General features: G+C 53.4%; 49 protein-coding genes, 1 other RNA gene and 5 pseudogenes (2 of these 55 running past the window's edge). 16 read left to right on the forward strand and 39 right to left on the reverse strand.

The window, feature by feature from the left end; all coding sequences use genetic code 11:
• From sufC to sufA, 3 genes are all read right to left on the reverse strand, one after another.
• Positions 1–109, reverse strand: partial view of a Fe-S cluster assembly ATPase SufC gene (sufC, locus tag NAL19_RS12980; RefSeq protein WP_014700368.1) — the 5' portion only. It extends 638 nt beyond the left edge of the window; the window shows 109 of its 747 coding nt (coding positions 1–109); it begins with the start codon at positions 107–109; its stop codon lies off the left edge, out of view.
• Positions 110–206: 97 nt separating this feature from the next.
• Positions 207–1,706, reverse strand: a complete 1,500-nt coding sequence (sufB, locus tag NAL19_RS12985) for a Fe-S cluster assembly protein SufB (RefSeq protein ID WP_129706066.1) — start codon at positions 1,704–1,706, stop codon at positions 207–209.
• Between the two features lie 13 nt (positions 1,707–1,719).
• Complete coding sequence (gene sufA, locus NAL19_RS12990) at positions 1,720–2,091, reverse strand: Fe-S cluster assembly scaffold SufA (RefSeq protein WP_263057575.1); 372 nt, start codon at positions 2,089–2,091, stop codon at positions 1,720–1,722.
• A gap of 427 nt (positions 2,092–2,518) precedes the next feature.
• On the opposite strand from sufA, the gene NAL19_RS12995 reads away from it, so the two are divergent.
• Positions 2,519–2,920: a hypothetical protein gene (locus NAL19_RS12995; protein ID WP_225084974.1), complete on the forward strand. Its 402-nt coding sequence runs from the start codon at positions 2,519–2,521 to the stop codon at positions 2,918–2,920.
• Between the two features lie 49 nt (positions 2,921–2,969).
• On the opposite strand, the gene menI is transcribed toward NAL19_RS12995, so the two are convergent.
• Entirely contained in the window at positions 2,970–3,386 is a 417-nt protein-coding gene (menI, locus tag NAL19_RS13000; RefSeq protein WP_225084975.1) for a 1,4-dihydroxy-2-naphthoyl-CoA hydrolase, read from the reverse strand.
• Positions 3,386–6,439 (reverse strand): FAD-binding and (Fe-S)-binding domain-containing protein, encoded by a 3,054-nt coding sequence (locus tag NAL19_RS13005; protein ID WP_263057576.1) that lies wholly within the window; start codon positions 6,437–6,439, stop codon positions 3,386–3,388. The genes menI and NAL19_RS13005 overlap by 1 nt, the downstream gene beginning before the upstream one ends.
• Before the next feature lie 285 nt (positions 6,440–6,724).
• On the opposite strand from NAL19_RS13005, the gene ydiK reads away from it, so the two are divergent.
• The 3 genes from ydiK to apbE all read left to right on the forward strand — a co-directional run bounded on the left by ydiK (position 6,725) and on the right by apbE (position 9,375).
• On the forward strand, positions 6,725–7,834 hold the full coding sequence (gene ydiK, locus NAL19_RS13010; RefSeq protein ID WP_263057577.1) for an AI-2E family transporter YdiK: 1,110 nt from the start codon (positions 6,725–6,727) through the stop codon (positions 7,832–7,834).
• Positions 7,835–8,125: 291 nt separating this feature from the next.
• Positions 8,126–8,237, forward strand: an RNA gene (gene rprA, locus NAL19_RS13015) — antisense sRNA RprA.
• A 91-nt stretch (positions 8,238–8,328) separates the two neighbouring features.
• Positions 8,329–9,375 (forward strand): FAD:protein FMN transferase ApbE, encoded by a 1,047-nt coding sequence (apbE, locus tag NAL19_RS13020; RefSeq protein ID WP_263057578.1) that lies wholly within the window; start codon positions 8,329–8,331, stop codon positions 9,373–9,375.
• Between the two features lie 215 nt (positions 9,376–9,590).
• Here apbE and ppsA read toward each other — a convergent pair whose 3' ends face one another.
• Complete coding sequence (gene ppsA / locus NAL19_RS13025; RefSeq protein WP_263057579.1) at positions 9,591–11,969, reverse strand: phosphoenolpyruvate synthase; 2,379 nt, start codon at positions 11,967–11,969, stop codon at positions 9,591–9,593.
• 299 nt (positions 11,970–12,268) lie between these two features.
• Here ppsA and NAL19_RS13030 point away from each other — a divergent pair, with 299 nt between their 5' ends.
• The 6 genes and pseudogenes from NAL19_RS13030 to NAL19_RS13055 all read left to right on the forward strand — a co-directional run bounded on the left by NAL19_RS13030 (position 12,269) and on the right by NAL19_RS13055 (position 18,298).
• The gene (locus NAL19_RS13030; protein WP_180742680.1) at positions 12,269–13,090 is read left to right on the forward strand and encodes a pyruvate, water dikinase regulatory protein; all 822 of its coding nucleotides are present in this window, start codon (positions 12,269–12,271) and stop codon (positions 13,088–13,090) included.
• A gap of 279 nt (positions 13,091–13,369) precedes the next feature.
• A pseudogene (locus tag NAL19_RS13035) lies at positions 13,370–14,418 on the forward strand (3-deoxy-7-phosphoheptulonate synthase).
• A 221-nt stretch (positions 14,419–14,639) separates the two neighbouring features.
• A complete protein-coding gene (locus NAL19_RS13040; protein WP_225084982.1) occupies positions 14,640–15,692 on the forward strand; it encodes a hemin-degrading factor in 1,053 nt (350 codons plus the stop codon).
• The gene (locus NAL19_RS13045; RefSeq protein ID WP_263057580.1) at positions 15,689–16,507 is read left to right on the forward strand and encodes a hemin ABC transporter substrate-binding protein; all 819 of its coding nucleotides are present in this window, start codon (positions 15,689–15,691) and stop codon (positions 16,505–16,507) included. Before NAL19_RS13040 ends, NAL19_RS13045 begins: the two co-directional genes overlap by 4 nt.
• On the forward strand, positions 16,504–17,508 hold the full coding sequence (locus NAL19_RS13050) for a FecCD family ABC transporter permease (RefSeq protein WP_225084984.1): 1,005 nt from the start codon (positions 16,504–16,506) through the stop codon (positions 17,506–17,508). The genes NAL19_RS13045 and NAL19_RS13050 overlap by 4 nt, the downstream gene beginning before the upstream one ends.
• Complete coding sequence (locus tag NAL19_RS13055; RefSeq protein ID WP_263057581.1) at positions 17,501–18,298, forward strand: heme ABC transporter ATP-binding protein; 798 nt, start codon at positions 17,501–17,503, stop codon at positions 18,296–18,298. The genes NAL19_RS13050 and NAL19_RS13055 overlap by 8 nt, the downstream gene beginning before the upstream one ends.
• Before the next feature lie 35 nt (positions 18,299–18,333).
• Here NAL19_RS13055 and NAL19_RS13060 read toward each other — a convergent pair whose 3' ends face one another.
• From NAL19_RS13060 to NAL19_RS13095, 8 genes are all read right to left on the reverse strand, one after another.
• The gene (locus NAL19_RS13060; protein WP_263057582.1) at positions 18,334–19,785 is read right to left on the reverse strand and encodes a protein adenylyltransferase SelO; all 1,452 of its coding nucleotides are present in this window, start codon (positions 19,783–19,785) and stop codon (positions 18,334–18,336) included.
• A gap of 186 nt (positions 19,786–19,971) precedes the next feature.
• Entirely contained in the window at positions 19,972–20,697 is a 726-nt protein-coding gene (locus NAL19_RS13065; protein WP_263057583.1) for an EAL domain-containing protein, read from the reverse strand.
• Positions 20,698–20,835: 138 nt separating this feature from the next.
• Entirely contained in the window at positions 20,836–21,852 is a 1,017-nt protein-coding gene (locus tag NAL19_RS13070; RefSeq protein WP_225084988.1) for a lipoate--protein ligase A, read from the reverse strand.
• A 47-nt stretch (positions 21,853–21,899) separates the two neighbouring features.
• Positions 21,900–22,376, reverse strand: coding sequence for an NlpC/P60 family protein (locus tag NAL19_RS13075; RefSeq protein ID WP_220467019.1), 477 nt, complete (start codon positions 22,374–22,376; stop codon positions 21,900–21,902).
• A 148-nt stretch (positions 22,377–22,524) separates the two neighbouring features.
• Entirely contained in the window at positions 22,525–23,301 is a 777-nt protein-coding gene (gene btuD / locus NAL19_RS13080; RefSeq protein WP_263057584.1) for a vitamin B12 ABC transporter ATP-binding protein BtuD, read from the reverse strand.
• On the reverse strand, positions 23,302–23,853 hold the full coding sequence (locus NAL19_RS13085; protein WP_263057585.1) for a glutathione peroxidase: 552 nt from the start codon (positions 23,851–23,853) through the stop codon (positions 23,302–23,304).
• Between the two features lie 51 nt (positions 23,854–23,904).
• Positions 23,905–24,942, reverse strand: a complete 1,038-nt coding sequence (gene btuC / locus NAL19_RS13090; protein ID WP_263057586.1) for a vitamin B12 ABC transporter permease BtuC — start codon at positions 24,940–24,942, stop codon at positions 23,905–23,907.
• 136 nt (positions 24,943–25,078) lie between these two features.
• Positions 25,079–25,843 (reverse strand): class I SAM-dependent methyltransferase, encoded by a 765-nt coding sequence (locus NAL19_RS13095; RefSeq protein WP_263057587.1) that lies wholly within the window; start codon positions 25,841–25,843, stop codon positions 25,079–25,081.
• A gap of 196 nt (positions 25,844–26,039) precedes the next feature.
• Between NAL19_RS13095 and NAL19_RS13100 the strand changes: the two genes are divergently transcribed.
• Positions 26,040–26,756 carry a Crp/Fnr family transcriptional regulator gene (locus tag NAL19_RS13100; protein ID WP_263057588.1) on the forward strand — a complete coding sequence of 239 codons (717 nt, stop codon included), beginning with the start codon at positions 26,040–26,042 and terminating at the stop codon, positions 26,754–26,756.
• 453 nt (positions 26,757–27,209) lie between these two features.
• Here the strand turns inward: NAL19_RS13100 and cobB are convergent, their stop codons facing one another.
• The 5 genes and pseudogenes from cobB to lolC form a co-directional block, all read right to left on the reverse strand.
• Positions 27,210–28,040: a Sir2 family NAD+-dependent deacetylase gene (cobB, locus tag NAL19_RS13105; RefSeq protein ID WP_263057589.1), complete on the reverse strand. Its 831-nt coding sequence runs from the start codon at positions 28,038–28,040 to the stop codon at positions 27,210–27,212.
• Positions 28,041–28,051: 11 nt separating this feature from the next.
• A pseudogene (nagK, locus tag NAL19_RS13110) lies at positions 28,052–28,965 on the reverse strand (N-acetylglucosamine kinase).
• Between the two features lie 83 nt (positions 28,966–29,048).
• Positions 29,049–30,296 carry a lipoprotein-releasing ABC transporter permease subunit LolE gene (lolE, locus tag NAL19_RS13115; RefSeq protein ID WP_225084996.1) on the reverse strand — a complete coding sequence of 416 codons (1,248 nt, stop codon included), beginning with the start codon at positions 30,294–30,296 and terminating at the stop codon, positions 29,049–29,051.
• Positions 30,293–31,000 carry a lipoprotein-releasing ABC transporter ATP-binding protein LolD gene (lolD, locus tag NAL19_RS13120; protein ID WP_225084997.1) on the reverse strand — a complete coding sequence of 236 codons (708 nt, stop codon included), beginning with the start codon at positions 30,998–31,000 and terminating at the stop codon, positions 30,293–30,295. Before lolD ends, lolE begins: the two co-directional genes overlap by 4 nt.
• Positions 30,993–32,194, reverse strand: a pseudogene (lolC, locus tag NAL19_RS13125) (lipoprotein-releasing ABC transporter permease subunit LolC). Before lolC ends, lolD begins: the two are co-directional and overlap by 8 nt.
• 142 nt (positions 32,195–32,336) lie before the next feature.
• Here lolC and mfd point away from each other — a divergent pair.
• A complete protein-coding gene (gene mfd, locus NAL19_RS13130) occupies positions 32,337–35,789 on the forward strand; it encodes a transcription-repair coupling factor (protein WP_263057590.1) in 3,453 nt (1,150 codons plus the stop codon).
• A gap of 215 nt (positions 35,790–36,004) precedes the next feature.
• Positions 36,005–37,357 carry a molecular chaperone gene (yegD, locus tag NAL19_RS13135; RefSeq protein WP_263059716.1) on the forward strand — a complete coding sequence of 451 codons (1,353 nt, stop codon included), beginning with the start codon at positions 36,005–36,007 and terminating at the stop codon, positions 37,355–37,357.
• Positions 37,358–37,399: 42 nt separating this feature from the next.
• Here the strand turns inward: yegD and NAL19_RS13140 are convergent, their stop codons facing one another.
• Positions 37,400–37,990, reverse strand: coding sequence for a TetR/AcrR family transcriptional regulator (locus tag NAL19_RS13140; protein ID WP_263057591.1), 591 nt, complete (start codon positions 37,988–37,990; stop codon positions 37,400–37,402).
• A 295-nt stretch (positions 37,991–38,285) separates the two neighbouring features.
• Here NAL19_RS13140 and NAL19_RS13145 point away from each other — a divergent pair.
• Positions 38,286–38,837 (forward strand): annotated as a pseudogene (locus tag NAL19_RS13145) (MFS transporter); the annotation flags it as partial.
• 81 nt (positions 38,838–38,918) lie between these two features.
• Here the strand turns inward: NAL19_RS13145 and NAL19_RS13150 are convergent.
• The 8 genes from NAL19_RS13150 to hinT form a co-directional block, all read right to left on the reverse strand.
• Entirely contained in the window at positions 38,919–39,458 is a 540-nt protein-coding gene (locus NAL19_RS13150; RefSeq protein ID WP_225085001.1) for a glycine zipper 2TM domain-containing protein, read from the reverse strand.
• Between the two features lie 468 nt (positions 39,459–39,926).
• Positions 39,927–41,231, reverse strand: coding sequence for an NAD(P)/FAD-dependent oxidoreductase (locus NAL19_RS13155; protein ID WP_263057592.1), 1,305 nt, complete (start codon positions 41,229–41,231; stop codon positions 39,927–39,929).
• A gap of 367 nt (positions 41,232–41,598) precedes the next feature.
• On the reverse strand, positions 41,599–42,141 hold the full coding sequence (ycfP, locus tag NAL19_RS13160) for an alpha/beta hydrolase YcfP (protein ID WP_263057593.1): 543 nt from the start codon (positions 42,139–42,141) through the stop codon (positions 41,599–41,601).
• Between the two features lie 28 nt (positions 42,142–42,169).
• Positions 42,170–43,198 carry a beta-N-acetylhexosaminidase gene (gene nagZ / locus NAL19_RS13165; RefSeq protein ID WP_263057594.1) on the reverse strand — a complete coding sequence of 343 codons (1,029 nt, stop codon included), beginning with the start codon at positions 43,196–43,198 and terminating at the stop codon, positions 42,170–42,172.
• Positions 43,199–43,261: 63 nt separating this feature from the next.
• Positions 43,262–44,155: a thiamine kinase gene (gene thiK, locus NAL19_RS13170; RefSeq protein WP_263057595.1), complete on the reverse strand. Its 894-nt coding sequence runs from the start codon at positions 44,153–44,155 to the stop codon at positions 43,262–43,264.
• Positions 44,136–44,717, reverse strand: coding sequence for a penicillin-binding protein activator LpoB (lpoB, locus tag NAL19_RS13175; RefSeq protein ID WP_263057596.1), 582 nt, complete (start codon positions 44,715–44,717; stop codon positions 44,136–44,138). The genes thiK and lpoB overlap by 20 nt, the downstream gene beginning before the upstream one ends.
• Positions 44,718–44,738: 21 nt before the next feature.
• The gene (locus NAL19_RS13180) at positions 44,739–45,119 is read right to left on the reverse strand and encodes a YcfL family protein (RefSeq protein ID WP_263057597.1); all 381 of its coding nucleotides are present in this window, start codon (positions 45,117–45,119) and stop codon (positions 44,739–44,741) included.
• A gap of 54 nt (positions 45,120–45,173) precedes the next feature.
• On the reverse strand, positions 45,174–45,524 hold the full coding sequence (gene hinT, locus NAL19_RS13185) for a purine nucleoside phosphoramidase (protein WP_225085006.1): 351 nt from the start codon (positions 45,522–45,524) through the stop codon (positions 45,174–45,176).
• Positions 45,525–45,873: 349 nt separating this feature from the next.
• On the opposite strand from hinT, the pseudogene NAL19_RS13190 reads away from it, so the two are divergent.
• Positions 45,874–46,506: pseudogene (locus NAL19_RS13190) on the forward strand (transposase); the annotation flags it as partial.
• Between the two features lie 45 nt (positions 46,507–46,551).
• Here NAL19_RS13190 and ptsG read toward each other — a convergent pair.
• From ptsG to pabC, 6 genes are all read right to left on the reverse strand, one after another.
• Positions 46,552–47,985, reverse strand: coding sequence for a PTS glucose transporter subunit IIBC (ptsG, locus tag NAL19_RS13195; protein WP_225085007.1), 1,434 nt, complete (start codon positions 47,983–47,985; stop codon positions 46,552–46,554).
• A gap of 315 nt (positions 47,986–48,300) precedes the next feature.
• Positions 48,301–49,098, reverse strand: coding sequence for a metal-dependent hydrolase (locus NAL19_RS13200; protein WP_225085008.1), 798 nt, complete (start codon positions 49,096–49,098; stop codon positions 48,301–48,303).
• Between the two features lie 19 nt (positions 49,099–49,117).
• On the reverse strand, positions 49,118–50,128 hold the full coding sequence (holB, locus tag NAL19_RS13205) for a DNA polymerase III subunit delta' (RefSeq protein ID WP_263057598.1): 1,011 nt from the start codon (positions 50,126–50,128) through the stop codon (positions 49,118–49,120).
• Positions 50,128–50,787, reverse strand: coding sequence for a dTMP kinase (gene tmk / locus NAL19_RS13210; RefSeq protein ID WP_263057599.1), 660 nt, complete (start codon positions 50,785–50,787; stop codon positions 50,128–50,130). The genes holB and tmk overlap by 1 nt, the downstream gene beginning before the upstream one ends.
• Positions 50,777–51,796, reverse strand: coding sequence for an endolytic transglycosylase MltG (mltG, locus tag NAL19_RS13215; protein WP_263057600.1), 1,020 nt, complete (start codon positions 51,794–51,796; stop codon positions 50,777–50,779). Before mltG ends, tmk begins: the two co-directional genes overlap by 11 nt.
• A gap of 14 nt (positions 51,797–51,810) precedes the next feature.
• A complete protein-coding gene (gene pabC / locus NAL19_RS13220; RefSeq protein ID WP_225085012.1) occupies positions 51,811–52,608 on the reverse strand; it encodes an aminodeoxychorismate lyase in 798 nt (265 codons plus the stop codon).
• Between the two features lie 192 nt (positions 52,609–52,800).
• Between pabC and NAL19_RS13225 the strand changes: the two genes are divergently transcribed.
• A complete protein-coding gene (locus NAL19_RS13225; RefSeq protein ID WP_225086319.1) occupies positions 52,801–54,006 on the forward strand; it encodes an ISL3 family transposase in 1,206 nt (401 codons plus the stop codon).
• A 47-nt stretch (positions 54,007–54,053) separates the two neighbouring features.
• On the opposite strand, the gene fabF is transcribed toward NAL19_RS13225, so the two are convergent.
• From fabF to NAL19_RS13250, 5 genes are all read right to left on the reverse strand, one after another.
• A complete protein-coding gene (gene fabF / locus NAL19_RS13230) occupies positions 54,054–55,295 on the reverse strand; it encodes a beta-ketoacyl-ACP synthase II (RefSeq protein WP_225085013.1) in 1,242 nt (413 codons plus the stop codon).
• An 81-nt stretch (positions 55,296–55,376) separates the two neighbouring features.
• Positions 55,377–55,613: an acyl carrier protein gene (acpP, locus tag NAL19_RS13235; protein WP_005970506.1), complete on the reverse strand. Its 237-nt coding sequence runs from the start codon at positions 55,611–55,613 to the stop codon at positions 55,377–55,379.
• Positions 55,614–55,767: 154 nt separating this feature from the next.
• Complete coding sequence (fabG, locus tag NAL19_RS13240) at positions 55,768–56,502, reverse strand: 3-oxoacyl-ACP reductase FabG (RefSeq protein WP_225085014.1); 735 nt, start codon at positions 56,500–56,502, stop codon at positions 55,768–55,770.
• A gap of 14 nt (positions 56,503–56,516) precedes the next feature.
• Positions 56,517–57,446 carry an ACP S-malonyltransferase gene (gene fabD, locus NAL19_RS13245; RefSeq protein WP_263057601.1) on the reverse strand — a complete coding sequence of 310 codons (930 nt, stop codon included), beginning with the start codon at positions 57,444–57,446 and terminating at the stop codon, positions 56,517–56,519.
• 17 nt (positions 57,447–57,463) lie between these two features.
• Positions 57,464–57,671, reverse strand: the end of a protein-coding gene (locus tag NAL19_RS13250; RefSeq protein ID WP_263057602.1) for a beta-ketoacyl-ACP synthase III. 746 nt of this gene lie beyond the right edge of the window; the window shows 208 of its 954 coding nt (coding positions 747–954); its start codon lies beyond the right edge, outside the window; the stop codon is at positions 57,464–57,466.

Genomic DNA, 57,671 nt, shown 5'->3' on the forward strand with positions numbered 1-57,671 from the left:
CATTCGGGCCCATAATCGCGTGAACTTCACCTGGCTTAATGGTGAGATTAAGCCCTTTGATGATCTCTTTGCCTTCTACGCTGACTTTTAAATTTTCGATGCTTAACATGCTTATTCCTTCCAACGCCCAATGCGACGAGCGCTTAATGAATTCCGGGACCGATGATTCTCATTATTCGTCTGTGAAAATCCCGGTAACCGCCGAATTAACCCACGCTGTGTTCCAGGCTAATCGCCAGTAACTTTTGTGCTTCTACCGCAAATTCCAGCGGCAATTCAGAGAAGACGTCCTTACAGAATCCGTTCACGATCATCGAGATGGCGTCATCTTCGCTGATACCGCGTTGCAGACAGTAGAACAACTGGTCCTCACCAATTTTCGAGGTCGTCGCTTCGTGCTCCAACTGCGCGGTATTGTTGCGCACTTCCACATATGGGAACGTGTGCGCGCCGCACTCGCTACCGATCAGCATGGAGTCACACTGGGTGAAGTTACGGGCATTAGCCGCACTCGGCATGATCTTCACCAGACCACGGTACGTGTTTTCACTGCGTCCGGCTGAAATCCCTTTAGAGATGATGGTCGAGCGGGTGTTTTTACCGATGTGGATCATCTTGGTGCCCGTATCCGCCTGCTGACGGCCATTGGTCAAGGCGACAGAGAAGAATTCCCCCACGGAGTAGTCACCGCGCAGAATAACGCTCGGGTATTTCCAGGTGATCGCAGAGCCGGTTTCCGACTGTGTCCATGACATTTTTGAATGCTCGCCTGCACACAGTGCGCGCTTGGTCACAAAGTTCAGAATCCCGCCTTCTGCGTCATCTTTACCGGAGAACCAGTTCTGCACCGTGGAGTATTTCACTTCGGCATTCTTGTTGATGATGACTTCCACCACGGCGGCGTGCAGCTGGTAGGTGTCACGAACGGGCGCAGAACAGCCTTCGATATAACTGACATAACTGTCATCATCGGCAATCAGGATCGTACGCTCAAACTGGCCGGTTTTCGCCGCATTGATGCGGAAATAGGTCGACAGTTCCATCGGGCAACGCACGCCTTTCGGGATGTACACAAACGTGCCGTCAGAAGCGACTGCCGAGTTCAGCGCCGCAAAGAAGTTGTCGTTCGCCGGTACAACCGTACCGAGATACTGACGCACCAGATCGGGATGTTCCTGAATCGCCTCGCTGAATGAACAGAAGATAATGCCTTTTTCAGCCAGCTCATGTCGATACGTGGTCGCAACGGATACGGAGTCGAAAATCGCATCGACGGCGACTTTCTGGCCTTCACGGACAGGAACACCCAGCTGATTAAACGCATTCTCTACTTCGCTGGTCAGGTAATTATTCACATCCGTAATCCCGGATTGCTGCTTGGCACCGGGCTCAGAGCCGCAGCTGTCGTCGCAGTTACCGCAGGAAGGCGCGGAATAATAGCTATAGTCCTGATAGTCGAGTTTCTCGTAATGGGCTTTCAGCCAATGCGGTTCTTCCATCTCCAGCCACGCTTTGTAGGCGTTAAGACGGAATTCCAGCATCCACTCAGGTTCATTACGCTTCGCCGAGATCGCCCGTACGACATCTTCATTGATGCCATGCGCCAGCTCATCGGTTTCCAATTGCGTAAAGAAACCTTCTTTATAGCGTCCATCACCCATCCAGATCTGGACATCATCAGGTACATCTACCGTGCTACGTGCCATAATTTTTCATCACTTAAATGCCAAAGCTTTCGCCACATCCACAAGCATGTTGCGCTCTGGGATTATTAAACTTGAATATCTGATTCAGCCCTTCCCGGACGAAATCGAGTTCTGTGCCGTCAATGAAAGGCATCGCTTTCAGTGGGACATACAGTTTTGCACCATCACGTTCGAAGACCAGATCGTCGGTTTCGAACTCCTGTACCAGATCCAGCACATAGCCGAATCCCGCACAGCCGGATTGTTTAACGCTGAGCCGCAGTCCTTGCACGGTCTCATCCTGCTTCATCAGATTCTTAATCTGCTTCACGGCGCTTTCTGTCAGCGTCAATCCTTGCCAGACATTTTCATCCAGTGAAAACGTCCCTACATTTTCCGCTTGCATATGGAATACCTCATTACGTGTGGTACCAGTTTTAGGCTGGTTTCCCCTAATGTTAGTGATAATGAAACTAGCTTCAACCTCTTGTTTCGCAGGGCTATTCGTAACATTTCAGTTTTTAGCAAGCCAATAGCGTCATTTTACACGTCTCGGGCGTGCCAAACAACGCGATAAAAAATCAATTAATATATTGATTTAAAAGGAATTGCATTCATCATCACTACACATTACAGCCAGATAATAATTATCATCTCGTTATCATTATTATAACATTTATCGGTGATACCTATTTATAAAACAGGGAAGGTATATGAAGATTTATGTGATTCCCGATCGTATTTTTTGGCGTTAAAGCACATTTTGCCCATTGATCACCGCCTTTTTTATAAATATGATAATGATTATCATTTCATTTTCAGGATCGTTCACCATGCTTTCCGTGACTGCCTGGCTGCACCACCAGATTGACGAATATAAATTCCAGATTCGCGATGCCACCGTTGATTTTTACATGGCGGAAGCGCGCCTGAATCGCCCTGGAAGCAATATTGACCATTTACGTCGCTATCATAACGCCTGCATGGATATGGTTGAACTCTGTCTGAGAAATGGCGATGACGACAGCTATCTGCATGCGCTGGTCAAGCTGCACAATCGGTTGATTAAAGAGATTAATAATGAAGGGCGTTGCCACCTCTTTCGGGTGCAAAGTTACTACTTTGCCCGTAACACGCTGAAATCGATTTGCCATCAGCTAAGCATGCAAGGTTCATGGGATAAAGCGACCGCGTTTCAGACCGACTTCGTTAAGCGCGTGCCGTTTCTTCCCTGAATAACCGAACCAGACCGTCTGGCAGTCTGGTTCAGTGTTTGCTTCGTGTTTACGGCGTAATAACCGATGTTGTCAGGCGAGAAATGCAGCACAGGCGATTCTGATTATCAAAAATCTCAATCTGCCATACCTGACTACGGCGGCCAACGTGCAGCGCGCGGCACACGCCACGTACTTCGCCTTCGCGCACAGCTCGCAGGTGATTGGCATTGATTTCAAGCCCTACCACCTGCTGATCGCCCTCTGAGCACAAATAGCCCGCCACCGACCCCAACGATTCCGCCAGCACAACGGACGCACCGCCGTGCAGTAAGCCAAACGGCTGACGCGTGCGTGCATCCACTGGCATCACGGCTTCCAGAACATCATCTGCAATATGGGTATAGCGAATACCGACATGGCCCACCATGCACGCCTGACTCTGTCGATTAAGTTGCTCAAGCGTAACCTGTCGTTTCCATAGCATCAGATAATCTCCAGCAGGGCCTGTAGCGGATGGCGTAGTGCGCGGCCTTCCATACGTTTCACCTGACTGCGGCATGAATAGCCGGTGGTCAGGCAGCGTTTCTGGGGTAATTTCTGTAACACCTGTTGCCAGGATAGCGCATAAATACCCTGCGAGTTGGCGAGGTTCTTGGTTTCATGACCGTAGGTTCCCGCCATACCGCAGCACCCGACGCTGACATTCTCCAGTTTGGCACCAAAGCGCGAGAAGATATCAGCCCATTGTTTCGTGCTGATCGGCAGCGCCGTGGTTTCCGTACAGTGACCCAACAGATACCAGGATTCGCCAGTGGCAGGCTGCGGCGTACTGTCGGCCAGTGCCGTCACCAGCCATTCATGCACCAGTTGCACCTGGAAATCACCGCGTTTCTCACCCAGGATTTCACGGTATTCATCGCGATAGCACAGTACCAACGCCGGATCGACGCCTACCATCGGCATCCCCAGTTTAGCCACGCGATTCAGGAAATCAGCCGTCTTTGACGCTGTTTTGGCAAAACGCTGCAAGAAGCCCTTAATATGCTGTGCTTTCCCGTTTGGCGAGAACGGTAACAGTACCGGTTTCAGCTTCAGTTTTTCGATCAGATGGACGAAATCTGCCACCACCTGCGCATCGTAATAGCTGGTAAACGGATCCTGCACGATTAACACGTACTGCTGGCGCGCCGCTTCCGGTAACTGTTCCAGCTGTTCCAGCGTGGTGTTAACGCCGCTATGCCCGGCAAACTGCTGACGCAGCGACGGGGATGACAACAAGGGTAAATCGACCATGCCGATCTGGCTGCGGCTCAGATTATTCAGCAGCGGCATTTTCAGGAAGAAGTTAAACGTCTTCGGACTGCGCGCCATCAGCGGTGCATAGCTTTCAACGCCCGCAACCAGATAGTCACGAATCGGACGCAGATAGCGCGTGTGATAAAGCTGTAGGAAGCGGGAACGGAAACCGGGCACGTCAATTTTGATAGGGCACTGCGTTGAACAGGCTTTACACGCCAGACAGCCCGACATCGCCTCTTTGACTTCGTGGGAGAAATCGTAATCCCCCTGCTTCGCCTGCCAGGTATTACGGGTTTTCTGGATAAACGCCCGCAGGCTGAGTTTCTGCTGCGGCAATGCCTTCTCCAGCGCCACCGGATCGACGCCCTGCTCCGCCAGCAGGCGTAACCATTCACGCACCAGCGTCGCACGACCTTTCGGCGAATGAATACGGTTGCCGCTGATTTTCATCGACGGGCACATGGGGCTACGCGCATCAAAGTTAAAGCACAGCCCGTTACCGTTACACTCCATCGCGCCACGGAACGCCGTACGCACCGTCAGAGGGATGGTGCGGTCGAACGTGCCGCGCTTGACCGCATCGACTTTCATCATCGGCGCATCCACGTCCAGCGGCGCACAAATCTTCCCGGGATTAAGCCGGTTATCCGGATCGAACGCCGCTTTGATACGGCGCAGTTCGGCATACAGCTCCGGCCCAAAAAATTCAGGGCTGTACTCGGCGCGGAAGCCTTTGCCGTGTTCCCCCCACAGCAGGCCGCCATATTTAGCCGTCAGCGCGACAATCTGGTCGGAAAGCTGTTTCATCAGCATTTCCTGCTGTGGGTCGCACATGTCCAGCGCCGGGCGGACGTGCAGCACCCCGGCGTCTACATGACCGAACATACCGTACGTCAGGTTATGGCTATCCAGCAATGCGCGGAATTCTTCAATGTAATCAGCCAGATGCTGTGGCGGCACGCAGGTATCTTCCGCGAATGGAATCGGCTTCGCCTGCCCTTTACTGTTGCCCAGCAGGCCTACGGCTTTTTTCCGCATGGCGTAAATACGTTCGATGCCAGCCAGATCGTTACAGGTTTGATAACCAATGACCCCGCCTTCTCCGCTCGCCAGCAGCGCATCCAGTCCCTGACAGAGCGCGTCGACCTGCCCGTTAATCAGCGCGTCATCATCACCCGCAAACTCAACGATATTCAGGCCAAGCATTTCCTGATTAGGCACATCGGTAATCAATTCGCTAACGGAATGCCAGACGATATCCTCGCGGGCAAGGTTTAATACCTTAGAGTCCACGGTTTCAACCGACAGCGCCTTCGCTTCCACCATGAACGGCGCATTGCGCAGCGCTGAGTTAAAGGAGTCATATTTGATATTCACCAGACGGCGAATCTTTGGCAACGGCGTGATATCGAGCTTCGCTTCGGTAATAAACGCCAGCGTGCCTTCAGCACCGGTCAGAATTCGCGTCAGGTCGAAGGTCTGGAGATCGTCACTGAACACATGACGTAGATCGTAACCCGTCAGAAAACGATTCAGCTTAGGGAATTTGTCGATGATTAACGCGCGCTGTTCGCGACAGCGGTGCAGCACCGTATGGTAAATGCGACCAATGGAGGAATCTTCTAACGCCAGCTTCTCTGCCAGCGCGACTGGCATCGCCTGCGTATCCAGCATCTCGCCGCCCAGCAATATCGCACGCAGCCCCAGCACATGGTCTGAGGTTTTGCCGTACACCAGCGAGCCTTGTCCCGATGCATCGGTATTGATCATGCCGCCCAGCGTCGCCCGGTTACTGGTCGACAGCTCTGGCGCAAAGAAATAGCCATAAGGCTTCAGGTACTGGTTAAGCTGATCTTTAATGACACCAGCCTCGACGCGCACCCACCCCTGTTCAGGGTTAATTTCCAGAATACGGTTCATATAACGCGACATATCGACCACGATGCCGCGATTCAGGGCCTGTCCGTTCGTTCCCGTCCCACCGCCGCGCGGGGTAAAGGTCAGCCCTGAAAAACGTTCCTCGCCCGCCAGCCGCGATAAAATCGCGACATCGGCGGTAGAACGGGGAAAAACCACCGCATCCGGCAAAAGCTGATAGATGCTGTTATCCGTTGCCATCGTCAGACGATCGGCATAGTTGGTCGCCGTATCACCCGTAAACCCATTTTTCTTCAATGCTTCCAAAAAATTAAGCACCGGCTGAACCAGCCCGGGAGATTGCGTGATCTGTGGGATCATTATTTTTTGACCCTGTCCGTACATGATGTGTTTGCCAATATGTCGTGATGTGCCTGCTATAGCCGCCCTTTCATCGGGGACATGACGTTTTATCATATTTCGCAATCGTGTGCGCTCCCGGATCGGCAAAAACATACAGCGTATTGGCGAACCGTCGTTTCACCAACAAAATGTTCAACAGGCTGTCAAAACACCCAGAAATATCTCATGATGACAGATGACCACAGGCTGTCACCCAAGCTACCTCGCCTTCAGCCCTTTCTTTTGCTATTGAGGAACGATTCATTGAGTAAATATTCTCAGCCACCACGATTTGATCTGGCCAGAATCCTGTTCAGTCTGGCATTTATTACCATCATGATAATTGCCTGTTTTTGGGTGGTTCAGCCTTTTATTCTGGGGTTCGCCTGGGCGTGTATGGTGGTGATTGCCACCTGGCCAGTGCTGATTAAGTTTCAGGCGCTATTGTGGGGGCGACGTTCTCTGGCCGTGATCGTCATGACGCTACTGCTTATTCTGCTATTTATTGTCCCGATTGCCGTTCTTGTTAGTAGCGTAGTGGATAACAGCTCGGCGTTAATGAGTTGGGGAGCCCGACAGGAAAACTTTTCACCACCGACACTCGAGTGGCTGACGTCTATTCCTTTCGTCGGTGAAAAATTATTCAACAGTTGGCAGACATTGTTGCAAAGCGGCGGTAGCGGTCTGTTCGCCAAAGTGCAACCCTATTTTGGTAAAACGGCGACCTGGTTAGTGGCACAAGCGGCCAATATCGGTCGCTTTCTGATGCATTGCTCCCTGATGCTGATCTTCAGTGCCCTGCTGTATTACAAAGGGGAAGCCGTGGCGAGAGCCGTGCGACATTTCGCTATCCGGCTGGGGAAAGAGCGTGGCGATGCCGCTGTCATTCTGGCAGCACAGTCGATTCGCGCTGTCGCACTAGGCGTGGTGGTTACCGCTATCGTGCAGTCGGTGTTGGGCGGAATTGGGCTGGGGCTGTCCGGTATTCCCCATACCACACTACTGACTGTACTGATGTTTCTGTCTTGTCTGGCGCAATTGGGGCCACTTCCGGTACTGATTCCTGCCATTATCTGGCTATATTGGACGGGTGATGCCACCTGGGGCACAGTTTTGCTGGTCTGGAGCTGCGTCGTTGGCACTATCGATAACGTGATCCGCCCAGTATTGATCAGGATGGGAGCCGATCTTCCTATGCTGCTGATTCTTTCCGGCGTAATTGGCGGATTGCTGGCCTTTGGCATGATAGGGCTATTCATTGGCCCGGTCGTCCTTGCCGTTTCTTATCGTCTGCTGTTTGCCTGGATGCGTGAAATCCCCGAACCGCAGAGCATCCTCTCCGTTAATACGTCCAGCAACCCCAATAAACAATAAGGGCAGTAGCACTGTTTCGTCTTTCCCGTGGGCGGTGCGCCGCCCAAGCATTGCCCATTCTCACCATCACGTCTCCGTGGCGACGCCCTTCCCCCACTTTTTCAATATATAAAAATAGCTAATGATTAAGCCTCTGTTCTTAGGGATTATTCCTAAAAATTTTGATATCATTTCTCTAATTCATCAATATTATTGACAATATAAAAACTCTGAGAGAGTAATTCTTAAAAGATAATTAACTATTAGGATGATTCTTAATGACGAAATAGGACATAATCCATAGGATAAATACCTGAGCTAGTATTAACCTACTGTTTGTCAATGAGGTTTCCTCCTCGTCAGAGTTAGTAACGAATTGCTGTGTGTAGTCTTTGCCCATCCCCTGAGATGGGCCTTTTTTTTCCTTTCATTTCTCTTCCATTCAATTACGCTTCCTCCCTTTTTTGTTACTCTCCTGTCTGCCTACTCTCAGTTCAGTTTTTCAGGAGTTTTTCATGACGCCTCTCGCCGCGAAGAGATTACTACTCTGTGGCTTATTCAGCCTTCTGACCGCCTGCGACAATCCAACACCGACGGCACAGCGCCCCTTGTTAACCATCGAAGGTAAAACGATGGGGACGTTTTACAGCGTAAAAATTAGCGGCGACATCACCGAAGACAAAACGCAGTTGCAACGAGAAATCGATGCCTTGCTGGAGCAGGCCAATAATGACATCTCCACCTACCGTGACGATTCCGTGCTATCACGTTTTAATCAGTATCGGGGAACGGAGCCACAGCCTATCAGCAACGGCATGGCGGATATCATTCTGGCTGCGTTGCGTATCGGTAAAGCGACCCACGGCGCGATGGATATCACCGTCGGCCCGTTGGTTAACCTCTGGGGATTCGGCCCGCAGAAGCAGCCTACACGCATCCCCAGCCAACAGCAGATCGACTTAGCGCGGCAAAACGTTGGGTTGCGTCACCTGAAATTGATTGGCGATGAAAAAGGGGAATGGATTCAGAAGGATCTCCCGGATTTGTATGTCGACCTCTCCACGCTGGGTGAAGGGTACGGTGCGGACGTTCTTGCGCAGTTAATGACACGTAAAGGGATCACCAACTATCTGGTTTCCGTCGGTGGCGCGATTTCCAGCCGTGGCGTGAACGCCGAAGGGACGCCGTGGCGTGTAGCAATTCAGAAGCCAACCGACCAGGAAAACGCGGCACAGGCAGCGGTGAATTTGCAGGGTTATGCCATTAGCACCTCCGGCAGCTACCGAAATTATTTTGAGCAGGACAACAAGCGCTATTCTCACGTTATCGATCCCGAGACGGGCAGACCGATTACTCATCATCTGGTTTCCGCGACCGTGATTGCACCGACCGCACTGGAAGCCGATGGCTGGGATACCGGTTTGATGGTATTGGGCACGGAGAAAGCGTTAAAGCTGGCGGAACAGCAAGGGCTGGCGGTTTATCTGATTACCAAAACGGATAAGGGCTTTAGCGCGGTAATGACGCCGCAGTTTAAATCCTTCCTGATTGCGGCACCGTAATGTGAAAAATATGTTTTAGTACCGATTGAGATCAACTGCTGCCGAGCGGTGGTAATGGATAGATCGTAAAGACGCAGTGAATACCTCCCTGTACGCTCGAATTGCGCCATCCATGGCGCAAACGCTTTACTCTTCTATTCCATTACCACCGTTTTCATTCTGTGAATACTGTTTCAGTTGCCTGATGACTACACATCAGGCATTCACCGTACTAATTACTTGTGCTCAGCCAGATTCAGCCAGGTTTGCACCACGGTGTCTGGGTTGAGCGAGAGGCTATCAATGCCTTGTTCCATCAGCCAGAGCGCGAAATCTTCGTGATCTGACGGCCCCTGCCCACAAATCCCGACGTATTTACCCTGTTTCTTGGCGGCTTTAATCGCCATCGACAACAGCGCCTTCACCGCATCGTTACGTTCGTCAAACAGCGACGATACCACGCCGGAGTCGCGGTCCAGACCCAGCGCCAGCTGCGTCATGTCGTTTGAACCGATGGAGAAGCCATCAAAGTGTTGCAGGAATTCATCGGCCAACAGCGCGTTGGACGGAATTTCGCACATCATGATGATTTTCAGGCCGTCTTCGCCACGGCGCAGGCCTTGACTCGCCAGCTCGGCAATCACCGCTTCCGCTTGCGCCACAGTGCGAACGAACGGGATCATGATCTCGACGTTCTTCAGACCCATCACGTTACGCACGCGTTTGACTGCTTCACATTCCAGAGCAAAACAGGCTTTGAAGTCCGGCGACACATAGCGACCCGCACCGCGGAAGCCCAGCATCGGGTTTTCTTCTTCCGGCTCATAGCGCTCACCGCCGACCAGATTGGCGTACTCGTTCGATTTAAAATCGGACAGGCGGACGATGACGCGCTTCGGTGAGAATGCCGCGGCCAGCGTTGCGATCCCTTCCACCAGCCGACCGACATAGAATTCAACCGGATCGTCGTAGCCCTGCATCAGCGTTTTGATCTCACGTTGCAGTTCCGGAGTCTGTTGATCGAATTCCAGCAGCGCGCGCGGATGCACACCAATCATACGGTTGATGATGAATTCGAGACGCGCCAGACCGACGCCATCGTTTGGCAAACAGGCGAAATCAAACGCGCGGTCAGGATTACCCACGTTCATCATGATTTTCAGCGGCAGTGCAGGCATTTCATCAATCTGTGAACTCTTCACGGAGAAGTCCAGCAGATCCTGATACACATAACCCGTGTCACCTTCTGCACAAGAAACGGTCACTTTTTGCCCCTTGCGCAAACGCTCGGTCGCATCACCGCAGCCCACAACGGCAGGGATGCCCAGCTCACGTGCGATAATGGCGGCATGACAGGTGCGTCCACCACGATTGGTCACAATCGCCGCGGCCTTCTTCATGATCGGCTCCCAGTCTGGGTCGGTCATGTCGGTTACCAGCACATCGCCCGCGTTGATCAGGTGCATCTCGCTGATGTCCTGGATCACTTTGACTTCGCCCGCACCGATGCGGTGGCCGATAGCACGACCTTCCACCAGCACCGTGCCGCTGGCAGGTAGGTGGTAGCGTTCCATCACCTGGCCGTTAGAACGTACCGTTTCCGGGCGCGCCTGCACGATATAGAGTTTGCCAGTGTGGCCATCTTTCGCCCACTCAATATCCATCGGGCGGCCATAGTGTTTCTCAATCAGCAGTGCCTGACGCGCCAGTGCCTGTACTTCATCATCCGTCAGGCTGAAACGCGTCGTTTGTTCTGCAGGCACATCTTCAATCCGCACCTGCTTGCCATGTTCCTGGCTTGCGGCATAGACCATACGGATTTTTTTCGATCCCATGTTACGGCGCACAATCGCAGGTTTATTGTTCTGCAAGGTCGGCTTGTGAACATAGAACTCGTCCGGGTTCACCGCACCCTGCACCACCATTTCACCCAAACCGTAAGCCGACGTGATGAACACCACCTGATCAAAACCGGATTCGGTATCAATGGTAAACATCACACCCGCAGACGCCAGATCGGAGCGCACCATACGCTGTATGCCCGCCGATAGCGCCACGCCACGGTGGTCATAGCCCTGATGCACACGATAAGAGATCGCGCGATCGTTAAACAGCGATGCAAACACGTGCTTCACCGCGACCATCACCGCGTCGATGCCCTGCACGTTCAGGAAGGTTTCCTGTTGGCCGGCAAAAGACGCATCCGGCATGTCTTCTGCCGTGGCAGAGGAACGCACGGCAAACGAGGCGTCTTTCTCACCATCGGCCAGTTGCTGATAGGCGTCACGAATCGCCTGCTCCAGCTCCGGCTGGAATGGCGTATCAATAATCCACTGGCGAATCTGCGCACCGGCGCTGGCCAGTTGATTCAGATCGTCAATGTCGGTGCGATCGAGCAGCTCATAAATGCGCTGGTTAATCCCGCTTTGATTAAGAAAATCATTAAACGCCTGCGCCGTTGTCGCAAAGCCGTTGGGAACGGCTACGCCCAATCCTGAAAGGTTGGTGATCATTTCACCCAGAGAGGCATTTTTGCCCCCCACCCTTTCAACGTCGTGCATACCGAGCTGGTTATACCAAAGGACATTACGCAAATCAGGGCCGTTATTGGACATCGAAAATAATCCTTTCTGCATACAATTAGGGTATGAAAGAGTTCGGTTGAGAATCGCCTCAACGCAATCAGGTTAGCATAGCGTTTTGATGAACATGGACAGGTGAATCGATCAACCTATGAAAAAAAACTGATTTCACGGCGAATGATTGCTTAACACGGTAAAAATCCAATATCGTAGAAGATTAGTATTCTTTATCATAAAGATAATGAAATGGTGTTTTAATAAAAGTATTCGTAAAACACAATTTTTGACGAGGTTAACGTGTTCGAGCTGTCGGAAATATCACAAGGGGTTATGTGGAAAGAAGCGTATTTTATGTCTCGGACGGTACGGCCATTACGGCAGAAGTGCTCGGCCATGCAGTGTTGTCCCAGTTCCCCGTGAACACGGTTAGCTATACCTTACCTTTCGTTGAAAGTGAAGCCCGCGCTAAAGCCGTGTGTGAACAAATCAATACGTTGTATCAGCAAACCGGTGTACGTCCGCTGGTGTTTTATTCCATTGTCACCCCGACCGTGCGTAACATTATTACCAGCAGTGAAGGGTTTTGCCAGGACATCGTACAAGCGCTGGTTGCCCCCTTGCAGGAAGAACTGAACACGCCGCCGACGCCAGTGGCTAACCGTACTCATGGCTTGACCGCCAATAATCTGAGCAAATACGACGCCCGTATTGCGGCCATCGACTACACGCTGGCACACGATGATGGCATCTCGCTGCGCAATCTCGATCAGGCGCAGGTCATTCTGCTGGGCGTGTCGCGCTGTGGCAAGACGCCGACCAGCCTGTATCTGGCGATGCAATTTGGCATTCGCGCCGCCAACTATCCTTTTATTGCTGATGATATGGATAACTTGCGCCTGCCCGATGCGCTGAAACCCTTCCAGCACAAGCTATTCGGGCTCACCATTGATGCTGAACGGCTGGCAGCCATTCGGGAAGAGCGTCGGGGTAACAGTCGTTATGCGTCACTGCGTCAGTGCCGCATGGAGCTCAGCGAAGTTGAGGCGCTGTTTCGCAAACACCAGATTAACTATCTTAATACGACCAATTATTCCGTTGAGGAAATTTCCGCCAAAATCATCGACATTCTCGGCATGAGTCGAAGAATGTACTAGTACACTATAGTTTTTTGTCCTAATGCGGTTGTAATGTGCGCCATTTCGTTTATTGTGTGCTCCATCACTTCCCGGCATTTCGCCGCTGCGAAGCAACCTTTTAGTCGGAAACATAGCCTGAAAACCGTGTCTGAAAACATTGTCGTGGTTCGAAAATATTGTCGTGGTTCGAAAACATTGCCGTTATTCGAAAACATTGCCCTGGTCTGAAAGACCTATCATGTCCACGCTTTTTCAGTAAAGACAGGTTTTCGGCTTGACCGCATTCAGAGACAAAACATGCTACAAACAGATGAACTGCGGAGCGCGCGCATCGAGAGTCTGGTTACGCCCCAAACGTTACTCACCAGACTCCCGATTACCCCTGCCGTTGCCGAAAATGTCACCTCGTCACGTAAGAAAATTGAAGCCATTCTAACCGGTCAGGATCCTCGTCTGCTCGTCGTGATTGGCCCCTGTTCGATCCATGACACCGACAGCGCGTTAGATTATGCACGCCGTCTGGCTGCGCTACGTACGCAGTATCAGGATCGACTGGAAATCGTCATGCGCACCTATTTTGGAAAAAACCGCGCACGGTCGTAGGCTGGAAAGGTCTCATTTCCGATCCGGCACTGAATGGCACCTTCCAGGTAAACGAAGGGCTGGAGATTGCCCGCCGTCTGCTGCTGGATGTCAACCAGCTTGGGCTGCCAACCGCGACGGAATTCCTCGATATGGTCACCGGCCAATATATTGCCGACCTGATTAGCTGGGGTGCGATTGGTGCAAGAACCACCGAAAGCCAGATTCACCGGGAAATGGCCTCGGCGCTCTCCTGCCCTGTCGGCTTCAAGAACGGTACAGACGGCAACACGCGCATCGCCGTCGACGCCATTCGTGCCGCCCGTGCTCAGCATATGTTCCTCTCGCCGGATAAGCAGGGCTTCATGTCGGTCTACAAAACGCAAGGCAACCCGTTTGGCCACATTATTATGCGCGGCGGAAAAACGCCAAATTACCACGCGGAAGACATTACTGCCGCCTGCGCTCACCTGCGTGAATTCTCGCTGCCCGAGCATCTGGTGATCGATTTTAGTCATGCTAACTGCCAGAAACAGCATCGTCGTCAGCTCGATGTGGCTGATGACATCTGTCAGCAAATTCGTGCGGGTTCACGCGCTATCGCGGGCATCATGGCGGAAAGTTTCTTAATTGAAGGCAACCAGCCGGCGCTCAATCCTCTGGCACTGACATACGGGCAATCCATTACCGATCCTTGTCTGAGCTGGCAGGACACCGAAACGCTGCTGGCACGTCTGGCGGACGCCGTCGACAGCCGTTTTTAATCCGATATACGCTGGCACACTCATCTTCTCCGGTAGTGTGCCAGCCAGTTTCCTCTTTTTACGCCACCTCTCCCACGCTCTCGCAGCACGTAAATTCATCTTACGATTCCTCTTATTCCACTTATTAAGAAAACTTCACTTGAGGTTGCGTTTTTGTTACATGAAAATGATTCTCATTCATTGCTATAATCAATACGACAACGATTAAGGGAACGAACGAGATGCAGACGTCCATTTACCAACAATACCTCCAGGCTAAAGTTGAACATCCGCGTAAATATGCCCGCGATCTGGCTGCGTTACTCGGCATCAGCGAAGCGGAACTGACTCACGCCCGTGTCGGACACGATGCGCAGCGTCTGCAAGGTGATGCCAAGGTCTGGTTAAGCGCGCTGGAGCAGGTTGGTAATACCAAGTCGATCACGCGCAACGAGTACGCCGTGCATGAGCATACGGGTTATTATCAAAACCAGACGCTGGATGGGCATGCTGGCCTGATCCTCAATCCGCGCGGATTGGATCTCCGTTTGTTCCTCTCTCAGTGGGCCTCGGCTTTTGCACTGCGTGAAAACACCGCACGCGGCGAACGTCAGAGCATTCAATTCTTCGATCATCAGGGCGATGCCATTCTGAAGGTCTACACGACCGACACCACGGACATGGCCGCCTGGCAGCTGTTCATTGAAAAATTTGCCAGCAGCGAAAACCCCGCACTGGTACACCGTCCGGCCACCAATGGTGCGGCGGCTGAACAGGCCATTGCCCATAATCCTCAGTTTGAAGCAGACTGGCGTGCCATGAAGGACGTGCATGATTTCTTCATTCTGCTCAAGCGCTATAACCTGACGCGCCAGCAGGCATTTAACGCCGTCGCTGACGACTTGGCTTACCGGGTAGACAACGATGCGCTGTCACAGATTCTGTTTGCCGCGCGTGAAGATCAGAACGAAATCATGGTGTTTGTCGGCAACCGCGGCTGTGTGCAAATCTTCACCGGTACGCTTGAGCGTGTAGAGCGCATGGAGCAACACGCGGAATGGATTAACATCTTTAATAAAGACTTTACCCTGCATCTGATCGAAGGTGCGATTGCTGAAAGCTGGGTGACGCGCAAACCGACGGTTGACGGTATCGTGACCAGCCTCGAACTCTATGCCGCAGACGGCTCCCAAATTGCACAGCTCTTCGGGCAACGTACCGAAGGTACGCCGGAACAACAACAGTGGCGCAACCAAGTCGATTCCCTGAAACCGCATAAGGATCTCGCTGCATGAAAAACTGGCTATTCCCCCTGCTTTTGACACTCCCGCTGGGGGTGTCTGCTGCCGAACGTATCGTTTCTATCGGCGGCGACGTCACCGAAATCATCTATGCGTTGGGCGCAGAGAATGATCTGGTGGCACGCGATAGCACCAGCCTGCACCCGGAATCCGTGAAGAAACTGCCTGACGTGGGCTACATGCGCCACCTCAATACGGAAGGTATTCTGGCGATGAAACCTTCTCTGGTTCTTGCCAGCGATCTGTCTCAGCCTTCCCTGGTCTTACAGCAGGTTGCGGACAGCGGCACCAAAGTGGTTCACGTTTCCGCTCAACCAACGCTGGATGCGGTGCCGCAGAAAATTAGCGCCATCGCACAGGCATTGAGTAAAGACACCGAAGGTAAAAAGCTGACGGAAACCTATCAGCAGCAGTTGGCGGCGGTCAAAACCGCGCCATTGCCCGTCAAGACGTTGTTTATTCTCAACCATGGCGGTATGAGTGCGATGGGCGCAGGAAAAAATACGCCACCAGACACGATCATTCGCCACGCTGGGTTACAGAATGCCATGCAGAATGTTGAACGTTACCAACAGCTGTCTCAGGAAGGTGTCATTGCCAGTGCGCCAGATCTGATTCTGATCTCCAGCCAGGGGCTGAAGACATTAGGCGGCGAAGCGCAAGTCTGGAAATTACCTGGGTTAGCACTGACTCCGGCAGGTAAGAACAAGCGTCTGCTGGTTGTCGACGATATGGCAATGCTGGGCTTTACGCTCGAAACGCCAGCATTGATGGCAACGCTGCGTCAGACCGCCGAAGCGATCAAATGACGTCACGGTTTCATCCACGAACCTGGTTGATCGCGCTGTTGTTGCTCATGGCGGTACTGATGGTGGGTGCCGCCAACATGGGCGCGTTGACGTTGTCACTCAAGACGCTATGGCAGACGCCTTTTGACGATCCACTCTGGCATATCTGGCTGAACATCCGCGTTCCCCGCGTGCTGCTGGCGATACTCGTCGGCGGCGCGCTGGCCTGTTCAGGCACGATTATGCAGGGATTGTTTCGTAACCCACTGGCCGATCCCAGCCTACTTGGTATCAGCAGCGGCGCCGCGCTCTGCGTGGCACTCACTATCGTGCTGCCGCTCGGTCTTCCGCCTCTGCTGGCGCTTTACAGCCCGATGTTTGCCGCTTTCGCGGGTAGTCTGGCGATTACCGCTATCATTTTTATCCTCAGCCGCTCCGAACAAGGGGGATTAACGCGATTACTGCTGGCAGGCATCGCGCTTAATGCATTGTGCCTTGCGCTGATTGGCGTCTTGACCTACATCAGCACCGACCAACAATTGCGCCAGTTCTCACTGTGGGGCATGGGCAGTCTCGGACAGGCACAGTGGCCGATGCTGTTGGTTACCAGCACACTGGCGATTCCCGGCATGCTGGCCACGCTGTACTACGCGCGCCGTCTGAATGTGTTGCAGTTGGGAGATGAAGAGGCACATTACCTTGGCATCAATGTAAAGCGTACCAAGTACGCGCTGCTGCTACTGAGTTCACTGCTGGTGGGTGTGGCGGTGGCGGTCAGCGGCGTAATCGGGTTTATCGGGCTCATTATCCCCCACCTGATGCGTTTGCATGTGGGCGCCGATCATCGCTGGCTCATTCCCGGTTCTATCCTCGGTGGTGCCTGCCTGCTGCTGTTTGCCGATACGCTGGCTCGTACGCTACTTGCGCCAGCGGAAATGCCCGTAGGGCTGTTAAGTAGCCTGATTGGCGGGCCGTATTTCTTATGGCTGATCGTTCAGCACAAAGGACGTAGCAATGACTGACTCAGCGCTCGACCAGACGTTAGTCGCACGTCATCTACGCTTTCAGACCAACGGTCGCACCCTGACGGATGATGTTTCTCTGGAACTGCACTGTGGGGAGATCGTCGCGATTATCGGCCCTAACGGCGCGGGAAAGTCGACCCTGCTCCGTTTATTGACCGGTTATTTGACGCCCGATGACGGCGAATGTCTCTTAGCCGGACAGCCGTTTTCGCACTGGCAGCCCGGCGCACTGGCAAAAACGCGCGCGGTGATGCGTCAACATAGTGGCATGGCGTTCGCGTTTAGCGTGCGGGATGTCGTCGCGATGGGGCGTTCCCCGCATGGGCGCAACCCGAAAAATGATGATGTTATCCAGCAGGTCATGGCGCAAACAGGCTGTCTGGATCTGGCAGCGCGCGACTATCGCCACCTTTCCGGCGGAGAGCAGCAGCGTGTGCAGCTTGCTCGTGTGTTGGCGCAACTGTGGCACCCAGAACCGACGCCAGGCTGGTTATTTCTCGATGAACCGACCTCGGCGCTAGATCTATACCATCAACAGCACCTCTTGCGGTTGCTTAAGCAACTCACGCGTGAACAGCCGTTATCCGTATGCTGCGTCCTGCACGATCTGAATCTGGCGGCGCTGTATGCCGATCGCATCCTGCTGTTGCACGAAGGGAAGCTGGTCGCACAGGGTACGCCTGCGCAAGTGCTACAGGCAGAGACGTTGACCCGTTGGTATCGCGCCGACCTCAGCGTCGGTTCACACCCGGACTACACCATTCCGCAGGTTTATCTGCGGCAATAATATTAGACGGCAATAGCCATCATTCCTGCTCCGGCTTAGCTGGAGCAGGAAATCTCCAGATGCTTACCCCACTCTGGCGGTAACGCTGCCAGATCGTTCTTATCCGGCTGCTCGTCAAACGGTCGGCACAGTGCCTGATGCAGACGAGTCAACACGCTGATATCATCGCTTTCCGCCCGTTCAATCGCCATTTGCGCCAGATAATTACGCAGAATGTACTTCGGGTTCGTCGCATTCATCAGTTGACGACGCTCTTCATCGCCCTGTTCTTCCTGCATGAGTCTCTGGCGATAGGTCGCAAACCAGCTATCGAACGCAGCCCTATCGATGAACTCATCACGGAGCGGCGCGCGTGATGCCTGTTTCTCACAGTCTGCCAGCAGACGAAATGTGCGGGTATAATCGCTGCCCTCTTGCTGCATCAGACGCAACAGCCCTACCAGCACGTCATTATCCTCTGCGCTCGCGGTAAACAAGCCCAGCTTGGCGCGCATCAACGTGCCATAGTGCTGCATCAGCGCCGGCTCATAGCGGGCAAGCGCACGCTCCAGCGTGTCGGTGTCCATCAGCCCCGACAGCGCCTGCGCCAGACGATGCAGATTCCACAGGCCTACGGCAGGCTGATTGTCAAACGCGTAGCGCCCGCGGTGGTCGGAGTGATTACAGATGAAATCAGGCTGATAAGCATCTAAAAAGCCGTAAGGACCATAGTCGATAGTCAGCCCCAGAATCGACATGTTATCCGTATTCATCACGCCGTGTGCAAACCCGACCGCCTGCCAATGGGTGATCAACCGGGCGGTACGTTCTACCACATCGCCGAACCACAGCTCATAGCGGTGCTCGTCGTGCTCCCACTGCGGCCAGTGACGAGCAATGACATACTCCACCAGTTGACGCACTTTTTCCGGCTCACGGCGATAGTAGAAGTGTTCAAAATGGCCGAACCGCACATGGCTTTCCGCCACGCGCAGCAGCATGGCGCCCTTTTCCTCCAGCTCACGCTGCACCGGATGTGTACTGGTGACAATCGTCAGCGCCCGTGTTGTGGGAATCCCCAGATAGTGCATCGCTTCCGAGGCCAGAAATTCGCGAATAACTGAACGCAGCACAGCACGACCGTCCCCCATGCGCGAATACGGCGTCAGCCCTGCACCTTTCAGGTGCCAGTCCATACTGCGGCCATCCGCCAGTTGCTGTTCCCCAAGCAGAATACCGCGCCCGTCGCCCAGTTGACCGGCCCACATACCAAACTGATGGCCGCTATACACCTGCGCTAACGGCTCCATTCCCGGCAGCAAACGCTCGCCGCTCCAGACGGCATCCTGTTCTGGCGTAAACCAGTCGGAAGATAACCCGAGTTCAGCGGCCAACCCTTCGCTGTGGTAAAGCAGGCGAGCGCCATGTAACGGTGTAGGTTGTAGCGCGGTATAAAAACCCGGCAATTGGTGAAAATAGTGATTTTTGAATAACGGTGTCTGCTGCATCCTGTCTCCCTAGTACCACCCTGTTCAGGTGAAGAGAGCCATACGCTCACCACACATCGACTAACGGGTATGCAGAAAGTGTAGAGGGATGGTAATGAAATTAACACGGAGGAAAAGCAGGGGTATTATTTTCACGAGCAGTATTCAGAAAGCCCCTCTCCCCGAAAAGCGGCTGGGTCGATTGAATTAACCAATAAGTGCCGTGCGTTGCTCAAGCCTATCAAAATGTACGGCGGGCCACATTTGACCCTGAACGGCATCAATGCTCAGCAATCTCATTTTATTCAGGATCGCTACGGTATCGATCTCCTTAGCGACAATACTGATGCCTGAATAGCTATTTTTAATCGTCCGTAGCAGCGGCTCCATCATCAACATATTTGCCGGACGCGATAACAATTGTCCAATAAACTGACGATCCAACTTCACACCTTGCACCAGGCCATCATGCAAAGGTTTCAGCGTTGTCTTTCCAGAACCAAAATTATCCAGCCACAAAGGAAAGGCTTGGCTCAGATTCAGCAGTGCGGCGTTTTCTTTTCCCTGCGCGAGCTGTGGGAAAAACTCATTAATTTCCAACAAGACAAAATCAAGACGCTTTATTTCAGCGCGTAGCACGTCGGAGTTGAGCAAAATGTCTGCTATTTCACTCCCCACCTTCAGCAGTAATTGGATGTTGTTATCGATAAACCATGCGGATTTTTCTTTGATAAAAAGCAGTTGTTCATGAATCAAATCCTGCTTCTGACGCGAATTCAATTGCATGAGGAGGATATCGGCAGGCATGCTCAACTTGCCCGAAAGGCCATTAAAATGGCTTATCATTTCGACAGCCAGTAGCGTTCCATCCAACCTGAATATCGGCCAAAAAACATAGTCACTGGTGTAGTCAACAGCAAGATGGATACGCATGATCCTGTACTGCATAGCAATTAATAATAATCACATTACGTTATTATTATATATGAATCTATAGCACTTGTCCGTATAACGCACGAAAAGTGCCTTTCTGCTATGTAACAGGACGTGTTTAGCAGCGAATGTCACGCGTTAACGCAAACTCTGCTCCAGCCAGTCGGCCAGTTCCTGCAATTCATTTTGCTGTTCGGGGAAAGCGCTAATCAGCGTCTGACACGTAGCCGCCATATTTTCCGGGCGATATGCCGTTCCCTGTAATGCGCAAGCAAGTGCTTCCAACGGCGCGGGATTCAGGCTATCGGTATAAATCTGCGCACGGACAATCACGCCGCGTTCCACATCGAAATGCAATTCAATGCCGCCCCAGGTAAAGCGGTTATCGAGTAAATGCGAGAAATCCGGCGCCTGACCGAAATTCCATTCCCAGCTGCTTTGACGTGCAAACTGTTCGCTGAATCCCGGTAGATCTGGATGGGCAGAAGGCGAGATAATTTCCGGTTCACACTGTTCGCCGAAATAAGTAAAGAAGGCTTGCGTCACTGCCTGACTAATAATCTGGTGATCGACAGAGGGCAGCAATTCCACCAGATTAGCAACGCGGGAACGCACGGATGTAATCCCTTTCGCCTGTAGCTTCTTAACATCCGGGTTCAAATAGTCCGCTAAGCGACTGAGATCTGCATTCAGCAACAGCGTGCCATGATGAAAGCCGCGATCTTTGGTTTCGCGATAGGCAGAACCGGATACCTTACGCACGCCGTCTGCGGTTTCCACCACCAGATCGTTACGACCCGACGCGCTGGCCTTTAGCCCAAGCGCACTGAGTGCATCCAGAACGATCTGCGTTGAAACGCTTTTGTCGTACTCCGGTTTGCCGGCCATAAAGGTAAAACAGGTATTCCCGAGATCGTGAAAGACCGCCCCACCGCCGCTACTGCGCCGTGCCAGTTTGATACCATCCTCTTCCATCCGCCGCGTATTGCACTCTTTCCACGGGTTCTGGGCGCGACCAATCACCACCGTTTCCGCATTGCGCCACAAAAACAGCACTCGCTGCGTGGTGGGCATCTGGCGAAAGATGCACTCCTCAACGGCAAGGTTAAACCAAGGATCGTAAGAGTCAGAGATGAGTAAACGCAGAGAGGACATGAGTGGATAGCTCCATGCTGTCAACAAAACAGAATAAGGAAGGAAAATTAGATGCGGCGAGCCTGCCAGTAAGCCCGTTTCCAGTACACGTTATCCAAAGACGAACGGATTACGCCTTGGCTGGTGGAGGCATGAATAAACTGATCGTCTTTGTCATAAATGCCGACGTGCAACCCACTGCTGCCGCTGCCCGTTTTGAAAAAGACCAAGTCACCCGGTAACAGATTATCGCGGTCAACGCGCTCGCCCAGTTCGGTTTGTTCTTCCGTGGTGCGCGGCAACTGCATGCCGAACTTATCGCGAAACGTCAGATAGACGAAACCGGAACAATCGACGCCGTTACGATCCAGTCCGCCATAGCGGTAAGGCGTTCTGTACCATTGCCCAAGTTGATCGTTTAGCTGCACCATCACCATGATCGAATCGCTCAGGCGCGCATTCGGCGGCGGATTATTATGCCGGCTACTGCTACAGCCGACTAAAATCAGGCTGGCGAGGATCAAAGCATGTCGTAAACGTATCATCGCGATTACCATAAAACCGCCGAGGCCATAGACCTCTAGCGTTTGAAAATGCTAGGTATTGGATTAATTTAGCGTTTAATCGGGGCCTCTGGCAAGTAAAGGCGATTTTTCCTATTTTCTGACGACGCCGGTTTTCTCGCATCAGCAGTCAGGCGCTGCGCGTGATGATCCAATTTCTGCCATCGACCACGTGCCGCTGGAACGCGACACCGAACACGGGGGACAGCACTTCTGGCAGCATCACCTCTGCCGTCTCGCCCTGTGCCACCACAGCGCCAGCCGACAGCAGCCATACGCGATCCGCATGGTGAGCGCTATGGTTCAGATCGTGGGCGCAAACCACGACCGCAATCCCTAAACGGCAGAGTTCGTTCAATAGCACATCCAGTGCCGCCTGCTGCGCCACATCGAGGCTATTAGTCGGTTCATCCAGCAGCAGTAAACACGCATGCGGATTGAGGGTCGGCCAAATCTGCAACAGCGCCGCCACCAGCCGAACGCGCTGCCACTCGCCTCCCGACAGCTGCGTGAGCGGGCGCGCCAGCTTATCGGTTAACATCAGGCGTTCTGCCAGCAAATGCACCACCTTTTCGACCGCGTTTTCCTGAGCCAGCGGCGGTTGATGCAACTGCCAATACTGAAACACCGGCATCAGCGCCAGAGGAGGTTGCTGCTGTGCCAGATAGGCGCGTCGTACGGCTAAATCCGGCGCCGTATACTGCGACAGCGGCGTGCCAGCCAGATCGATCTCGCCTTCCCCCGCCAGCAGGCCTGCCGCTCTTGCCAGCAGGGTACTCTTCCCTGCCCCGTTCGGGCCAATGATATGCAGCAACTCACCACGACGACACGCCGCCGTTGTCGGCGACAAACGTGGCGAGACGCCAGCCTGCCGCAGCTGTAATACCGGGGAAGTCTGCCGCGTCAATTACTTTGCCAGCGCATCGTCGATCGCTTTCACGATAGTGTCATGATCAGGTGCCATATCCGGTGCAAAACGATCAATCACTCGCCCTTCGCGATCCACCAGGAATTTTTCGAAATTCCACAGGATATCTTCCGGGTTCTTAGGCTTACGACCTTTATTGACCAAACGCGCAAAAAAGTCACTTTTCCAGGTTCCGTTGGCTTCCGGCTGTTCACGAATCAGGCGCTGATACAGCGGATGACGGTTCTCGCCATTCACTTCAATCTTGCTGAACATCGGGAACTGAACGCCAAACGTCCCACGGCAGAATGCCTGAATCTCTTCTTCTGAGCCCGGTTCCTGCCCGGCAAACTCATTGGAAGGGAATCCCAACACAACCAGACCTTTGTCACGATAGGTCTCATAGAGTTTTTCCAACGCGTCGTATTGCTTAGTCAGGCCGCATTGCGAGGCGACGTTAACAACTAAAGCCACCTGCCCTTTAAACGCCTCAAACGTTGTCGCTTTCCCGTCGATAGTGGTCAGCGGAATAGCATAGATTTCAGTGCTCATCGTTTTGCTCCCTTTAATGATCAATAAGAATGGATAAAACAGGACCTATCGCTACAGCCGATTACGTAATAACAACCAGATAAACCATGGCGATCCCAGCGTAGCGGTAACCACGCCGATCGGCAACTCGGCTGAACTCAGCGCTACGCGCGCGACCGTATCCGCCAGCAGTAGAACACCACCGCCAGCCAACGCACAGCCCGTTAATAAATAACGCTGATCGGTCAACCCGCACAACCGCAACATGTGTGGGATCACCAAGCCAATAAACGCGATGATGCCAGCCAGCGCCACGCTCAGCCCAACTTGTACGCCCATAACCAGTACGAGAATCGTACGCCAGCGATAGACCGGAATGCCCAACTGACGCGCCTGAATCTCACCCAACGTCAACCCGTTCAGCACGGCTCCCTGACGGCTCAACCACAGCAACAGCGGCAAGAGCGCCAACATCAGCCAGCCGTGCCGCCAGTCAATGCCGCTGAAGCCCCCCATCATCCAGTACATCAACTGGCGTAAATCAAGACTGGTACTGAAATAGACGGCCCAGGTCATCACCGCGCTACAGATAATCCCGAGCGCAATGCCAATGAGTAATAAACGAGTGTTGGAAATATGACGGCGGGCAAAATGGAGCAACAGAAAGGTAATCAGCAGCGCACCTGCAATCGCGCTCAGGCTTAACGTCCAGACGGGCAGCAATCCCTGTCCCAGCAGTACCGCCAGCACTAAGGCTACGCCTGCGCCGTTCGCGACGCCCAGCAGCCCTGGTTCCGCCAATGGGTTATCAAAAACCGCCTGCATCACGGTGCCTGACATCGCCAGACTGGCGCCCACCAGCATCACAGCCAGCGTTCTGGGCAAGCGCAGTTGCCAGACAAAGAGTTGCTGAGCGTCATCCAGCCAGGCCGTCGGCCAAATCCAGCGCTCTCCGGCGCACAGACTGACGACCAGCGTAAGCGCAAGAAACGCCAACAGCAGTACCAGACTCCGACGATCGCGTCTGTACTGCTGTTGTTTTAGCTGACTGTAGTGAGGCAACGGCGTCGCGTGCTTTAGCGGGGTATCACCCGGCGATAATGGCTGCATTGTTCACCGTAACAAGGAATCCAGCGCAATAAAAAAGCGCAATTAAGATAACGTTCTGTCACGTATGTTAAACGATTTCGCCTGCCTTACACGCTTTTTCCTTGTTACCGCTACACGGCCAAAAGGAATACGGCCACTACTTCGTGCTGCATACCGCAATATAATTAAGCTGGTTCCGATTGCGGCGGAAGGTATGGAACATGTTGAAGAACATGCCACGGTTTTCTTTCTTCAGCGCATTTTTTACGATACGTGCCGCGCCAGCCAGCCCTTCATCATAAATCAGCCCCTGTGGCGTCAGCAGCGTCATAGCACCGTTATCGTAGCTGACCTTGCTAAAACCACATTCCTGAAACAGCGTCACCCAGCGCTCACGCAGCATCGGCTGCGCATGCACGTTGATCGCTTTATGCATCTGTTCCACCGCCTGTAATGCGCCGGTATCCTTCTCGGAGAGCAGCATAATATCGTGGGTAATCAGGCGGCCCCCCGGTTTCAGCACGCGATAATATTCGGCAATGATGCGGCTTTTGGCCTTGTCGGCATACATCGTCAGCATGGCTTCATTAATCACTACGTCAAAGTGATTATCGGGAAACGGCAGCTCCAGCGCATTCGCCTGCATAATCGTGACCTGCGATGCCAGGCCGTTTGCCGCGACATTTTCCTGCGCCTTCTCTAACGCCGCTTTATCCATATCCGCGCCGATAACCTGACAGCCAAAACGGCACGCGATTTCCATCGCCGTCGTGCCCATATTGCAGGCGACTTCCAGCACGACGCTGTCCTGCCGGAACCCAGCCTGACTGAGCAGCCACTCGGTTGCTTTCCTGCCGCCGGGGCGCAGACGTTTTTTCCCCAACCGGGCTAAAAATTTATGCCCTGCTTCATGATCGCTCATACTGTCACTCCTTAATTCAGTGGGGTAATCGACTCATGCAAAGCCAGCGCCTGTACCATAGGAAGAGTGCTTTCTTTCATGGAAACGCTCCGCTATTTTCGATTCAGCGCGTCGTGATTTTGCTTGCCGAATCCATGCAAGTGATTATTATTTTCATTTACTAGCTTGATGGTAATACCCCTCTCTGGGAGGACAAATGACATTTGTCAAAAAGGCGCTATCGCCCGATGAATACGGCGAGGTGCTGTTTCAGCATGACTGGATGCGCGGTGAATCCAGCGATGTGGTGTGCGAATTATTGGCAAAAAGCGAGCGTCTGTTTTTCCGGCAAGATGACATCCTGTTTCGCGAAGGCGACAAAATGCAGCACTGTTTGCTGGTTGAAACGGGAAAGTTGCAGGCTTTTCGCCATACCTATGGCGGCGATGAGAAGATTTTCGGCCAGTTTGAACGCGGAGAATTTGTCGCCATCGCGGCGGTGTTTATGGACCACGGCCGCTTCCCGATGAATATCCGCGCGCTGAGCGACGGCCATACGCTGATGATTCCACGGCAGGATATTCACCAGTTCTGTTTACAGCGCCCGGAGTTGGCGCTGCGTTTACTCAACTATCTGGGTAAGAAACTCTACTCGACGATCAACCAAATCGACTGGCTGACGTCCAGCTCCGCGCCACAGCGTCTGGCAGATTATCTGCTGCGGCAGCACCATATTCAGCAAACTCAGCAACTGACATTACCGGTGAGCCGAGGGCAACTTGCGACTTCATTAGGGATGCGCGGTGAGACATTGAGCCGATTGATGTCCGACTGGAAGCGACAAGGCCACATTACCTATCGGGGCCATCAGGTGGAATTGTGCAACCTGCATTATCTAAAAGAGCTGGCGGCAGAAGCCAGACGGACGTTCTAATCGATCTAACCCTTTGTCGACTCAGGCATAACGAGTGAATAGAACAATTTTGGATATACATTTTGACAATTGTCATTCCCGCCTTACCGGATAATCAACTACGCTTAGCTTACATTGATGAGAACAACTCTCATTAAGGAAAGTATCTCATTAATACCGTGATGGGATACCGAGGGGGTAACGCTATGCTAGGCTTTTTCCGACGAACCTTATCTTTTCATGGAACACGGCCACATCATGGAACATCGTCACGCCATGACAGCCAACAGCCACAGGCGGATTCGCCGACAGAAACCGCGGCGCATACGCGCTGTAGCGAGAGTGAATATTGTTTCTTTAACCATACCGCCATGTTGCCGTTCGATCAGCTTGACGAATGCTGCTGCGGCAACGATAGGAAAGAGAAAACGCCGTCCTCATACGATTCATGACGTTTTCACTTTTTGCTGACGCTTAAAACGTGATGCTTTGACCACGCGTCAGCCAGGCCGCGACGAACTCGGGCACGACGGTACTGGCGGGGCCATAAATTTTTTCATCAAACTGGCTTTCCACCTGGCTGGGTTCCAGATTCAGTTCCAGCGTGTAGGCACCGTGCGAATGCGCCTCATGGACAAAGCCAGCAGCGGGATACACATGCCCCGATGTGCCAATCGCAATAAAATAATCTGCCTGCGACAGCGCATGGTAAATTTTGTCCATGTGCAGCGGCATTTCACCAAACCACACCACATGAGGACGTAAAGGCGCGGGAAACTGACAGCAGTGGCAACGTTCACCGACGGCAAGATCGTCCGTCCACTCAAAAATCTGCCCGCTTTGGCTACAGCGTATTTTCAGCAGCTCACCGTGCATATGAATGACGCGCTGGCTACCGGCACGTTCATGCAGGTTATCGATGTTTTGCGTAATCAGCAGGAAGTTATCTTCCAGCATCGCTTCCAGATTCGCCAATGCCAGATGCGCGGCATTCGGCACAATCTCCGGCTGCTGTAGTTGACGGCGACGGGCGTTATAAAATGCCTGCACCAGCTCAGGGTTACGCTGAAAACCTTCAGGCGTCGCGACATCTTCAACGCGATGTTCTTCCCATAGGCCATCGGCCGCACGAAAGGTACGAATGCCCGACTCCGCTGAAATACCTGCCCCCGTCAGTACCACCACACGCGGTTTTTTCACTTCGCTTGCCGCCAGATAATCACGATGGAAAATACGCGCACGAAGACGCTGTTGCCGCATACGCTTTCCCTTATGAAAACGCCCTAATCGTTGACGCGTATACATACTTTCTCCAGCTAGTTATCCATTAAGTGTAGCAACGCCGCGCCACGTACGCCGCCCGCATCACCGTGACGCGCTTTCTCTATGCGTGGCAGTTTCGCAATCGGTAAAAGTCGTGCAGGAAGACGCGTTGGTAGAATTTGATAAATTTCATCAAAATTCGACAAACCGCCGCCCAGCACCAGCAAATGCGGATCGAACAGGGTCAACAGATTACCCAGACAGGCCGCCAATAAATCCATAAAGCGATCGACAAACTCCAGCGCTTTTTCCTCGCCGCCACGATAGTGTCGAATGATGGTCACGGCTGGCAGGGCTTCGCCATACAGATGTTCGTACAGCCACTCAAAACCGCGCCCGGAAATATAATTCTCAATACAGCCAAATTGCCCGCAGCCGCACTTCACGCGGGGAATGTCGGCACCGATGATATCCAACGCATCGGACGGCAGGCGGATATGGCCAAACTCACCGGCAATGCCGTTGCGCCCTTCAACCGGACGCCCGTTAATTACCAGACCGCCCCCCAACCCCGTGCCCAGAATCATCCCCAACACGACAGGATACGAACGAAACTCCGCGTCCCAGGCTTCAGACAGTACAAAACAGTTGGCATCGTTGCTGAGGCGAACATCCCGCTGCAAACGCTGTGACAAATCCGTACGTAACGGCTTCCCCATCGCCGCAGGCAGGTTAGCGGTAAATAGCGTCCCTTCCCGCCCAGTCTGTACCCCGGTACGCCGATACCGACCTTTCCTTGTACTCCGGTTTGTGCATCCGCTTCATGAACCAGATCAACCAGCGTGGTGAGCAACTCATCATAATGATTGCGTGGGGTCGGCACCCGCTTTTGCCACACGTTGTTCAGCGCCGCATCGAACACGCCCAGCTCAATTTTCGTGCCGCCCATGTCAAAACCGTAGTACATGACTGCTCCTTAGGGTGTGATCGCGTCTCACACGATAGGGACTATCCCCGTCATCTCTCAAGCCGCATGTGCGTTGGCTTGGCTTACTGTCCGCTCAGCACGCGGGCAGGGTCAATCCGGCTGGCGCGCCGTGCCGGATACCAACTGGCAATCAGACTCAACACCAGTGAGGTTCCTAATACGATAAAGACATCCATCAGGTGCAATTCCGACGGCAGAAAATCAATAAAATAGATATCACCAGACAGCAGTTTATGGCCGATAAGTGCTTCAATACCGTGAATAATTGGGGTGAGTTGCAAGGTTGCGATCACACCGATCACCGCCCCAATCACGCTGCCCAGCAGCCCAGCCAATAACCCGTACCATACAAAGATAGACCGAATCAGCCCGTCTGACGCTCCCAGCGTACGCAGGACGGCGATATCGCTGCTTTTGTCCTTCACCGCCATCACCAGCGTTGAAACAATATTAAAACAGGCCACGCCAATCACCAGGATCATCGCCAGATACATGATAGTTCTCACCATCTGGATGTCTCGGTACATATAACCATAGGTGCCAATCCAACTGCGAATAGTGACATAGGCCTTTGTGACCATGCCCGCATCGCGCACCAGTTTATTGGCAGAAAAAACATCCTTAGCCTTGATCGCGATACCCGTTACGCTCTGTCCCATATCCAGATACTGCTGGGCATCGGCAAGCGGAATCAGCGCCAGACCGTGATCGAGCTGGCCGCTCAGTTGTAAAATGCCACTGACGTGCAGCCGGATACGTTTAGGCTGCATCAGCTTCATTTCCGGATCGCTGTTCGGGATCATCACCGTAACCCAATCCCCTTCAGCCACATTCAGCGCCTTTGCCACGCCTTGCCCAATAATGACCTGCTGTTCGCCCGCGCGGAACCGCTGCCAGGCATCATTAAGCACATAGTTGGGCAACGCGCTAAGACGTTTCTCCTGCTGCGGATCGACGCCTTTTACCTGAACCGCCTGAAGTTTGGCACCGTTCTCCAACAGCCCGGTGAAATTGATATAAGGCGCCGCTGCTGCCACGCCGGGCACCTGCTCTATTTTCGGCAGCATGTCCTGCCAGCCGTCAAAAGGCTGATTGACCGGTGCGATCTCACCGTGCGGCACCACGGCAAGAACGCGGTTATTCAGTTCACGCTCAAAGCCATTCATTGCGCTCAGGCCAAGAATCAGCACCGCGACGCCGAGGGCGATCCCCAGCGTCGAAATGACCGAAATCAGCGAAACCATGCCGCCACGCCGACGGCCACGGCTAAAGCGCAGGCCAATCAGCAACGAGAGCGGAGTAAATGTCATTGCCGCGCCCCCATCAGGGTCAGTTCCTGCTGCAACTGACCGTCGCGCATTTCCAGTTGGCGATTCAGTCGGCTAGCCAGTTGCAGATCGTGTGTCACCACCAGAAAAGCGGTGCCCTGCCGGACGTTCAGCTCTCCCAGTAGTTCAAAAATAGTATCCGCCGTGCGCTGATCGAGGTTACCCGTTGGTTCGTCCGCCAGCACCAGCGACGGGCTGTTAACCAGCGCTCTGGCGATGGCGACACGCTGCCGCTCACCGCCGGACAGCTCAGACGAACGGTGGTGGCTGCGCGCTTCCAGCCCGACAGCCGCCAGCATTTCGCGTGCTTTATCCTGCGCCTGCGATGTTGGCACTTTGCCAATCAGCAGCGGCATTGCGACGTTTTCCAACGCGGTAAAATCGGGTAGCAGGTGATGAAACTGATAAATGAAGCCCAGCTCGCGATTGCGCAAATCGGCTTTTGCCGCTGCCGAGAGCGTACCTAGCGGCTGACCTTTGAAGATGACTTCGCCTGACGTTGGCGTATCCAACCCGCCCAACATATGCAGTAGCGTACTTTTACCCGACCCCGAGCTCCCGACGATCGCCATCATCTCCCCGCAGCCCATCTCAAAAGAGACATCGCGCAACACATCGGTAGACAGGTTGCCGTCCTGATAGCGCTTGGACAGGTTATTACACTGCAATAACGGTAAATCACTCATAACGTAAAGCCTCAGCGGGTTGAACGGCGGCAGCGCGCCATGACGGGTAAAGTGTCGATAAGAGGGCAATCACCATCGCGGAAATGGCAATAGTCACCACCTGCGCGGGGTCAATATCCACTGGCAACGCGGCACCATCCAGCAATACGCCCAATATTGGCATCAGCGTATTCAGTTGGCTGGCCAATAACGTTCCCAGCAATGCCCCTAACAACGCGCCAATCACGCCAGCGCTGCCCCCCTGCACCATAAACACCGCCATAATCTGGCGTTGAGTCAGCCCCTGCGTTTGCAAAATGGCGACTTCACCCTGTTTTTCCATCACCAGTAAACCCAGCGAGGTAATAATATTGAAAGCGGCCACCGCCACGATCAGGCTGAGCAACAGCCCCATCATGTTTTCTCCATACGCACGGCCTGAAACAGTTCGCCTTTACGTTCGCGCCAGTCTTTCCAGACCGTGCCTTCCGGCAGCGTTTGCGTGCTCAGCGTATCAACCGACAGCGGCTTTTCCAGCCACAGACGCCAGCCGGTAATGTCGTTCGCCGGGTAGCGCATCAAGCGAGAGGCATCCTGCTGGTTCACCAGCAGTTGGTAGCTATCCACTTCGCTGTTCGCCGCAAAGGTGCCAGCAACGGTGAAGATACGCTGGCTGGGAATACGCCCCATCGGCGTCAGTTGGCTGGCGCTCGTCACCATCATGCGAATCTGATCGCCCGCTTTGACCCCCAGTTGTTCGGCCAGTTTCTCGCCCAAAATGGCCTGATATTGACCGGATTGCAGTTGCTGCTGTTTGACATTAACCAGATAACGCGACAGCGGTTCCTGCTCGTCAGGATCAATCCCTAACATCACGCCTACGGCGACGCTACGTGCGCTTTGCAGCACCACATCACCCGTCGTCAACGGCGCAATGCGCGTCACGCCTTCCAGCGAGTCTAAGGAGGAAGCAGGAATCAACGCCGGGTTCAGCGAACCTTGCGGCGTAGTGATGACCGCCTGAGGCATCACGCCCAGAATATTGCCTTCCAGTTCGCGCTCGAAGCCATTCATCACGGAAAGCACGGTGACCAGCGCCATCACGCCCAGCGTGATACCAATGGCGGATAACCAGGAGACAAACCGGCCGAAGCGGTCTGATGCGCGCCCACGCATGTAGCGCAGGCCAATAAATAAAGCGACAGGTTGATACATGAAATCCGTCTGGATAAGGTTGCCAAAGCAAAGTGATCAAGGATAATAAAGGGTAGTACTGCTTTATGGAACCCTAACACCCTCACTCTACGGCTTTTTCTTATTCCTGGCCGGATGCAGGGAGGCGAGACCCGATAATCAGATGATGCCTGAAAATTACCGTTATTCGCTGCCATCCAAAGCCGGTGAGCAGCGCCTGCTGGGCCAGTTAACCGGCGCTGCCTGCGCCGTTGAATGTGCAGAAATTATTGAACGCCACGCCGGGCTGGTGGTACTTATCGCCCCTGATATGCAAAATGCTCTGCGCTTACGCGATGAGATTCAGCAATTTACCGACCAGCACGTCACCACGTTGCCTGACTGGGAAACGCTGCCCTACGATAGTTTTTCTCCGCATCAGGAAATTATTTCGACCCGCCTTTCCACCCTTTACCAGCTTCCCAACATGACGCGCGGCGTTCTGATTCTGCCGGTCAACACGCTGATGCAGCGCGTTTGTCCGCACAGTTTCCTGCACGGCCATGCGCTGGTGTTGAAAAAAGGCCAACGCCTTTCGCGCGATAAGCTGCGTTCGCAGTTGGAGCAGGCGGGCTATCGCAGTGTCGATCAGGTCATGGAACACGGTGAATATGCCACGCGCGGCGCGCTGCTGGATCTGTTCCCCATGGGGAGCGAAGAGCCCTACCGTATCGATTTCTTTGATGACGAGATCGACAGCCTGCGTCTGTTCGATGTGGATACACAGCGCACGCTGAATGAAGTGCCGCACATTAATTTGCTGCCTGCCCACGAGTTCCCGACGGATAAAGCCGCCATCGAGCTTTTTCGCAGCCAGTGGCGCGAACAGTTCGAGGTACGGCGCGACGCAGAGCACCTTTACCAGCAGGTCAGCAAAGGCGTCTGGCCCGCGGGGATCGAATACTGGCAGCCGTTATTCTTTGGCGAACCGCTGCCGTCGCTGTTCAGCTACTTCCCGGACAATACGCTGATCGTCAATACCGGCAATATCGAACAGAGTGCCGAGCGCTTCTGGCAGGATATTCAGCAGCGTTTTGAAAGCCGCCGTGTCGATCCCATGCGTCCGCTGCTGCCGTCAGACTCACTCTGGTTACGAGTAGATGGCCTGTTCACGGAGCTGAAAGCGTGGCCGCGCGTGCAGTTGAGAACTGATACGCTGCCGGAAAAAGCCGCCAACGTGAATCTTGCCTATCTGCCGCTGCCGGAACTGGCGATTCAGCATCAGCAAAAATCCCCGTTAGATGCGCTGCGCCGCTTTATCGAACAGTCCGACGGTCAGGTCATTTTCTCCGTTGAGAGTGAAGGCCGTCGCGAAACGCTCCAGGAACTGCTGGCACGCATCAAACTGAACCCTACGCTCATCAGCACGTTGGAGCAGGCGCAGGAGCGTGGCACTTACCTGATCATCGGCGCCAGTGAGCACGGTTTTATCGACACGCTGCGCCAGCGGGCCTTAATCTGCGAAAGCGATCTGCTGGGCGAACGCGTCAGCCGCCGCCGTCAGGATAATCGCCGCACGATCAATACCGATACGCTGATCCGCAATCTGGCGGAGCTGCGGCCGGGGCAACCCGTTGTCCATCTCGAACATGGCGTTGGCCGCTATGCCGGGTTGACCACGTTGGAAGCCGGTGGCATCAAAGCCGAATACCTGATTTTGACCTATTCGGGCGAGGACAAGCTGTATGTCCCCGTTTCCTCACTGCATTTGATCAGCCGCTACGCAGGCGGTGCCGATGAGAATGCGCCGCTGCATAAACTGGGTGGCGATGCGTGGTCGCGCGCGCGGCAAAAAGCAGCAGAAAGAGTGCGCGATGTCGCCGCCGAACTGTTGGATGTTTATGCGCAACGCGCGGCGAAAAGCGGTTTTGCCTTTAAGCATGATAAAACGCAATATCAGCTTTTCTGCGAAAGTTTCCCCTTCGAGACCACGCCCGATCAGGCGCAGGCTATCAACGCCGTGTTGAGCGATATGTGCCAGCCGCTGGCGATGGACCGTCTGGTGTGTGGCGATGTCGGCTTTGGTAAAACCGAAGTGGCAATGCGCGCCGCGTTTCTGGCGGTCGAAAACCATAAGCAGGTTGCCGTACTGGTGCCGACGACGCTGTTGGCGCAGCAGCATTTTGACAACTTCCGCGATCGCTTTGCCAACTGGCCGGTAAAGATTGAAATGATCTCCCGCTTCCGTAGCGCCCGTGAGCAAACTCAGGTGCTGGAAGAAACGCAGGAAGGCAAAGTCGATATTCTGATCGGTACCCATAAGCTATTGCAGAGCGACGTGCGCTGGCGCGACTTAGGGCTGCTGATTGTGGACGAAGAACACCGCTTCGGCGTGCGTCACAAAGAGCGCATCAAAGCAATGCGGGCGAATGTCGATATCCTGACGCTCACCGCCACGCCAATTCCGCGTACGCTCAACATGGCGATGAGCGGGATGCGCGATCTGTCGATTATCGCCACGCCCCCTGCCCGTCGTTTAGCGGTAAAAACGTTCGTGCGCGAATATGACAATCTGGTGGTGCGCGAAGCCATCCTGCGTGAAATTCTACGCGGAGGTCAGGTGTATTACCTTTATAACGATGTCGAAAATATTGAGAAAGCCACCCAGCGACTGGCGGAGCTGGTGCCGGAAGCGCGCATCGCTATCGGCCACGGCCAGATGCGCGAACGCGAGCTGGAGCGAGTCATGAACGACTTCCACCATCAGCGTTTTAACGTGCTGGTGTGTACCACCATCATCGAAACTGGGATCGACATCCCGAGCGCCAACACCATCATCATCGAGCGTGCCGACCACTTCGGTCTGGCACAGTTGCACCAGTTGCGCGGTCGCGTCGGACGTTCCCACCATCAGGCTTATGCCTATCTGCTGACGCCAAACCCCAAAGCGATGAGCACCGATGCGCAGAAACGTCTGGAAGCGATCGCCTCACTGGAAGACCTCGGTGCCGGTTTTGCACTGGCCACGCACGATCTGGAAATCCGTGGCGCAGGCGAACTGCTCGGAGAAGACCAGAGCGGGCAGATGACCAGCGTCGGTTTCTCACTGTATATGGAACTACTGGAAAGCGCCGTCGATGCGCTGAAAGCAGGCCGGGAGCCGTCGCTGGAAGATTTGATCAACAGCCAGACCGACGTCGAATTACGGTTGCCTGCCCTGCTGCCCGACGATTTCATTCCCGACGTCAATACGCGGCTGTCGCTGTACAAACGTATTGCCAGCGCGAAAACCGCCGACGAACTGGATGAATTGAAGGTCGAGCTGATCGATCGTTTCGGTCTCCTTCCCGATGCCAGCCGCTATCTGTTGCAGATTGCCGCCCTGCGCCAGCAGGCACAGGCGCTGGGTATTCGCCGTATTGAAGGCAATGAGAAAGGTGGATTTATCGAATTCAGTGAGCAAAATCGCGTTGATCCGTCTCACCTCATCGGTCTGTTACAGCGCGATCCGGGCACCTACCGCCTTGATGGCCCAACTCGCCTGAAATTCATGAAGGATTTGAGCGATCGCCCAAAACGCATTGAATTCATCGGTTCGCTGCTGGGAAATATGGCGCAGCATACGCTGGCGGCGTAAGCCGTTTTCACGATAAAAACGGGAACCTACGGGTTCCCGCCTCGTCAGCAAACATATCTCTTTCACTTCATCCGCCTTTACAAGCACCGTCGTAACGCAGTAAAGTCGCCACCTTTTTTTATGGCCTGCCATCCTTGGTGGCCACCCTTCTGGGCCGTCGCAGGTGCGACGTTAAAAATTTCTCCCGAAAATTTTTTATGGCATGGGGCACGACGATGTTTATCGGTTTTGACTACGGCACGGCGAACTGTTCCGTGGCAGTGATGGATTCAGGTACACCACGGCTCCTGTCGCTGGAAAAGGATTCGCCTTATCTTTCCTCTCTGCTGTGCGCACCTGTGCGTGAAGCCGTCAGCGAGTGGTTATGGCGGCACCATCAGGTCAACGCAGAGGGCGAGAACGCGCTACTGCTCAAGCGCGCCATCAGCTACAACCGCGAAGAAGATATTCGCGTGCAGCCTGATAGCGTGAAGTTCGGGCGCGAGGCGTTACGCCACTATATGGATGACCCGGAAGAGACCTGGTTCGTTAAATCGCCGAAGTCCTTCCTCGGGGCTGTCGGCCTGAAAGCGCAGCAGATTGCACTGTTTGAAGATCTGGTTTGCGCCATGATGCTGCATATCCGCACGCAGGCAGAAAGCCAGCTTGACCAGCCTATTCGTCAGGCCGTGATCGGTCGTCCGATTAACTTCCAGAGTATCGGCGGGGAAGAAGCTAACCAGCAGGCGCAAGGGATTTTAGATCGCGCGGCACATCGCGCCGGATTTGAAGACGTTGTCTTTCAGTTTGAACCCGTCGCTGCCGGACTGGATTTTGAATCGACATTGACGAAAGAAACACGCGTGCTGGTCGTGGATATCGGCGGCGGAACCACCGACTGCTCCATGCTGCTGATGGGGCCAGAGTGGCATAAGCAGCAAGAACGCGCACAAAGTCTGTTAGGGCACAGCGGCTGCCGCGTCGGCGGTAACGATCTAGACATCATGCTGGCGTTCAAACAGCTGATGCCGCTGCTTGGCATGAATAGCGAGACAGAAAAAGGCATCGCCCTGCCGATCATGACCTGGTGGAATGCCGTTGCGATTAACGATATTCCGGCACAAAAAGAGTTTCATAGCACCGCCAGCCGCACATTAATCAATGACATGATCCGCGATGCACGCCAGCCTGAGCAGGTAAAAAGACTGCTGACGGTATGGCAACAGCGCCTGAGCTACCGTCTGATTCAGGTGGCGGAAGAGAGCAAAATTGCGCTGTCCAATCAAGCGGAAACGGCAGCCGATTTACACTTTATCGAATCGGGTCTGGCGACACGCATTCATGCGGATGAGCTCAACGTCGCAATCGATAATCCTCTGAGCCGCATTCAGCAGCAGGTAACGCTGGCGTTAGAAACCAGCCAAACTCGCCCGGAAGTGATCTACCTGACTGGCGGTAGCGCCCGCTCTCCTCTGCTGCGTCAGGCTATTCAACAACTGCTTCCAGATATTCCTATCGCCAGCGGCAACGACTTTGGTTCCGTTACCGCCGGTCTGGCGCGCTGGGCAGAGATCATTTTTCGTGGCTAAGCCAGAGAAAAGTTGTGCTTCATAAGGTAACGATGTCACCGATTATCGTGGCGTGATCAACAGCCCACGCAGTAATAACTCCAGCGCGGCAAGGCCTTGTGCCAGCCGCGCATTACCATCCTCTCCGTCCGCAATCCAGAACGCTGCTTCAGCGAGACTGCCGTAAATTAACGATGCCAACGCCTGTGGATAGGCTTCAGCCACTACGCCCTGCCGGATAAGGTTATCGATCAGCCGCTGCATCGACTCAACGCAATGACGCTGTGAATCTGGCGAAGCACCGCCCAGAATTGCACGCGCATCGCGCAATACAATCCGCTGAATCTCCGGCTCCAGCGCCATTTCCAGATAGGCGCGGCAACGACGCCGAAAACCGTCCCAGGCATCCTCAGCGGTGTCGGAAATGGCTTGCAGTCGTTCATCCATCTCGGCATCGATCTGTTCCACCACCGCCGCCAACAGCCCTTTCTTGTCACCAAAATGGTGATAAAGCGCCCCACGGGTCAGGCTCGCCTGCGCGGTGAGATCGTCCATTGAGGTATCAGCATAGCCGCGTTCGCTGAAGACCTTACGGGCGGTCGCCAGCAGCGTAGCGCGGGTTTCTTCCATTTCAGCACGGGTACGACGAACCATCGCCACTCCTTTACATACAAAACGTATGATTATTTACATTCACTTCGTATGAATATATGTTTTTATTCATACGCCATGTATGTATTGTCGCTGTGCCACGAGAGAGTGGCCAGCGGCGGCCAGTCTGATCTTGTCGGCGTATGCCGTAGGTTCCTGTCTGGCCGGGCTGCTGTTCGGCGCACTCAAGCTGCGAACCGCCCTGCACCGCCTGCTGTTGCTGGGCGGGCTGGCAACGACAATCACCACGCTGCCTCTGTTGGTCGCTGGCAGCATTCCCACGCTGGCAATGGCCGTCCTGATCGCCGGGCTGATTCTGACGCTGTTACTGGTAGCCGGACACTTCATGGCCTTTACCTTCGTCCGGCCGCTGCTGCTATCGATATCAGGATTCGATGCGCGATGGATTGGCGCATTGCTATTCGCCTATGGCATGGCAGGCATCGTCGGTAATTTTTTGGCGGGCCTCATCGCGGCACGGCGCACGGTGCTGGCCTTGATGGCTATTGCGCTGGGGCTGCTGTTGACCCCAATACTGTTTCTGACCATCGGTGGCTCACACAGTGGCGGCGTCGTGACGCTGCTGATCTGGGGACTGGCCTACGGCGGCGTGTCCGTCGGGCTGATGACATGGATGATGAAGGCTGCGCCGCGCGCTGTGGAGATCGCCGCCGCGCTGTATGTTGGCATTTTCAATGTTGGCATCGCGCTCGGATCATGGATTGGCGGTCAGGTCGTGGATAGCGCAGGACTACTCACAACGCTTTGGCTGACTGGTGGGTGCGCCACAGTCGCCTTACTGTTATCCCTGAGCATGACGCAGGTCGGGCACAGCACGATCGATTCATGAAAAAAACCGCGAGCACCTTCTTCAGGTGGCTCGCGGTTTTTAGAGATGGTGTCAGCGCAAAAATGTGGACGTCAGGACAAATTAGCTCTGCTGATTCAGGATTAATTGACCATTCCTGTCCACTGGAATTTGTGTGCCCGGATCGCGATCCATGCGGATTTTGCCCTGCTGGTCGCCGATTTTATAGGTGACATCATAGCCTAAAACTTTTTGTGATTTGTCGTACACCGTCTGGCAACGCTGTTGCTGTGACGTATACGTATCATTTTCCTGCATGCCGCTTTGTACACGGTTACCCGCATAGCCACCAGCCAACGCGCCCGCGACCGTCGCGATATCTTTACCACGCCCGCCACCAATCTGATGACCCAAAACGCCACCGGCCACCGCACCCAGAACCGAACCGGCGATCTGGTGTTCATCCTGTACCGGACGACGATGCGTAACCGTCACGTTACGGCACTCCTGACGAGGTGTTTTTACCGTTTCTTTGATTGGTGTTGCCGTTAGCACCTGTGCAAACTGAGGTTTAGAGGAGAACACATCCATACTCGCCACCGCCGCCACACCCAATGCCGCAGCCACACCAATACCTACACCCGCTAACATTGATTTGTTCACAGGATACCTCCCGAATCTATTCTCACGCATTCCCCATCTGCAATTCCGCCGTAAGATTTGCTTTACGCCAACTCGCGTTTAACGCGATGAATCCGATGGTTCCTTCTGAATACCCGCATTCAGAATTTTCGGCGTGCGTGCTACGCCATCTGTAAACAGTGGAAAGTCTGCACAATGTTTCACACTCTCGCAATAAGACTAATTAACCAAAAGTGTCAGTTTCGTAACACAAAAGCACCATTTGGGAATTATCTTAACTGGAATTGGTAATAGGACGATATTTTATACTGTTATGACGGTGACGTAGCCGGAGGAGTGATGAATAACATTACGCACAGAATGCTGTAAATATGGGCAGATTAGTGAAAGGGACAGGTATGGCGCAAAGATAACGAGCCGATGATAAAAAAGAATACGGGCGTGAAATCGCGTCCACGCCCGTATCAGAAAGCTGTCAGCCGCGGTGGATTAATGCAGCTTCAGGCGCGGGCGAATCACCCGGTTGATCCCACCGACCAACATCATCAAGCCCGTTTTCACATAGCCATGTAAAGCAACCTGATGCATACGATACAAGGAGATATAAACGAAACGTGCAATCCGCCCTTCTACCATCACAGAGCCACGCATCAGGTTCCCCATCAGGCTGCCAACCGTACTGAATTTAGACAGCGAGACCAGCGAACCGTGATCTTTATAGACGTAAGGTTTCAGTGTCTGTCCGTTCAGCAATGCGATGATGTTGCTGTGGCAACGTGACGCCATCTGGTGCGCCGCTTGCGCACGGGGTGGTACGAAGCCGCCGCCTTCCTGCGGACAGGAGGCACAGTCGCCGATAGCGAAAATGTTGGGATCGCGCGTCGTCTGTAGCGTCGGTTCAACCACTAACTGGTTAATCCGGTTCGTTTCCAGACCGGCAATCTCTTTCATCGCATCCGGTGCCTTGATACCTGCCGCCCAAACCATCAGGTCGGCTTCGATAAACTCACCGTCCTTCGTATTCAGACCGCCGCTTTCTGCGCTAGTCACCATGGTTTTCGTCAGCACTCGAACGCCAATATTATTCAACTCCTGATGTGCAGCCGCAGAAATGCGCGGCGGCAGCGCAGGTAAAATGCGTTCGCCGGCTTCCACCAGTGTGACATTCAGCGTTTGGTTATCCAGCCCGTCAAAGCCGTAGCTGTGCAGCTGTTTCACCGCGTTATGCAGTTCCGCAGACAGCTCAACGCCCGTCGCACCGCCGCCCACAATCGCGATATTCACCCGCTCTTTTTCGTCCTGATTCGCCGTGAATTTCAGGAACAAATTCAGCATTTCGTTATGGAAACGGCGGGCTTGTTTCGGGTTATCCAGGAAAATACAGTGATCTTTCACACCCGGCGTACCGAAATCATTTGAGGCGCTGCCTAACGCCACCACCAAAATGTCATACGGGATACGACGCGCCGCCACCAGCACCTCGCCTTGCTCGTCACACACTTCAGCCAGTTGGATCTGCTGCTGCTCGCGGTCGATATCCGTCAGCATGCCCAGTTGGAACTGAAAATAGTGATTACGGGCGTGCGCCAGATAGCTCAGCGCATCCATGTCGTCGTCCAGAGAGCCCGTTGCCACTTCATGCAGCAACGGTTTCCACAGGTGGCTGTGGTTACGATCCACCAGCGTGATTTCCGCTTTTTTCTTGCGTCCTAACTTGTGGCCCAAACTCGTTGCGAGTTCAAGTCCGCCAGCTCCCCCGCCGACAATGACAATTTTTTTGGTTGGTGATGTCAAAATGACCCCCTAAAAATGTGAACCAATGGTTAATAAAGAGTAAAAAATAATATCCTTATATAACATAGGGTTCGCGTAAGTTAAGCCTGATATCTGCAGCAAGAATAGCACGCTAGGTTATTTGGTCATACCAAAATTGATATATATCAATTTATTTTGTCACCCAGGTTTTTATCAGGAAAATTCCATCTTTATTTCAGTGAATTAGCGGAGGTCTGTGTGAAGAAAAAATGCTGAATCGTGCGCAAATGCGTCGCTATACGCACTAAGGAAAGTAAATAAATCGCGTGATTCCCCTGACAGCCTCCAAAAGAGGGTATCAGAAGGAATAACTCGCGGCGGTTAACACATCATCGCTTGGACAGGCTTAACCCAGCGTTTTGAAGGCTTTGATCCGCTGCAAATGGGGGGAGATACTTTTGAATTTATGCGTCTGAATATCGTCCCAGACGATCTCATAATACGCTCCCAGCATCTGCGCGCTGCGCTGGCTATCAAGCATTTCATCATGACGGGAGAGCATCACCATGCAGCGATCGCGGTTCTTTTCACGAAAATTCGCCACGCACTTGGTGGCGATATCCAGATACTCTTCCGGGCGATCGATTTTCCCCCCCATGTTTTCCTGCGGGAACAGGTTAGGATTGACGATGACCTGTCGTATGTCACACAGGAAGCCAACTCGTTCAGCCCAGAAACCGCCCAACCCCACGCCGCAGATCAGCGGGCGATCGTCGTCAGAATGCTGAATCATCTTGTCCACCTGCTTTAGCAGGTGTTGCATGTCATGACGCGGATGCAGTGTGCTGTAGCTAATCAGCCTGACATCTTCATCAATAAATTGAAGTTGCAGAACCTTTTCATGGTTGCCGGGGCTGGTCGAGTCAAAACCGTGTAAATAGATAATCATCTTTCATCCTCACCACAGACTGGGTTGCCTATTTCTCGCCATTTTTATGCGCCTGCCAGCGCTCGCTGAGTAATGTGAGCGCCTGATTCGCCTGCTTCCAGCGTGGCGAATCCAGCAGTTCCCGACGAGAAAACGAACCCTGATGATATAGGCGCGTTAGTTGCTCCGCTTTGACCGGGGACAGGTTATCCAGCACGCTGACCGCGCCCGCCCGATGATTGCAGACCAGAATCATGTCACATCCTGCCTGCAATGCCGCCTGCGCACGCTCGGGGTAACTCCCCATCACCGCCGCACCTTCCATCGAAAGGTCGTCAGAGAAAATGATGCCATCAAAACCCAGTTCGTCACGCAGCACCGTTTTGAGCCAGTATGGCGACCCACTGGCTGGACGCGGATCGGCCTCTGTGTAAATCACATGAGCAGGCATGATGGCATCCAACTGCTGGCGTTGAATCAGTTCTTTAAAAATCGACATGTCGTGTGCGCGAATTTCCGCAAGCGGACGCGGATCGCGCGGCGTTTCTTTATGTGAATCGGCGCTGACCGCACCGTGGCCGGGGAAGTGCTTGCCCGTGACCTTCATGCCTGCACTGTGCATACCGCGAATAAAGCTCTGCGCCACCGCCAGCGCGATCTCCGGCTGTTCATGAAACGAACGTTCGCCAATCGCCGCGCTCTGGTGGCCGATATCCAGCACCGGTGCAAAGCTAATGTCGATATCCATTGCGATCATTTCTGCCGCCATCAGCCATCCGCCCTCTTCCGCCAGACGTTGCGCTTCTACCGCACTATTTAATGCCGCAAACGCCTGCGCAGCAGGCAGTCGAGTAAAGCCATCGCGAAAACGCTGAACGCGTCCGCCTTCCTGATCGACAGAGACAACAAGACGCTCGCGCGACGCCGCGCGGATTTGTCGCACTAGCTCACGCAACTGCGCCGCATCATGAAAATTACGGGTAAACAGGATAACGCCGCCAACCAGCGGGTGTTCCAATACTTCACGATCTTCCGCATCCAGCTCATAGCTGGCGACATCTAACATTACCGGACCCACAAAAACCTCATTCTTTAACATGTACTACTGAGTAAAATAACTACGATGACAAAAGCCACATCGTCAGCCTGTTTGTAACCGGTGGCCTGATTGTAACCGATGATAAAGTGCGGGAATGTCCGCTAAAAATTCGGAATTCTTCGTTTGCTGCCAGCGTATCTCAAACCACATCAATACCAGATAATCGACCCAAGGGAACCACTGCGTCATCTGTTGCTGAAGGCGGCTCACGGAAAACCCTCGCCGATATCGCTGGTAGCTCTGTAGAAAATGCGTTTGCGCCAGGCTTTCCATCTGGCTGGCTCGCACAATAAACGCCAGTTCAAAGGCAACATCGCCATCTGAGGCGTATTCCCAGTCAATCAGCATCGTTCCTTGTGGCGTAATCAGCAGGTTTTCCGCATGCACATCCAGATGGAGAGGCGCCAGCGCTAGAGGGGTGGGTAATGCCGCACGCTGAAAATAATGGTGGGCGCGCAACAGCGCGGGCGTACGGCGGTGCGGATCCATCAACTGCCAGTGTTGAGCGAATAGCATTTTAAGATCGAGGGGATAGCCGCTACGCGGCAGGCGATGAAGCTGAGACAGCGTCCGCGCCACTTCACCATTAGCCAGCATCATCAGGAATTCATCAGACGTGGCGACACGCCCCGGCACCCATTCGACAATGAGCCAGCCGTCGCGCCACAGTAGCGGCCGTGGCGCAAGCCCTATCGCGGACATCTGCCGCAGCAGGGCAAACTCTCGCTGGCGATCGACGCCCATCTTTCGCTCGGTTGGCGACTGTCGTCGCGCAAGCCATTCGATGCCCGGCCCGCGGATACGCCAGCTTTTACTACTCAACCCGCCAACCAACTCAAAGCGAATATCCGCTATCTCTACAGCGGGGAAATGCTTCTGGATCGCCGCCGTCAGCTGTTGCTGGATACCTGCCTGCTTAATGCTGAACGGCGCCATTGCCTGACCACACAATTTCGCCGGTCTGCACCAGCATCAGTTGCATGTCGATCTGCGGCGATTTCACATCACCGCTGACGTCGCTGTACAGCACATACTGCGCGCTGACATAACGTGCCAGGCCAATCGCTTTACTGCGCGATCCTAAGCTGTCGTCAACGGACAGCCCCAGCGTTTGTTTCGCGGCGGCCAACTGCTCGCGCGGTACCAGCGTAAACGCCTTGCCTGAAGATAACGCGCTGTACAGCGCGCCTGTCGCTTTCGCGATCGGCAGGGAGCCGGTGGTATTGTTTTTCACACTATCCACCAGCAGTATGCTGCCCGGCGTGACGCCATCGGCTTTCAGCATCTGCGCCACCAGCGGATTAATGCTGGCTTCCCAGTTCAGCGTCTGGATTTTCGGCGGTTGCGGTACGGATTCCCCCGGCGGCGGCGTTGGCGTGGTCGGCACTTGCGGCTCAACGGGCTCAATAGTCGCAGGCGGTTCAGTCGGTTCCGGTGGACGGCTGGGGCAGCCTGTCAGGACCAATGCCGCCAGTATCACCCCTAGGTACTTTTTCATATTCTCTCTCTCAGCACAGCATTACAAAAACAGATGAAGACGGACCTGACGCGCAGTGGGACTGCTACGCGTTGAAAAAACCGTCATTTCCGTCTGTGGTGGGATTTCAATAGACTGCAGGTCCTCAAACGGCAACACGTCCAGCCCGTTTTCATCATACCAATAGAAACGGTAATGCACGGTGACCGCGTGTGAAGCGTCGTTGCTGACAACGGAAGAAGCACGCAGCCGGCCATTTTCTGAATCCAGCGATGGATTCCCCGCCGTAATGCCCGCCGACAGCACGGGAGCATCTAATACCAGCGTTTGCCGTTCATTGATGGTCAGTACCTTTGGCGCGCTACAGCCCGCCACCAACCCGACCATCAAACATGCGGACAGAAAAAGCATCGAGTTACGCATGATGTTCTCGCATGAGTTTTTTTTCACATGATTGCCCAACCATGATCATCGAATCTAGTTCGCCAGCAAAGGCCCGAGCGCGCGGCCACCAAGCAGATGCATGTGGATGTGATACACCTCCTGCCCGCCGTGTCGGTTGCAGTTAATGATCAGACGATAGCCGTCCTCTGCAATCCCTTCCTGCTGCGCAATCTTCGCCGCGACCGTCACCATACGTCCCAGTGCGGCTTCATGTTCTGGTGCCGTATCGTTAACGGTCGGGATCAAAACATTCGGGATAATAAGAACATGGGTTGGCGTGCGGGGCGCGATGTCGCGGAAGGCGGTGACCAGTTCATCCTGATAGACGATATCCGCAGGAATTTCCCGGCGAATAATTTTACTAAAGATGGTTTCTTCAGCCATGATCGATTTCCTTGTTAAAGCTGGCGTTAAACGAAGTCGTGTAGGCAGTATGAGTGACATATTCCATTTCTTTCAACCTTCTTCGTCTATTTCTGGTGCAGGTGGTCAAAATACGACACGTAGAAAAAAATCGCTTTAGTACCTAAAGGCGCCCCACGGCCTGACGCGTCTTTTATTGAACACCGTTTGTTACCGACAATAAAAAAGGGGCTTTCGCCTAATGCCGATCGTTTAAGGATTAGTTGAACGATCCAGCCGTTGGTGTAAAAAAGGTTCATGACATTCATGGACCTTTTTTTATGCAACTTTCTCAGGCTCTTGGCATTATCAATCTTACTGCGCCGGCACCCCGTTGAAGAAAAATACGCAATACGAAGTGATAAGCAAGCTGGGCAGGCAAGACAGACTGGTACGGATAAAGACATCGCCGCAGGCGCGTAAACAATGGGCGACGCTGCCGGAGAGCATCACAGCGCGGTTGTTAACGAAGACGATAGAAGGAAAAACGCGAGAGGTGCTGACGTCACTGACGGACCCGATGCGTTATCCGGCGGCGGAGGTGAACGCCCTTTACGCTCACCGATGGGAAATCGAGTTGGGATATCGCGAGGCGAAACAAGGCTTGCTGGGTAACAGGTGGCATTTACGGAGCAGACTGCCGGAAATGGTGAGGCAGGAGTTGTGGGGCGTGCTGCTGACGTACAATCTGGTGCGTTATCAGATGGTGAAAATGGCGTTTACGCTGAAAGGAGATTACCTGCCGTATCAGTTGAGCTTCAGCGGCGCCCTGACGGAAATCTGGCGATTACTTATCGGTCTGCCGGGTTCATCACCGGGTGCGATACCAGGACATCTGAAGCATTTTTATGAGCAGGCAATCTATCTGGTATTGCCGTTAAGAAGGGAGCGAAGTTACCCCCGAGAAATCAGGGGAAGACGAGCGAAATATCCGTTAAAAAACAATGCCGGTCACCTTAAGTGACCGGCATTAGGCTTTCGCCCCTTTTTACCACTCCCCAACAACACATCAGTGGTTACGGATGTAGTCATCCATATCGGTTTTCAGGTTATCGGATTTGGTACCGAAAATGGCCTGAACACCAGAACCTGCGACCACCACACCTGCTGCGCCCAATTTTTTCAGGCCAGCCTGATCCACTTTAGCCACATCGCCCACGCTCACGCGCAAACGAGTGATGCAGGCATCCAGGTTAGTGATGTTGTCTTTACCACCAAATGCCGTTACCAGAGCGGCAGCCATTTCAGTACTGTCCTGCGAGGTTTGCTCAGATGCGCTATCTTCACGACCCGGTGTTTTCAGATTCAGTTTGGCAATCAGAACGCGGAAAATAGTGTAGTAAATCAGCGCATAGCACAGACCTACTATCGGGAACAGCCACAGTTTGCTGCCGTTGCCGCTCAGCACCACGAAGTCGATCAAGCCGTGAGAGAAGCTCGTACCATCACGCATACCCAGCAGGATACAGATTGGGAACGCCAGACCTGCCAGAATCGCATGGATGACATACAGGATCGGCGCAACAAACATGAATGAGAACTCAATTGGCTCAGTGATCCCCGTCAGGAACGAGGTCAGTGCCGCAGAGATCATGATACCGCCGACTTTCGCACGGTTCTCTGGTTTAGCCGAATGCCAGATAGCAATAGCTGCGGCTGGCAAACCATACATTTTAAACAGGAAACCACCGGACAATTTACCTGCTTCCGGATCACCCGCAATATAACGTGGGATATCACCACGGAAAACCTGACCTGCCGCGTTAGTGAACTCACCGACTTGCATTTGGAAAGGTACGTTCCAGATATGGTGCAGACCAAACGGCACCAGAGAACGTTCAACGACCCCATAGATACCAAATGCTAACATTGGGTTCTCATTCGCCGCCCAATGTGAAAACGTTTGGATAGCGCTACCGACAGGTGGCCAGATGAAAGACAGCGCCGCACCAGTAACAATCGCCGTCAGGCCGGAAATAATCGGCACGAAGCGTTTACCGGCAAAGAAGCCCAGATACTCAGGCAGTTGGATGCGGTAGAAACGGTTAAACATATACGCGGCAATCGCACCGGCAATGATCCCGCCCAGAACACCGGTATCCGCCAGGTGCTTCGCCGTAATTTCGGCTGCCGGCAGATTAAGAACCAGCGGCGCAATCGCAGCCATGGTTTTTACCATGATGCCATAAGCCACCACCGCCGCCAGTGCGGAAACACCGTCGTTATTAGTGAAGCCGAGGGCAACACCAATAGCAAAAATCAGCGGCATGTTGGCAAACACCGAGTCACCGGCCTGTGCCATGACGCTGGAGACAATTTCAGGCAACCAGCTAAAATTGGCCGAACCGACACCCAGCAGAATACCTGCAATAGGGAGTACGGATACGGGCAGCATTAGCGACTTACCTACTTTTTGCAGGTTTGCGAATGCATTCTTGAACATAATTGAGTGTGCTCCTGAGTAATAGTGCTTTTACTTCTGATACTTCATATATAAGCAAAGGCGGGGAGGATAGCCTTTGCGAGTAGGGGTGTCTTAGCCCCCTTTAATTTTTACGCAGAGTAAAATAAATAGCGCCCACAATGTTTGATTGCTATCACGTTTCCACAAGCCAACAGGCTGAGATCGAACAGATATTGCACTTTTTTGTGATATCTCGCTAAAAAACACGTCCCCCTGAAGAGGAAAAACCTGATCAAGGGGATTATCCAGCGCTATTAATTACACGGATAAAAAAAACTCGGCTATTTTCAGCCACTATTGCGCGGCGGTCAATCGAGCTGGATCGATGTGAAACAGGCGGGAAAAGTTTTCTGTCGTGGCGGCAGCAAGGGTTTCCAACGATGTGCCTTTCAGCACCGCGAGGTATTCCGCAACATCACGCACATACGCAGGCTGGTTTTCCTGCCCGCGGAATGGAACGGGCGCTAGCCAGGGGGAGTCCGTTTCAATCAGCATCCGATCCAGTGGCACGTAACGCGCGACGTCACGCAATTCCTCGGCATTACGGAACGTCACGATGCCGGAAAACGAGATATAGAATCCCATATCCAGCAGCGCTTTCGCCGTCGGCAAATCTTCGGTAAAACAGTGCAGAACACCACTGCATTTCTCCGCCTGTTCCTCACGCAGAATCGCTAACGTATCTTCACGGGCGGCACGTGTATGCACGATGACCGGTTTGTTCAGGTCATTGCCAATACGAATATGTTCGCGAAAGGATTCCTGCTGCTGGGCTTTAGTCTCTTGCTGATAGAAATAATCCAGACCCGTTTCCCCCATCGCCACCACGCGGCTGGCGCTGGCTAACTCACGCAGCTCGGTATAGTCATAGGGCGCTTCCTGATTAAGCGGATGAACGCCGCAGGAAAACGCCACATTATCGCGTTCGCCGATTAACTCCAGCATGGCGCGATAGCCGGGCAGCGTCGTCGCCACCGCCAGCAGGAAGCCAACATCGCGACGTTTCGCTTTCTCCAGTACGTCGGAGACATCTTTATGCAATGACTGATAATCCAGACCGTCAAGATGACAGTGGGAATCCACTAACAACATGATATTTACTCGATAGTAATTAAACAGAAAAAGGATGGCTGTCGCGCTTAACCGACGACGCAAACGTGCGTTCCCCATCAAGCAAGCGTTCCGTCAGCAATAGCTCACGATTTACCCCCGTGACGGTCAGCAATTTTTGTCGGCAGACCAGCCACTGTTGCAGTTCATACTGCAAATGTAGGGCAGGCTCGCGCGCCAAATGCTCAATCAGTTCGATCTGATCCTGATTCACCACATGCTCGCTCGCTCCCTGTTGCCACTTCATCGCATCCAGCAGTAGCGCAGTCAGCCAGTGAATGCGAACATCGGCATCGTCATGATTAAGCGGTGAAATCAGCGAAAGCTGATCCCGTGAAGTCAAGGCGGCAGAAAATGCCTGGCACAGCCCGATACGCTGTTTCCACTGCTCTGGTTGTAAGAGCGCCTCGGCGGCTAGCGGCGCACCCGATTGCAATCTCAATGCCGTGCGCAATGCCTTGCTGTCATAGCGATGACGAGCATTCAGCCACAGTACGCTCTGCGTTTCATTCGGGACATCCAGATAGTGATACAAACAACGGCTGCGCAACGTCGCCAACAACCGGGCTGGTTCACGGCAGCCAAACAAGAAGAAGGTATTCTGCGGCGGCTCTTCCAGCGTTTTCAGCAGCGCATTCGCCGCCGCCTCTGTCAGTTGCTCAGCAGCAGCCAGCCAGATCACTTTTGCTCCGCCCTGCCGGGAATGCTGATACACTTTTTCCACAACGTCACGCACCGGATCAACGCCCAGACTGTGCTTGCCTTTTTCCGGACTTAGCACATGCCAGTCCGGGTGCGTGCCCGCAGTCATCAGATTGCATGAGTGACAGTGCCCGCAGCTTTTCATCCCATCAGGCTGCTGGCAGATCAGCCAGCGACTCAGCGCATAAATCAGCGATTCATCGCCCATGCCCGGCAGCGCATGGAGCAACACGGCATGGTGTCCCCTGCCCGCCTGATATTGACCAATGAGCTGTCGGTAGGATGCATTCAGCCACGGATACCAATCCATCAGTGCTGCTCCTGCGCAACAGGCGACAAGCCTTGTTGCTGTAGCCACTGCTGTAGCGCTGCCTGAATATCCGCACTGACGGCGTCAATAGACTGTGAAGCATCGATCGTCAGGATACTGTCGTCCTCCGCAGCCAGTTCCTGATAACGGGAACGGGTACGTTCAAAGAAAGCCAGCGACTCTTGCTCAATTCGATCCAACTCGCCCCGCTGGCGCGCGCGCTGCAAACCGATAGCGGGCGGCAAATCAAGATAGAGCGTCAGATCAGGGCGAAACTCACCCAGCACGGTATCGCGCAGTGAACGCAACAGTTGCTGATCGATCCCACGTCCACCGCCCTGATAAGCCTGTGAAGACAAATCGTGACGATCGCCGATAACCCATTGCCCGTTAGCCAGTGCGGGTTTGATGACATTATCCACCAGTTGAACTCTGGCGGCGTACAGCATCAACACTTCCGCTTTGTCGGTAACCTTCTCATCCGTCATGCCTTGTTTGATAAGCTCGCGTAGCTTCTCTGCCAGCGGCGTGCCACCGGGCTCGCGCGTAAACACGACCTCTTTCACGCCATGTGACCGCAGCGTTTCCACGACGATATCACGTGCGGTGGTCTTTCCCGCGCCTTCCAACCCTTCAATGACGATAAATTTACTGTTCATCCCGTTCCTTTAACGCTGAGCGGTATACCCTCACAGCACGATTATGGTCTGCAAGGTTAGTGGTAAAACTGTGTCCGCCTTTTCCATCCGCCACAAAATACAGGTATGACGTTTTGGCTGGGTGCGCAGCCGCATCTAATGAGGCTTTTCCCGGCATCGCGATTGGCGTTGGCGGCAAACCAGAAATAATATAGGTATTGTAAGGCGTCGGCGTGTCTAATGCTTTACGGGTTATCACGCCTTTATAGTCATCCCCCATGCCATAAATCACCGTAGGGTCAGTCTGCAAGCGCATCCCAAGGCGTAACCGATTGATAAAAACGGAGGCAACCTGAGTACGTTCTTCATTAATGGCCGTTTCTTTTTCAATGATTGAGGCAATCGTCAACAATTCTTCTGGCGTTTTATACGGCAATCCATCTTCGCGCCCTTTCCATACCTCATCCACCGTTTTTTTCATGCGCTGATGCGCACGCTGCAACAGGGCGATATCGCTCGTACCTGCCGTGTATGAATACGTATCAGGATAAAACCAGCCTTCCGGATTCGGCTTATCTTTGATTTCCAACTGGGTGGCAACATCCTGTTCGGTTTTATCGGCCAATGAATGCTTGATATAAGGTGCTTGTTGCAGCGTGACCAGCCACTCTTTCAAACGTGAGCCTTCGACAAAACGGATAGAAAATTGCGCTTCTTTTCCGCTGGATAGCAGCGCCAGCATCTCACGTACGGTCATTCCTGCTGTAAAACGATACGTACCCGCTTTGAATTTCGCCAAATCAGGCTCAATACGCAGCAGCCACGGAAAAAATGTGCCACCGGTAATCACATGCTGTTCGAGAAGCAACGTTTCCAGCCCTTCTCTTCCCGTACCGGCCGGGAGCGTGAAAATGGTTTCCTTTTCGATAGCCAATGGAGAATCAGCAAAACGTTGCATTTTCTGCCACACGACCAACAACAGCAAAACAACGGCAGCGATAATCAGCAGACCAACTTTCTTTTTCTTCATAAATCAACCATCTACTAGCAGTCAGAACTCAGGAATCGATAAAGCTCTCGGGAGTGGTAACGCCAGACATGCGCCTGATTCACGGGGACTATCGGCATTAATGCATTACAAACCAGCACCTCGTCCGCATCGGACAGTGTGCTCATGGGTTCACTAACAATCTCTAGCTCAAAATCAGCCTCTGCCAGCGAGGCGATGATATGCTGCCGGGCAACACCATCCACACCTGACTGAGATACATCCGGCGTATAGACGTGATTCCCTTTGCGCCAGAATAAATTCGCGGCACAGCATTCCACTAGCGCACCAGAGGTGTCAAGTACGAGGGTCTCATCGGCTGAAGTCTGGTCAAGATGCGCACGAATCAGCACTTGCTCAAGCCGATTCAGATGTTTTATTCCCGCCAACAGCGGGTTTTTCGCGAGCGCCACGGGGCTAAGATTCAGGCTAATACCCTGTTCGCGCCAGCCAGCATAGTGAGTGGGATAACCTACCTGCATGACGATTCGGGTAGGTTGCATACAGCCCTGAGGGCTATAACCACGCCCGCCAGCACCACGCGTTAGCATCACTTTCACGACACCATCCGCCCGCCCCAGAGCAGCCTGTTTCATTTCTGCAATCAGGCTTTCCCACTCAACCATCGGGAATAACAAGCGTGTCGCGGCCTGTTGCAGCCGTGTGATATGTCGCTCAAGCCAGACAACCTCGCCAGCACTGACTCTGGCGGTCGTAAAACAGCCGTCGCCATATTGCGTCGCCCGATCGAGCACCGAAAGCTGTTCCTGTAACTGGCCATTAATCCACAACATAATAAGCTCCGCATCATTTATCATCGCCAGCTTGCCAGTAAAGCTGCGTTGCAGACAAGCAGGTGTGTCTGATTTTATGCAGGCAAAAAAAAGGTTCATCGCGCTTAAGCGTGAACCAATAGAAAACGGCGGTAAAAGTGGTTAGTTTTGTATTCGCCAAAACACCAACCGACCACTCAACCGCCGTCTGCCATGAATGCTAACCTCTCTTCCCTTTTCTGGGAAGGCTTTACCGTTGACTCCTTTTCCCATTCCTCATCTGATGCGCTGCTTATTACGCTTCGCCCAGACCCCCGTTTTGCACCCCAGTGCCGCCGATGTGGCCGAAGAGACTGTGCCGTTCATGATGTCTCTGTACGTCAGGTTCGTGAGCGGGATTTGCTGCACTGGCGCGTCACCCTTCTGGTTCCTGTTCGTCGTCTTCGCTGCGCCTGCTGCGGTGTTGCCACCGAACGTATCTCCTGGTTGCCTGAGAGGCAGCGTTACACCTCTACATTATCCGTCTGGGTTGAGTCTCTTAGCCGTCTACTCCCCGTGAAGCACGTAGCACAGCTGACAGGCCTGCACTGGCACACCATCAAGAATATCGACCTCCGCCGTTTGCGTCGGGAATTGCAGGAGCCAGAGCGACATACACTTCGCCGCCTGATAATGGATGAGTTCGCCCTGTTTAAAGGCCATCGCTATGCCACTGTGGTCGTGGACGCTGATACGCAGCAGGTGCTGTGGGTCGGGGAAGGTCGCAGCCGCGCGGCCTTCCGCCCGTTCTTCACCTGGCTGGGACCGGAAGGCTGCGCGGCTATCGAGTCTGTCGCAATGGACATGAACACGGCGCTGGACCTTGAAGTCAGGGAGCAATGCCCACAGGCGGAAGTGGTCTATGATTTGTTCCACGTGGTGGCGAAGTTCGGTCGCGAGGTCATCGACAGGGTGCGGGTTGACCAGGCGAATCAGCTACGTGACAACGCGAAAGCCCGGAAGGTTATCAAGCGCAGCCGCTGGCTGTTGCTGCGTAACGCTGAAAATCTGCCAGCAGGTCATGATGTAAAGCTGGCAGAGTTGCTGGAGGCCAACCAGCCGCTGAACACCGTGTACGTGATGAAAACTGCGCTGAAAGAGCTGTGGTATGCGCCGGATAAGGAGGTGGCCCGGCATCGCTGGGATGAATGGTACAGGCAGTCTCAGGAGAGCGATATAAAAGCGCTGCAGCAGTTCGCAGATAAGCTCAAGGGCTACGTGAGCGGGATAATCGCCAGTGCTGAACATCGTCTGAATACGAGTGTGCTGGAGGGGATGAATAACAAAATCAAGGTACTAAAGCGAATGGCTTATGGATACCGGGATAACGACTACTTCTTCCTGAAAATTAAAGCAGCGTTCCCCGGTAAAGCGCGATGAACCAAAAAAAAACCCGGAAACCGGGTTTTTTTAAGACACTATTGCGATCAAATCTTACGGAAGATCAGAGAACCGTTGGTTCCGCCGAAGCCGAAAGAGTTGCACAATACATAGTCCATATTGCTGACCTGACGCGCCTCATGCGGCACAAAATCCAGATCGCAGCCTTCATCTGGATTGTCCAGATTGAGCGTTGGCGGAACGGCTTGATCGCGCAGAGCAAGAATGCTGAAGATAGACTCCACCGCACCTGCCGCACCAAGCAAATGGCCCGTCATTGATTTTGTCGAGCTAACCAGCACGTGACTGGCGTTCTCGCCAAATACGGATTTCACCGCTTGTGCTTCCGCTTTATCTCCCGCTGGCGTAGAGGTGCCATGCGCGTTGATATAGCCGATCTGGCTCGTTGATACACCCGCATCACGCAGGGCGTTTTCCATCGCCAGTGCTGCACCCGAACCGTTCTCTGGCGGGGACGTCATATGATACGCATCGCTGCTCATGCCAAACCCAACAACTTCTGCATAGATTTTCGCACCGCGCTTTTTCGCGTGTTCATACTCTTCCAGCACCATGATGCCAGCACCGTCACCCAGTACAAAACCATCACGATCTTTATCCCACGGACGGCTTGCCGCCTGAGGATCGTCATTGCGCGTAGACAACGCACGAGCAGCACCGAATCCACCGACGCCTAGCGGCGTACTGGCTTTTTCTGCACCACCGGCCAGCATCACATCCGCATCGTTGTAAGCAATAATGCGCGCTGCCTGACCAATATTATGCACTCCAGACGTACAGGCTGTAGCGATAGAGATGCTCGGGCCACGCAGTCCGTACATGATAGTAAGATGCCCAGCCACCATATTGACGATGGTTGACGGCACGAAGAACGGACTGATTTTACGCGGGCCACCGTTTACCAGCGCGGTGTGGTTCTCTTCAATAAGACCCAGACCACCGATGCCAGAACCAATCGCCGCACCGATACGCGGCGCGTTCTCTTCCGTTACTTCCAAACCGGAATCCTGCATAGCCTGAACGCCAGCAGCAACACCGTATTGAATAAAGGCATCCATTTTGCGAGCTTCTTTACGCGAAATGAATTCCTCAGAATTAAAATCCTTTACTAAGCCAGCAAAACGCGTTGCATAGGCACTAGTATCGAAATGGTCGATCAGGCTGATACCACTCTGACCGGCAAGAAGAGCACTCCAGGTAGACTCAACTGTATTGCCGACAGGAGATAACATGCCCAGTCCGGTCACAACTACTCGACGCTTAGACACGCTTATCCTCCAGGGAGGGAAAAAAAGACACTGCGGGACAAAAAAACTTAGGCGGTCGAATGACCGCCTAGATATGTTCGCTTACTGCTGGTTAGCCTGAATGAAATCAATGGCTGCCTGAACAGTCGTGATTTTTTCAGCTTCTTCGTCTGGAATCTCAGTATCAAATTCTTCTTCCAGAGCCATTACCAGCTCAACAGTGTCAAGAGAATCAGCGCCGAGGTCATCAACGAAAGAAGCATTGTTTACGACTTCTTCCTGCTTAACACCAAGCTGTTCAACGATGATTTTCTTAACGCGTTCTTCGATAGTGCTCATACTCTTAAATTTCCTATCAAAACTCGCTTTCGCGATGGTTTTCGTAGTGTATAAAATGTTTGAAAATATGCAACAAAATCTCGGCTGGTCGAACCACGATTTTGTGCTATTTTGCGGTTATCAGCGCAAATAATGCAAATAGTTTTCGAGCTTTTTAGATCATATACATGCCGCCATTGACATGCAATGTTTCGCCAGTAATGTAAGCAGCTTCATCAGAGGCTAAAAATACAACAGCACTGGCGATTTCTTTAGCATCACCGAGTCGGTTAGCTGGAACCTGCGTCAAAATGCCTGCTCGCTGTTCTTCTGTCAATGCCTGAGTCATATCTGTTTCGATAAATCCAGGCGCGACGACGTTGACCGTAATACCACGAGAAGCCACTTCACGCGCGAGGGATTTGCTGAACCCAATCAGTCCGGCCTTCGCTGCCGCGTAGTTAGCTTGCCCTGCATTGCCCATCGTTCCCACAACAGAACCAATGGTAATGATACGGCCAAAACGTTTCTTCATCATGGCACGCATTACTGCTTTAGACATGCGGAATACCGACGTCAGATTGGTATCCAGAATATCCTGCCATTCATCATCTTTCATACGCATCAGCAGGTTATCACGCGTGATGCCCGCGTTATTGATAAGAATATCAACTTCCCCGAATTCCGCGCGAATATCTGCCAATACGCTTTCTACTGATGCTGCATCAGCAACATTCAGCATATAACCTTTACCGTTCTCACCCAGCCAACCGCTGATCGCTTCAGCACCTTTTTCGCTGGTTGCGGTACCAATGACTTTTGCCCCGCGGGCAACCAACGTCTCGGCGATGGCACGCCCTATACCACGGCTTGCACCGGTAACCAGTGCAATTTTCCCCTCAAAACTCATTGTCTTCTCCGTTCTTATTTCTCAATCGCCGCTGATAGAGAAGCAGGATCGTTCACCGCAGCTGCTGTCAGAGTATCGACGATTCGTTTGGTTAAGCCAGTTAATACTTTGCCCGGCCCGACTTCTAACAGTGACTCAACGCCCTGAGAGGCCATGAATTCAACACAGTCCGTCCAGCGCACTGGGCAATAAAGCTGGCGTACCAGCGCATCGCGAATCGCTTCCGGTGTGGTTTCGATGCTCGCATCAACATTATTGACAACCGGGATGACCGGAGCATTAAACGTCACGGACTCCAGCGCAACAGCGAGTTTCTTCGCGGCTGGCTCCATCAGTGCACAGTGTGACGGTACGCTGACAGGCAGCGGCAGCGCACGTTTCGCCCCCGCGGCTTTACACGCTGCACCGGCACGCTCAACGGCGTCTTTATTGCCCGCAATCACCACCTGCCCCGGTGAGTTGAAGTTTACCGGAGAGACCACCTGCCCTTGCGCGGATTCTTCACACGCTTTGGCAATGGCGTCGTTATCAAGCCCGATAATGGCGTACATCGCACCGGTTCCTTCCGGTACCGCTTCCTGCATCAATTTGCCACGCAGTTCAACCAAACGGACAGCCTGTTGGAAATCCAGAACGCCAGCACAAACCAGCGCGGAATATTCACCAAGGCTATGACCAGACATCAGATCAGGCGTTTTCCCCCCCAGTTGCTGCCAGACACGCCAGATAGCAACAGAAGCAGTCAGTAACGCAGGCTGCGTCTGCCAGGTTTTATTCAACTCTTCCGCTGGCCCTTGCTGAGTGAGCTGCCATAAGTCATAACCTAACGCTTCAGAAGCCTGAGCAAACGTTTCAGTGACGATCGGGTGGTCTGCCGCCAGTTCAGCCAACATACCTACCGTCTGCGATCCCTGACCGGGAAACACCATTGCAAATTGCGTCATATCACAATCCTGTTTAATTAAAAACGAACCAGCGCGGAGCCCCAGGTAAAACCGCCGCCGAAGGCTTCAAGCAGCACCAGTTGCCCTGGTTTAATGCGCCCATCGCGCACGGCTTCATCAAGCGCTGAAGGTACGGAAGCCGCGGAGGTATTACCATGACGATCCAGCGTCACAACCACCTTGTCCATCCCCATGCTCAGCTTTTTCGCCGTAGCGCTGATGATT

It is taken from the genome of Pectobacterium sp. F1-1, from assembly GCF_025643735.1.
Classification (GTDB): domain Bacteria; phylum Pseudomonadota; class Gammaproteobacteria; order Enterobacterales; family Enterobacteriaceae; genus Pectobacterium; species Pectobacterium colocasium.

What these genes read in the sequence shown, in the direction of transcription:
- NAL19_RS13045 (WP_263057580.1), top strand. Translation starts at nt 15,689, where the DNA reads ATGAAAAACTGGCTATTCCCCCTGCTTTTGACACTCCCGCTGGGGGTG.
- fabG (WP_225085014.1), bottom strand. Translation starts at nt 56,502, where the DNA reads ATGAGTTTTGAGGGGAAAATTGCACTGGTTACCGGTGCAAGCCGTGGT.
- lolD (WP_225084997.1), bottom strand. Translation starts at nt 31,000, where the DNA reads ATGAGTGATTTACCGTTATTGCAGTGTAATAACCTGTCCAAGCGCTAT.
- ptsG (WP_225085007.1), bottom strand. Translation starts at nt 47,985, where the DNA reads ATGTTCAAGAATGCATTCGCAAACCTGCAAAAAGTAGGTAAGTCGCTA.
- NAL19_RS13060 (WP_263057582.1), bottom strand. Translation starts at nt 19,785, where the DNA reads ATGCAGCAGACACCGTTATTCAAAAATCACTATTTTCACCAATTGCCG.
- NAL19_RS13100 (WP_263057588.1), top strand. Translation starts at nt 26,040, where the DNA reads ATGACATTTGTCAAAAAGGCGCTATCGCCCGATGAATACGGCGAGGTG.
- apbE (WP_263057578.1), top strand. Translation starts at nt 8,329, where the DNA reads ATGACGCCTCTCGCCGCGAAGAGATTACTACTCTGTGGCTTATTCAGC.
- lolE (WP_225084996.1), bottom strand. Translation starts at nt 30,296, where the DNA reads ATGACATTTACTCCGCTCTCGTTGCTGATTGGCCTGCGCTTTAGCCGT.
- ycfP (WP_263057593.1), bottom strand. Translation starts at nt 42,141, where the DNA reads ATGATTATCTATTTACACGGTTTTGACTCGACCAGCCCCGGCAACCAT.
- yegD (WP_263059716.1), top strand. Translation starts at nt 36,005, where the DNA reads ATGTTTATCGGTTTTGACTACGGCACGGCGAACTGTTCCGTGGCAGTG.
- mltG (WP_263057600.1), bottom strand. Translation starts at nt 51,796, where the DNA reads ATGAAGAAAAAGAAAGTTGGTCTGCTGATTATCGCTGCCGTTGTTTTG.
- NAL19_RS13040 (WP_225084982.1), top strand. Translation starts at nt 14,640, where the DNA reads ATGCAGACGTCCATTTACCAACAATACCTCCAGGCTAAAGTTGAACAT.
- NAL19_RS13200 (WP_225085008.1), bottom strand. Translation starts at nt 49,098, where the DNA reads ATGTTGTTAGTGGATTCCCACTGTCATCTTGACGGTCTGGATTATCAG.
- acpP (WP_005970506.1), bottom strand. Translation starts at nt 55,613, where the DNA reads ATGAGCACTATCGAAGAACGCGTTAAGAAAATCATCGTTGAACAGCTT.
- NAL19_RS13225 (WP_225086319.1), top strand. Translation starts at nt 52,801, where the DNA reads ATGAATGCTAACCTCTCTTCCCTTTTCTGGGAAGGCTTTACCGTTGAC.
- NAL19_RS13065 (WP_263057583.1), bottom strand. Translation starts at nt 20,697, where the DNA reads ATGCGTATCCATCTTGCTGTTGACTACACCAGTGACTATGTTTTTTGG.
- ppsA (WP_263057579.1), bottom strand. Translation starts at nt 11,969, where the DNA reads ATGTCCAATAACGGCCCTGATTTGCGTAATGTCCTTTGGTATAACCAG.
- tmk (WP_263057599.1), bottom strand. Translation starts at nt 50,787, where the DNA reads ATGAACAGTAAATTTATCGTCATTGAAGGGTTGGAAGGCGCGGGAAAG.
- NAL19_RS13075 (WP_220467019.1), bottom strand. Translation starts at nt 22,376, where the DNA reads ATGATACGTTTACGACATGCTTTGATCCTCGCCAGCCTGATTTTAGTC.
- NAL19_RS13085 (WP_263057585.1), bottom strand. Translation starts at nt 23,853, where the DNA reads ATGAGCACTGAAATCTATGCTATTCCGCTGACCACTATCGACGGGAAA.
- NAL19_RS13180 (WP_263057597.1), bottom strand. Translation starts at nt 45,119, where the DNA reads ATGCGTAACTCGATGCTTTTTCTGTCCGCATGTTTGATGGTCGGGTTG.
- holB (WP_263057598.1), bottom strand. Translation starts at nt 50,128, where the DNA reads ATGGATTGGTATCCGTGGCTGAATGCATCCTACCGACAGCTCATTGGT.
- NAL19_RS13005 (WP_263057576.1), bottom strand. Translation starts at nt 6,439, where the DNA reads ATGATCCCACAGATCACGCAATCTCCCGGGCTGGTTCAGCCGGTGCTT.
- thiK (WP_263057595.1), bottom strand. Translation starts at nt 44,155, where the DNA reads ATGGCGCCGTTCAGCATTAAGCAGGCAGGTATCCAGCAACAGCTGACG.
- cobB (WP_263057589.1), bottom strand. Translation starts at nt 28,040, where the DNA reads ATGTATACGCGTCAACGATTAGGGCGTTTTCATAAGGGAAAGCGTATG.
- NAL19_RS13140 (WP_263057591.1), bottom strand. Translation starts at nt 37,990, where the DNA reads ATGGTTCGTCGTACCCGTGCTGAAATGGAAGAAACCCGCGCTACGCTG.
- fabD (WP_263057601.1), bottom strand. Translation starts at nt 57,446, where the DNA reads ATGACGCAATTTGCAATGGTGTTTCCCGGTCAGGGATCGCAGACGGTA.
- btuC (WP_263057586.1), bottom strand. Translation starts at nt 24,942, where the DNA reads ATGCAGCCATTATCGCCGGGTGATACCCCGCTAAAGCACGCGACGCCG.
- NAL19_RS13055 (WP_263057581.1), top strand. Translation starts at nt 17,501, where the DNA reads ATGACTGACTCAGCGCTCGACCAGACGTTAGTCGCACGTCATCTACGC.
- NAL19_RS13095 (WP_263057587.1), bottom strand. Translation starts at nt 25,843, where the DNA reads ATGAGCGATCATGAAGCAGGGCATAAATTTTTAGCCCGGTTGGGGAAA.
- sufB (WP_129706066.1), bottom strand. Translation starts at nt 1,706, where the DNA reads ATGGCACGTAGCACGGTAGATGTACCTGATGATGTCCAGATCTGGATG.
- sufA (WP_263057575.1), bottom strand. Translation starts at nt 2,091, where the DNA reads ATGCAAGCGGAAAATGTAGGGACGTTTTCACTGGATGAAAATGTCTGG.
- NAL19_RS13050 (WP_225084984.1), top strand. Translation starts at nt 16,504, where the DNA reads ATGACGTCACGGTTTCATCCACGAACCTGGTTGATCGCGCTGTTGTTG.
- NAL19_RS12995 (WP_225084974.1), top strand. Translation starts at nt 2,519, where the DNA reads ATGCTTTCCGTGACTGCCTGGCTGCACCACCAGATTGACGAATATAAA.
- mfd (WP_263057590.1), top strand. Translation starts at nt 32,337, where the DNA reads ATGATGCCTGAAAATTACCGTTATTCGCTGCCATCCAAAGCCGGTGAG.
- pabC (WP_225085012.1), bottom strand. Translation starts at nt 52,608, where the DNA reads ATGTTGTGGATTAATGGCCAGTTACAGGAACAGCTTTCGGTGCTCGAT.
- hinT (WP_225085006.1), bottom strand. Translation starts at nt 45,524, where the DNA reads ATGGCTGAAGAAACCATCTTTAGTAAAATTATTCGCCGGGAAATTCCT.
- NAL19_RS13070 (WP_225084988.1), bottom strand. Translation starts at nt 21,852, where the DNA reads ATGTCCTCTCTGCGTTTACTCATCTCTGACTCTTACGATCCTTGGTTT.
- lpoB (WP_263057596.1), bottom strand. Translation starts at nt 44,717, where the DNA reads ATGAAAAAGTACCTAGGGGTGATACTGGCGGCATTGGTCCTGACAGGC.
- menI (WP_225084975.1), bottom strand. Translation starts at nt 3,386, where the DNA reads ATGCTATGGAAACGACAGGTTACGCTTGAGCAACTTAATCGACAGAGT.